The following is a 57,671-nucleotide window of genomic DNA, read 5'->3' as shown; positions in this document are numbered from 1 at the left end:
CGCGCACCAGTGGTGCAGCATGGACGCGTACCCGATCAGCAGCGCGACCCGCAACACGCTGTCGACGTACATGCCGGGCGTCGCGTCGTGCCTCGACAAGCACGAGTGGTTCAAGCACGGCACCTGCTCGAACTCGGCATCGCCCGACGCGTACTGGAACCAGGCGTCCGGCATGATCAGCCGGCTCGGCAACACGTCGTTCAACGCGTTCCTGCAGGCGAACGCGGGCAAGACAGTCACGCGCAGCCAGCTGCTGTCGGCGTTCGAAGGCGCGTTCGGCAGCAACACGCGCAGCGCGGTGTCGCTGAAGTGCACGAAGACGAACGGCGTCAGCTACTTCACCGAAGCATGGATCGCGGTGAAGACCAATGCGGCCGCGCAGTTCCCGAGCGCCGCCTCGCTCGTGACGGACGGCAATACGCAGGGCACGTGCCCGACGTCGGGCGTGTATATCGCGAAGTAACGGGGAAGGAGGGCGACGGCGTGCGACATCGCGCACGCCGTCGCCGGTCACGGCTTCGGCGGGATGCCCGACCACAGCAGCCGGGCCAGTTCCGGTGCGTCGAGTTGCGGCTCGTGTTCGTCGATCGCGTCGGGCAGTGCATGCCACGGCACCGCCGGATTCCGGTGATGCTGCAGATGAAGGTTGATGTGATACGGCCACACGAACACGCGGCCGATCCAGCCCGTGCGCCATGAATACGTCCAGTCGGCCCAGCCGGGCGTCGCGTGCGGGCCACCGCTGTGCTCGGCCATGCTGCGGATCTTCTGCAGCAGGACCGACAGCGTGAGCAGCGTCACGAACCACAGCGCGGCGACCAGCAGGATCGTCTGCACGGTACAGGCCCATACGAGCAGCGCGACGATGACTCCCCATACCGCCGCGGCTGCCAGGAACGGCCGGCCGAGCCGCGTGTTCTGTCCGCCCGCGCGCCGGAATGCCGCCATGTTGCGCACCATGTTCAGCACGAGCAGGTCGCCGAGGAACTGCCGCGCAAGCGGCCATGCGTCGAGCGGCCGGAACTGCCACGGCTGGTCGTGATAGAGGAACTGCCGCTCTGGGTCCTGCGCGGTGCCGAGATGCCGGTGATGCGCGAGATGCAGCGGCCGGTAGAACTCGATGGGCACGAGCCCCGGCACGCCGATCGCGACGTTGATCAGGAAGTCGTTGAAACCGCGGCGGCGCGTGAGGTGATAGTGGGTCGCGTCGTGATACAGGATGAACAGCGCATGCTGCCGCGTCGCGACGACGAGTACGGCAAGCGCATACAGGTACCACGTGCCGAGCGCGGTGGCCACCCGGATCGCCACGACGATGCACGCCCATTCGAGCAGCGCGGCCGCCATCGTGCGCAGGTCGACTTTGGCGCGCAGCAGCGCGAGCGTGAGCGCGCCGGCCGCGATACCGGTCGCGCCGCCCCACGCGACGTCGGCGGCACGATGCTGGCCGGTGGTCAGGACCGTCACCATCAGCAGCGCGCTCCATGCGGCGAACAGCACGGCTGACCGTTGCCGCAGCGCGAGCAGCACGATGGCGATCGCGACCGGCAGCGCGACGTGCCCGCTCGGCGACGCGGCAAGCGGCGTGTCGATCCGCTGCAGCCACGCGATCCAGCCGTCATGAGCGGGCGGCCATGCGACGGCGGTCGGATGCAGCAGATGGCACACGAGGCAAATGCCGGCCGCGAGCGTGCTGGCGAAGAGCGCCGGCAGCAGCCATGCACGGCCACGCCCGAGCCACACGAGCGCGGGCATCACGAACAGGTAGCTGAGGTAAAGCGGCACGGTGCCGGGCAGCAGCGGAACCGCGCGATCGAGTGTGCTCGCCGGAATGATCGTGACCGGCCCGAGCGGCAGGTGCGTGACGAAGGAGTAGAACGCGCCCGTCACGACGAGATAGGCGACGAGCAGCCGCCATGGCCGGGCGATCGGCGCGTCGTTCGCATCCTGGCGGGAAACGGCGTTGGGCATGGCGGGAGCAGGCGGGTAACGGGCTATCATAGCAAGCTGTTCAGTCTTGCAGGAGTACCCGATGGAGTTGCGTGCCACCGCCGTCGAACGTGCGGCCCTGGGCCCGGACGACATCGACCGGATGTTCTCGTTGTATGCGGCGTCCTATTGCGACACGGTTCGTGCGCAGTTCGACCGCGACCTCGGCGACAAGACGCACTGCATCGTGCTGCGCGACGGCGGCGGCGCGATCCAGGGCTTCTCGACGCTCAAGCAGTACGAGACACGCTGGCGCGACGCGTCGATCCGCGTGATCTTTTCCGGCGACACGATCATCGATCCCGCGCACTGGGGCACGCAGCATCTCGCGTTCGCGTGGATCCGCCACGCGGGCAACGTGTGGCGGCAGGCACCCGCCGTGCCGCTGTACTGGTTCCTGATCTGCAAGGGGCATCGCACCTATCGCTACCTGCGCGCGTTCGCGCGCGACTACGCGCCGCGTGCCGATCACCTGACCGCTCCGGCCACGCAGGACCTGATGGATTACCTGGCCGCGAGCCGCTACGGGCACGCGTACGACTCCGCCACCGGCCTGCTGTCGTTCGACACGCCGCAGGGCCGGCTTGCGCCCGTGCTCGCGGAGGTGCCGGCCGCGCACCGGCGGCTGGCCGACGTCGACTACTTCCTCGCACGCAATCCCGGCTACGCACAGGGCGACGAACTCGTGTGCCTGTGCGAACTGTCGGCGTCGAACCTGCGGCCGCTTGCGCGCCGGCTGTTCGACGGGGTGTGAGCCACGCGCATGCGGATCCGTCTCGCGCAATCGGCCGACAACGCGCGCATTCTCGATTTCCAGTCCCGTCATGCGATGCAGGGCAGCCTGCCGCTGCGCTTCGATCGTGCGCCTGACTACTTCGCGCTGCATCGCTGCCACGCTCCGCATCATGAGGTCTGGCTCGCGGAAGATGAGCGTGCGTCGTTGAAGGGGCTTGCGAGCCTCGTCGTGCGCGACGGCTATCTCGGCGAGCGCGCGCAGCCGGTCGCCTATCTCGGCGACCTGCGGCTGATGCACGACCGGCGGCTGTCGCGCGAGTGGACCGACTCGGTGCGCGCGCGCTTCGCGACGCTGCGCGCCGACGCCGGCGTGCAGCATGCGTATTGCTGCATGATCCGCGACAACCGGCTCGCGGTGCAGTCGCTGGTCCGCTCGCGGCGCGAGAACCGGCTGCGTTTCACGCACTGGCACGGCTACGAGAACGTGTCGATCTACGCGCAGCGCGGGCTGTCGTCGGTGCCGCGTTGTGTGCCGGGCGTGCGGATCGTCGATGCGCAGCCGCATCATGCGGACGCACTGCGCGCGTTTCTCGATGCCGAATCGCGCCGCCAGCCGTTCGGCGGCGTGTTCTCCGCGGACGAATTCGCGCGACGGCTCGACACGTGGCCATCGTTCGGCATCGACGCGTTCCTGCTGGCGCTCGACGCGCACGACAACCTGGTCGGCTGCGTCGCGCCGTGGGATGCGGGCGAGATCAAACGGATCGTGCTCGAACGGCTGCCGTTGCCTCTGCGGGCGGTCCGTGTCGCATTCAATGCGGTCGCACCCGCATTGCGCCGCCCGCGTATCGCGGCGCCCGGTGAGCCGTTGCGAGACGTCTATCTGACGCACCTGCAGGTGCGCGACCGCGATCCGTCCGTGTTCGCGGCGCTGCTCGATGCCGCGTGGCTGCGCGTGCGCAATAGCCATGCGCTGATGCAGTTGTGCCTGTACGACGGCGATCCGCTCGGGGCGGCGCTCGTGCGATACCACGCGGCGCGTACGCCGATGGATCTCTATACGCTGTCGACCGGCGAGCCGGCCGCGCCGGTCGATGGCCTGCTGGCCGGCCGCGTGCCGGGCTTCGAGATCTACCTGGTCTGAGCGCGCGTGACGTGCAGCAGGTCGGCGAACGCGAGCCAGAAGCGGCCGGCGTCGAAGCCGAGCCCGCCAAGCACGGGCTGGCCGTGGTCGAGCCGCGGCAGGCAGACCTGCGGGATGCCGGGCATCACCTGGTGGTCGAGATAGAACTGTCCGTCGTGCGCGCAGCCGGGACGATGCCCGTTCAGCCGCCCGTGATGCGAATCGAAGCGCGTGGACGCCTCGACGGACCAGCTCACGCCGTGCACGAGATGCAGGTCGGGCGGCAGCGCGGCAAGCATTGCGCCGACGCGCGGATCGCGCCGGCTGCTGATGTCGCGCGTGCCGGCGTCGGCCCAGCGCGTGCGCAGCATGCGGCGTGCGATGCGGTCGGGCCACGGTGCGGCCACGTGCGACGGCATGCCGTGGCGGAAGATCGTATCGACGATCGCGGACGGCCCGCACGGCGGCTGCATCAGCGCGAGGCCGGCACAACGCGCCGCCAGCGCCGGGTCGACGACGAGCGCGGCGAGCGTGTCGATGCCGCCCTTGCTGTGCGCAAGCGCGACGAATTCGCCGCCGGCCGGCAGGTGCTTGCGCAGGTATGCACCGATATGCGCGCCCTGATCAAACACGCCGCGTGCGGAACGCACCGGCACCGTCAGCACGCGATAGCCGGCCGCGCCGAGCGTCTGCCGCGCGCCGCGATTGCAGCCGGGCAGCCATTCCGAATACAGCCCGGCGACGAGCACGACCGTCGTCGTCAGCGGCAGGCGGGCGGCGCGCCGTGTCCAGCCTTCGATGAACGTGTCGGTCCGGTCGAGGTTCGGCACGGCGCGCGTGAACGGCGTCGCCGGATAGTGGCGCCGCCAGTCGTCGAATCCGTCGGGCGTCCACGGCGCGCGTGTCATGCGTGCGACTCCGGTTCGGGTTCGGCAGTGGCCAGATACGGTTCGAGTGCGGCGCGTGCCGCGTGCAATGCCGCATCGCTGTCGAGGCGGTCGGGATGGAACCGCGGCGAGAACCAGAACAGCCACATCGGCATCACGCGCGTGAAGATGCCCGGCGCGACGAACAGCCAGCGCAGCAGTTGCAGCCAGCCGCGCAGGTTCCAGGTCTGCCCGTCGACGGCGACGAGGCGGTGCACGAAATAGATCAGGTCGATCACGAAGTAGACGGAGATTCCGAGCATGGCCGCGCAGCGCACGACATAGCGCCGCACCGCGTTCGGCATGGCCGCCGTGAACACGTCGAACGCGACGGTCTTGTGCTCGGTTTCCTCGATCGCATGCCAGCGCCACACGGCCGCCATCGTCGGATCGGTGCCGTCGAGGATCGCCGGGTCGCTCAGCAGGCGGTGCGCGAGGATCGTCGTGTAGTGCTCGAGGCACGCCGTCAGCGCGAGCCGCGTGACGGGCGCCACCTGTCGCGCGGCATTGCGCTGGCGTGTTTCGAGCAGCGCCTCGAGCGCGTCGACCGGCACGTGCTGCGACGCGAGGCGCGCGTTGTAGAGGCGGTGCACGCGGATATGCGACGCTTCCTGCCGCACGAACGCATCGACGTCGGCCGCGAGCGAAGCGTCGCCGCCCACCTGGTCGCGAAACGGCCGCACGCTTTCGATGAAGAAGCGCTCGCCGAGCGGGAACATCACGGAAAACGCGTCGAAGAAGCGCGTGACATGGCACGTGCCGCGATACCAGAAGCGCGGAATGCGTTCGTCGATCGCGAAGCGCACGTCGCGGGTCGGCATGCGCGACGCGGGGCTGTCGGTGCTCGGGTGGCGAAACGGCCGCATGCTAGTTCCGCCCCGCCAGGGACGGGCCGCGGGCCGTTACCGGCGGCTGACGCATCTGTTGTATCCTCCCGTGCAAACAACCGCCATTCCGAGCCATGAACCGACCGAGCGCGCAAGCCGCCGCCGCGCAGACCCGACGTTACGACCGGGCGAACCTGCTCGTGCTCGCGCTGCAGAGCGTGGTATGGGCCGGCACGCTCACGTGGCTCTCGCATACCGGCGTGGGCGCGATCAAATGGCTCGTGCTCGTGCCGTTCTGCCTCGTGATGCAGGGCGTGTTCTCGATGATGCACGAAACCTTCCACGGGTTCGGGCATCGCCGGCCGATCGCGAATTATATGATGATGTGGTGGGCGTCCACGATGTTCGGCGCGGCCGCGACGCTCATCCACGTGAACCATCTCGGCCATCACGTGCGCAACCGCACGCGTGCCGAGCGCGCGGATTTCGCGACGGCGGACGAATCGCTGCTGCGCAAGCGCATCGAATACTACGCGGCGATCCTCGGTGGCATCTGGCTCGGCAGTTTCGTCGGCAGCTTCGTGCTGGCGCTGGTGCCCGGCCGCACGATGCAGCGGCTCGCCGCACGCGGCGACGACAACACCTACGCGGCCGCCTTCAAGGAATTCACGACGGCCGACTTCCGCCGCATCCGCTACGAAACGCTCGCCGCGGTCGGCGCCGGGCTGCTGGCCGGCTGGCTGCTCGACTGGTCGGTGTCGGCGGTGCTGGTCGCGTATGTCGCGTTCGCGTTCTCGTGGTCGTCGCTGCAATGGGTGTACCACATGCGCACGCCGCTCGACGTCGTCGAAGGCACGTACAACATGCGCGCGCCGACACCCGTGCGCTGGCTGCTGCTGAACTTCAACTACAACCTCACGCACCATCGCCGCCCCGCGTTGCGCTGGCAGGACATGCACGCGGTGTCCGATCTGCGCGAGACACGGCCGCTGTGGTACGGCTGGCTCACGATCTTCGCGCCGCCGCGCCGGCTGCCCGACGATCTCGCGCAACTCGACAAGACCTATTTCTGATGGATATCTTGGCCCGCAGCCCGGCCGACGCATGGCGCACGTTCGCGTGCGCCGTGCAGCCGGACGTCGATCGCTGGCAAGCCGGCCTCGATGCACCGGGCGACACGCAGGCGCGGCGGCTGATGGCGCTGCTCGCCGCGAACCGCGATACCGCATTCGGACGCCGGTTCGGCTTCGACCGGATCGACAGCCCCGCGCAGTTCCGTGAGCGCGTGCCCGTGCATGCGGCCGCCGATTTCCTGCCGTGGCTCGATCGTGTGTCGCACGAAACGGAAACGGTGCTGACCGCCGAGCGCCCGGTGTTCCTCGAGCGCACCAGCGGCAGCACCGCGCGCCAGAAGTTGATTCCTTATACGCCCGCGTTCCTGCGCGAACTGCAGGCCGCGATGATCGTATGGCTGGCCGACATGTATCGCGCCTGTCCGGCGCTCGGCGAAGGGCGCGCGTACTGGTCGATGTCGCCGCCGCTGCAGGCGCCCGGTGTCGCGCCCAACGGGATTCCGGTCGGCTCGGCAAGCGATCTCGACTATCTCGGCGACAGCAGCGCGGCCGCGCTCGCGTCGACGCTGCTCGTGCCGCCGCTGACCGGTAACGCGTCGACGTGGCGACGCGAGACGCTGCGTGCGCTCGTCGCGGACGAAGCGCTCGCCTTCATCAGCGTATGGAGCCCGACGTTCCTGACGAGCGTGCTGCGCCCGCTGTTCGATCGCGACGATGTCGACAGCGCGCGCGATCTCGCATGGGTCGACGCATCGCTGCCGGCCGAGCGCCGCGCCGCGCTGCGCCGTGCGATCGAGGCGGGCGATTGCCATGCCTTGTGGCCGCGCCTGGCCGCCGTGAGCTGCTGGCTGGACGGCCCGAGCAAGCATTACGCCGACGCGTTGCGCGTGCGGTTTCCGCAGGCGCAATGGTTGCCGAAGGGGCTGTTCGCGACGGAAGGTGTCGCGAGCATTCCGTTCGGCACGGGCGGCGGTTGCCCGCTCGCGATCGGCAGCCACTACCTTGAATTCGTGCGCGACGACGGCAGCGTGTGCGACGTCGAAGGGCTGCGCCCCGGCGGCGACGCGCAGGTGCTGCTGACCACGGGTGGTGGGCTGTACCGATATGCGCTCGGCGATCGCGTGCGCGTGGTCGGCATGACCGCCCGCACGCCGCGCATTGCGTTCGTCGGGCGCGCGGCGGCGAGCGTCGATCTCGTAGGCGAGAAGCTCGACGAACAGCTTGCGGCCGACGCGCTGAACCGCGCGCGTGGGCAACACCGCGAAGTCGGCGCATGTATCGTGCCGTGCGTGGCGAACGAAGAGCTGCAGCACTACGTGCTGTGCGTTGCCGGCGACATCGGCACCGATGCAGCCGACGCAATGTGCGCAGCCGTCGAAGCCGAACTGGTGCAGGCGTTTCACTACGCGCACGCCCGCCGCCTCGGCCAGCTCGGCCCGCTGCGCGTGCGCGTACTGGGCCGGTCGCCGGCGCGGCTCGGCGACCTGCAGCAGCAGGCGTTCGAACGGGCCGGCATCCGTGCGGGCGACGTGAAGCCATGCGCACTCGTGACGCGGTTGCCGGTGGCCGGCGCGCTGCTGGCGATGACGAATGACTGACGCGATGAACGACATGATCGAGCCACGCGGATGCGGGCACGACTGCCCGTCGCGCGATGCGGCGGGGGCGCACGAGCATGCGCCGCCGGCCGATGGCCTGCACGAGCAATGGTTCGTCGCGTGCACCGAACGCGAACTCCCGCGCGACAAGCCGCTCGGCGTGCGGATCCTCGATACCGGCATCGTGCTGTTCCGGCAGCGCGACGGCCGGATCACCGCGCTGATCGACCAGTGTGTGCATCGCGGCACGCGGCTGTCGGCCGGCAAGGTCGATCGCGACACGCTCGTGTGCCCGTATCACGGCTGGCGCTACGACGGCGAAGGGCAGGTCGTCCATGTGCCGAGCATCGACGGCACGCAGCCGACGGGCATGCCCGGCCGCTATCCGTTCCGACAGCGCACGCTGCCCGTGCAACTGCTCGACGGGCTCGTGTGGGTGTATCTCGGCACGGGCGATCCGTCGGCGCGCGCGATCTTCCGGATGCCGTTCCGCGATGTCACGCCGTGGCAGTCGTACTTCATGGTGAACACGTTCGACGGCGACATCGCGATGCTCGCGCAGAATTTCATGGACGTGCCGCATACGGTGTTCGTACACGACGGGATCTTTCGCAGCAGCCGCGGCCAGGCGATGGAAGCGACGGTCGCGACGACACGGGACAGCGTGGCCGTCACCTATCACGACGGCGATGACAAGATCGGCTTCTGTCTCGACTGGCTCACGAACCCCGATCGCGTGCCGCTCGCGCACGTCGACCGCTTCATCGCGCCGAACGTGACGCGCTGCGACTACCTGTGGGGTGAACGCTCCGGGTTCCTGATCGTCAGCCAGATCACGCCGATCGATGCGCGCCGCTCGCGTGTCTATACGTACATCGCATATCGCTTCCGGCTGCCGCGCTGGATGCTGCGCGCGCTGCGGCCGCTGCTGAACCTGTACACGCACCTCGTGATCCAGCAGGACGTGCGGATCATGCGCGCGCACCGGCAGGGCCTCGACAACGCGCCGGGCTTCCGTCCGCACAACGTGCGCGCCGACATCGTGCACGTCGCGATCGACCGGCTGCTCGATGCGGTGAAACGCGGCGAGCCGCTGCCGGCCGCACAGTGCGGCGAGAAGGTGATGCGGTTCGAGCTGTAGGCGCCGCGCGGCGAAGGACGTCTAACGCGTGGAGCCGGCCTGGCCGGAGTCGGGCGGCGCGAACGCGGTGCCGTCCGTCAGGTAGCGGTGCACGGCCGGCAGATGCTCGAGCGCGAGCGCCGGATACGCGTGATGCACCTGGTGATAGCCGATGTTGCGCGGATACAGCACGAGCTTGCCGATCCAGCCGAATGTCATCGTACGTGTCATGTGCCAGATCGATTCCGGTGCGCGTTCTTCGATCTCGACGTGCTGATGTTCGAGCAGCACGCGGTTCGCATTCATGATGCCGCCGACGATCCACGGCAGTCCGTAGTACGTGAGGAACGGCAGATCCCAGTGCACGACGGCCGCGATCGCGAGCAGATAGACCGCGCAATGCGGCAGGTCGGCGCGCGCGCAGGCGATGACTTCAGGGTGACGGCGCAAATCCTGGCGCGAGCGGTCCTGCATGAAGCCGCGTGCATACCACGGCCGGAACGCCGGCCACGCGAGCGCGAGCGGCGCCATCAGCGCGCGCAGCGGCCACCAGACCGGCAGCAGCGCGCCGCGCAGCATCATCACGCGCTGCACCCAGCCGCCGCGCGCGGCGAGGCGGTGCAGGTACGGATCCTCGGCGGTACCGACCGCACGGTGGTGACGCAGGTGGTGATAGCGCATCGCGGCGATCGACGAACCGATCGTCCAGCCGGCGAGCGCTTCGACGAGCGCGAGCGGCAGCGTCATGCGCCGCATCGGGAGGTGGCAGGCATCGTGCAGGATCACGCCGAATGCCTGCAGCCGGCCCGCGATCAACAGCACGGCCACGACATAGACGAATGGATTTGGCACGAACCGGATCGCGGCCCAGCCCAGCAGGATGCCGAGCCAGTCGATGCACACATAGCGGACGAGCCGCCACGGCCGCGCGCCGGCTGCGAACAGCAGCGTGCGGTTCAGTTCGGCAGGCGTCGGCAGGGCGGATGGCGTAGGCATTCGATGAGGTCGGGCGCGCCGTCGATGGCGCGCATGCAGGCGTATCGGCGGCAATATACACCGGATTCTTCAGACGAAGAGCGGTAGCGTTCAACGCCTGGCGCAGGGTGTGCCGAACCATCGCATGGCCGCGTGCGCGGCTTCGTCGACGTTCGACGCATCGCCACTGGCTCTCTCGACGATACCGTCGGGCCGTGCGAGCACGGCGCGCAGTCGCGGCCGGTCTTTCGCATCGCCCGCGCGACCGATTGTTTACTCGAGCAGCCGCAACGCGTCCGCGAGCGACAGCACCGTCGTGCGCGATTCGAAGGCGGTGGCGAACAGATGCTCGTGAACCACCGGGTCCGGGTCGTAGCAGCAATCCTTGACCGTATACAAGCGGAAGTCCGCATCACTCGCGTGGGCGATCGACGACAGCATCACGCCCGTCGACGCGATGCCGACCATGATCAGCGAATCGACACCTTGCTCGACCAGCCGCGCCTGCAGATCGGTGCCGAAGAACACGCTGGCGCGGTGCGCGACGATCAGCGGCTCGTCGGGCTGCCGGCCGAGTTCCGGGCACGGGCCGTCGTTGATGAAGCGGCCGAGCTGCTTGATGCCCTGGCCGTTCTTGTTGCGCGGGCTGACTTCCGGATAACCGGGGCTGAACCGGAGGTTCGCGAACCAGACGCCGATGCCGCCGGCCCGCGCCGCATCGCAGAGCCGGCGCGTGTTGGCGAGCAATTCGGGCGCGACGGACGGAAAGAGGCCGAGGATGTCGGTCTGGTAATGCATGACGAGCAGCGCGGTGCCCGACGGCACGATGGCGGGAACCGGCGCGGACGGGCTGTCGCCGGGGTGCGTGCGGGTGGTCGTTGCGATATCCGGTGCGTGTTGCCGAGTCATGAACGAGAGTCTCCGATAGCCCGCGGGGAATGTCAGCGTCCCCGATTTGTACCGGAAAATCGGGTCGGCTGCCGATGCGATTTTCGTAGGTTTTATCGTGCCGCGAGCCGGCGACCGTCACGCCGGCGTCGCATGCCTGCCGGCCGGCAATGTACTGGCGGTCGCCTTCATCGTCTCCGACGATAGCCGATAGCTGAATCCGGAATTCAGCGATGACGACGGATCGGATCATGGCCGCCCGACCTTTGCCTATAAGGGGCAGCGGCCGAAGGTGTGCGGATTGCCCCTATTACCCCTATTACCCCTATTACCCGAGGCTGCCTATAATCGTCATCAACTTGCCCGAGAAATCGCGGTTACCAAGGTGAGGGGGTGTCCAAATGGGACAGTGCCGTCGCATCTATTCGCGCTTCGTCCTCGCAAGCTCGATCGCCGGTCTGGGATGTCTGGCAGGCGCAGGCCTCGCGTACGCAGAGGACAGTCCTTCGAGCGCGCCGACCGGGTTCAAGCCATCGGAAAGAACGATCAACGTCTATGCGGTGTATGGCGACGGACGCGCGACCAACGGCGGCGATATGCATTGGCGTGCGTACGAAGTCGGCTTCGGCGATGTCTTGAATGACTACCTCTCGGTCTACCTCGCGTATCTGAACGAGGGGCATCCGCTCGATCACCACCGTGACGGCTTCGCCGCCATAGGTTCGTTTCGTTGGCCGGTCGGCGATCGCCTGGCGCTCGAGTTGTCGGCGGGGCCGTATTTCAGCATGGATACGACACATGTCAACGACCAGCCGCGCAACGAAAAGCGATGGGGCGTGCGCGCCTCGGCAGCGGTGCGGTATTACCTCGTTCCCAACCGCTTCTTCCTCAAGGTGCAGTACAACCACGTGCAGATGATCGACGGATTCAACTCCGACGCGGTGCTCTTCGGCATCGGCTCGGATTTTGGCGGCGATCCTGGCCCGGCTTTTTCGGACGGCAAGACGCAGGTTGGCGTTTGGGCCGGGACATCGCAGACGAACCGTCCCCAAGTGCCCATCGAAAAAGGGTATATGGTCGAAGTCAAGCGGCCGCTCGGCAATGCGTGGGCCTATTCGGCGAGCTTCGTCTACGAAGGCAATAACGGCGTCGCCGGCCGAAGAGGTGTGGCGGCGCAATTCTGGTATGTCGCGCCGATCAAGAGCAAATGGACGCTTTCGGCAGGTGTGGGCCCGTATCTCTCGCATGATCGGGACGAGGTCGCGAGTAAAACGAGACTCAATGCCTTGCTCAGCGCGCAGGTGACCTATCAGGTAACGAACGATTGGGCGGCGAGCTTACGCTTCAATCGTGTCGCAACCGGCAACGACAAGGACCAGGACATGTTCATGGTCGGCGTGGCGCACAATTTCTAGCGACTCGGCTTGCACCGAATCGACATCGGCCTGCATGCGAGTGACCGTTTTACCTTCGGAAACGGCCCTTTGGAGGTCGGCGTTTTGTGCGGCCCAGTCGGGTCGATCGCAGCCGATGGCCGAATTCCCCATCAAGCGCACGCGCCGATATGACTCTGCCGCCGTTGCGCCAGGTGGCGCTCGCCTAACCCCGCCGCGTCAAAAAATCGACCTGCCCGAATAAGTCGTCAACCACTCCAAAGCCAAAGTGCCGGCACGTCGGCAATGCAAACCCGCGTCAACATATTTAATTCTTAAAAATCAATCCACTCATGTATTGATTCAAATCGCGGAAATCCTGGACTGTCCAGGAGTGGGGCGGGAGTTTTACGCCATTCTCTCGCAACGTTTTCGGAATCAGGTCCCCATTGGGGCGAAGGATGACCGACGAGACAATGACGCCCGGATAATCGTTGAGTCGTTTCTTGAAGGCGGGCGTCGTGAGGTCGGGCGTGGGCGGGTTGCTTTTCTTGGCCAATGGTCCCGTTCCCCTGGCATCTGCTCCATGGCACATCGCACATCTCGCCAGGAAAATCTTTTTCCCGTTATCACTATCCGCGAAGGCGGGTGATGTTTGCGCAAGCAATGACACGCCCAATGAAGCGACGAGGAATATTTTCATTTTTCGTGGTTTTGTTGTGTGGACGGCTGCATGTCTCTGTGCGGGCGATTGCTGCCGAATGGCGAGTTCTCCATTGAGCGCGCCGATATTCACCTGCCGCCATTGCGCCAGATGAGGCTCGCCCACCTTCGCCCCTCAAAAAATCGACCTGCCCGAATAAGTCGTCAACCACTCCAGCGCCAGCGTCCCTGCCAGCGAGTTCCCGTTCGCATCGAGCCCCGGCGCCCACACGCACACGGCCATCTCGCCCGGCAGCACCGCGACGATCCCGCCGCCGACGCCACTCTTCGCAGGCAACCCGACGCGATACACGAAATCCCCCGCCGCATCGTAGGTGCCACAAGTCAGCATCAGCGCCGACAGCCGCTTCGCGGAACTCGAATCGACGATCCGCTCACCGGTGACCGGCGCGACGCCGCCGTTCGCGAGAAACAGCGCCGCGCGCGCGAGCTCGACGCAGTTCATCGTGATCGCGCACTGGCGGCAATACGCGTCGATCACCGTGTCGGGCGGCATCTGCATGTTGCCGAAGCTCGCCATGAAGTGCGCCATCGCGCGGTTGCGCTCCGCGTGCTGCAGCTCGGATTGCGCGACGCGCGAATCGTAGTCGATGTCGTTCGCGCCGATCAGCCGCCGCACGAATTCGACGAGCGCCGTCTCGGCCTTCACGAAGCGGCGGCACAGCACGTCGGTGACGACCAGCGCACCGGCGTTGATGAACGGATTGCGCGGCTTGCCGCGCTCGCTCTCGAGCTGGACCAGCGAGTTGAACGCGGTGCCGGACGGTTCGCGGCCGACCCGTTCCCACAATTCGTCGCCCAGCAGCTGGAACGCAAGCGTGCACGCGAACAGCTTCGAGATGCTCTGGATCGAGAAGCGCTCGTACGCGTCGCCCACCGTGCAAACGTTTCCGTCGAGCGTCACGACGGCCATCCCGAACTTGTCGGCAGGCACTTTCGCGAGTTCGGGGATGTAGTCGGCAACCCGGCCCTGGCCAATCCAGGGGGCGAGTTCGGTGTGGATGCGTTCGAGGATCGTCTGGTAATTCATCAAGTCAGGCGGGTAGGTGAGTGGCCGGATTCAGGCGAGCCCGTATGGAACCGTCCCGGCGCCGATTCGTCAAGCTCGGACGATATCGAACCCTTATTTTCAAGACCTCTGAACAGGCAATCGGCCGGCGCAGTATCATGCGGTACGTTTCGGCCAATGGCCGGCGTCCGGCACGGGCCGGCGCCGCCGCCGCGGCTTCCCCGATGACCCGACCGCTGCCCATGTCTTTTCGCATCCTGCTCGTCGAAGACGACACCCGCCTGTCCACGCTGATCGCCGGCTACCTGCGCAAGAACGACTATGAAGTCGACACTGTGCTGCATGGTGACGCCGCGGTGCCGGCGATCCTGTCCATTCGTCCCGATCTCGTCATTCTCGACGTGAACCTGCCGGGCAAGGACGGCTTCGAAATCTGCCGCGAGGCACGCAAGCAGTACGACGGCGTGATCATCATGGTGACGGCGCGCGACGAGCCGTTCGACGAACTGCTCGGCCTCGAGTTCGGCGCGGACGACTACGTGCACAAGCCGGTCGAGCCGCGCATCCTGCTCGCGCGGATCAAGGCCCAGCTGCGCCGCGCGCCCGCGCGTGTGACCGAGAGCACCGCGCCGCAGCCCGAGCGCTACGCGTTCGGCAAGTTCTCGATCGACCGCACCGACCGCTCCGTGGTGCTGCCCGACGGCAGCACGCCCGACCTGACGTCGGCCGAATTCGATCTGTTGTGGGCGCTCGTCTGCCATGCGGGCGAAGTCGTCAGCCGCGACGACCTGATGCTGCAGTTGCGCGGCGTCGAATTCGACGGCCTCGACCGCACGATCGACGGGCGCATCTCGAAGCTGCGCCGCAAGCTGCGCGACGACGCGAGCAACCCGCAGCGGATCAAGACGATCCGCAGCAAGGGCTATCAATTCAGCAAGCACGCGTGGGAATGACGCGGCGGTCGCACGACGCCGTCACGTTCCGCGCGGGCATTCCACCCGCCGGCCGGGAGCCGAGATGATCCGACGAACCCGTTCGCACCCCGATGCACCGCCGCTGCCGACGCTGCGCTACGTCAAGTGGCGCTGGCTGCATTTCCGCCGCGCGTGGACCGACACGCGCGCCGACCGCATCCCGAGCTGGTCGCGCCTTTACGTGCGCACGTACCTGCATCTGCTTGGCCTCGTGCTGCTGACCGCGCTCGTGCCGGCGCTCGCGCTCTGCGTCGAATTGTCGCCGCAGGTCGTGTGGCATGCGTTCGACTCGCTGCCCGGCGACATCTGGATCGTGCTCGTCTTCGTGTTCGCCGCACCGGCGCTCGCGGCGTACCGGTGGATGCGGCCCGTGTGGTCGGATCTCGTGATGGTGCGCGAGCGCGCGATCGACTTCACGGGCGGGCGCTTCAACACGCGTGCGCGCGAATCGCACAGCGTGATCATCGGCCCGCTCGCGCGGACGCTGAATGCGCTCGCGATGCGCATGGAACGGCTGATCGCCGCGCAGCGCGACCTGACGAACGGGATATCGCACGAGCTGCGCACGCCGCTCGCGCGCGTGCGGTTCGCGCTCGAAATGCTGCGCGAACCGGGTTCCGCGGCCGAATACCAGGGCGCGCTCGAGAGCATCGCGCAGGACGTGACCGAGCTCGAGGAACTGATCGACATGAGCCTCACGTATGCGCGGCTCGAATACAGCTCGCTGCAGTCGAACCTCGAGATGACGGCCCCCGTCGCGTGGTTCGAGCATCAGGTCAGCGATGCGCAGCTGCTGTATCCGGAGCGCGCGATCGAGTCGCGCATCGCGATCGCGTCGGACCTGCGCGTGAAGATGGACCGGCGGCTGATGTCGTATGCGATGCGCAACCTGTTGCGCAACGCGAGCAAGTACGCGAAATCGCGGATCGTCGTCGGGATCTCGCTCGTGCACGGCAACATCGGGATCTTCGTCGAGGACGATGGCCCCGGCGTGCCGGAGAGCGAACGCGAGCGCATCTTCGACGCATTCGTGCGCCTCGACCGCCGCACCGGCGGCTATGGCCTCGGCCTGTCGATCACGCGACAGGTGCTCCATGCGCACAACGGCCGGATCGCGGTCGTCGATCCCGTCGAGCTTGGCGGCGCGCGCTTCGAGATCAGCTGGCCGGTCTAGCGATACACGTCGCGGGCGCCGAGCCCGACAGCAATAACAGCACGACACCACGACGGCACACAGCCGCGCGCGCCGGACGCGCGCGCGTCGCCGGCCGTTCCCGCCGTACCTTCCCCATCTCGATGCCTTCCCACACCGCAATCGCGTGGCGATTCGTTTGCCACGCGTACGCGCTTTGCATTACGATTGCAATTGCAACTATATCGGCGGGCCGATCCCTGGCACCTTAGGCGGGCGGCCCGCGACGCAGCAGTGAAGCCGGGGCCGCCGCGATGGCCGCCCCTTGTTCATGCATTCCTGTCCGGGTCACCCATCATGCGGCTGTTGAATATCGTGTCTTCTCCCCGCGGCGCCAGGTCGGCTTCGATCGCGGTCGCCACTGCCTTTGTCGATGCGTACCGGGAGACGGGCGCCACGATCGACGTCGATACGCTGAATGTCTGGGAGGAGGACTTGCCGGACTTCGACAGCGAGGCGATCGGCGCGAAGTACAAGGGCGTCGCCAACGCGCCGATGGATGACGCGGAGCAGTCGATCTGGCAGCGCATCCAGTCGCTCGTGACGCGCTTTCAGGAGGCCGACCGGATCGTCGTCGGCGTGCCGATGTGGAATTTCGGCTATCCGTACAAGCTCAAGCAGCTGATCGATCTCGTCAGCCAGCGGAACATGCTGTTTACGTTCGACGGCACGGCGTACGCGCCGTTGCTGGAGATTCCGCGCGCGCTGGTGATCCATGTTCGCGGGCAAAGCCGGGAACCCGGCGCGGGCGCCGACAATCCCGGTTTCCGGCATCAGGCCGACTACATCGAATTCTGGTTGAGGTTCATCGGCGTGAGCGAGGTCAGGAGCCTGACCGTCGAACACACGTGGGGGGCACGCGCAAGCGACAGTATCGAGCGGGCGCAAGCCCGCGCGGTCGCGATGGCGGCGGAGTTCTGACCCGGCCGGGCGGCGCGAGGCAGACGCGGAGGCCGCCGAAGCGGCATCCGCGCACGCTCAGTAGGTACGGCCGAGCTGCAGGTAGAAGTTGCGGCGGCCGCCGGGCGCCAGCGCGACGCCGATGTACACGGGCCCGAACGCGGTCGACAGGCTCGTGAAGAACGTATAGCTCTGCTTGAGCGCACCGCCGCCGATCTGCTGGCCGCTCGACCAGACGTTGCCGACTTCCGCGCTGGCGCCCACCGACAGCGCCTTGATCGGCGACGCGTTGAACGTCATCAGCTGGTTCATGTAGGTCACCTGCGCATACGCGAGCTCGTTGCCGTTCAGCTGGTCGGCCGCATACGCGGACAGATGCTGGAAGCCGCCGAGCGTGAAATTGAACGCGTTGATCAGGTTGGTGCCGCCGATGCTCTTGCCGCCTTCGATCGTCGCGCTGACGCTGTGCCGGCCGAACTGCTGCGCGACCATCGCCTTGCCGTAGATCTCGGTGTACGGCGCGCTGTTGATGCTGTCGTCGAAGTCCGACGCCGAGCCCCCGTTGCGCGACACCAGCGAGCGTTCGATACGCAGTTCGGTGAAATAGCCCTTGCGCGGGAACAGCGGATCGTCGAGCTGGTCGATGACGAGCCGCGCGCGCGCGGTCAGCGCCTGCGACGTGAAGCTCGGCCACAGCAGCGACCGGCCGCTGCCGTCGTCGAACGGCACGTTGTAGGTCGGCGAGCCGTGCCCGGTCACGTAACCGAGGCCGATCCGGAAATCGCCGAGGCGCCCGATCGGCAGGCCGAAATCGAGCCCGGCGCGGGCGGTCTGCATCAGGTACTGCGTGATCTTCACGTCGCCGGTGTCGTCGTACAGGTTCGCGTAGCGGCGCTGGTATTCCGCATACGGCGACAGATAGACACCGTAGGCCATCGACAGCGGCTGGCGGAACTCGATGCGCGCCGATTGCAGGTCGCTGCCGATCGTCGTGTCCGCGCGGAATTCGAGCCCGGATTCGGTGAGCCATGGCCGCCGGTAGCCGACGTGCAGGCGGAAGCCGCCCTCATCGGTCGAACTGCTCGACATGCCGAGCCCGAACAGCAGGAAATTCGGCCCCCAGTATTTCTCGCGGGCATCGATCTCGAGCACGTTTTCGTTGCCGTGGCTCACGATCTGCTGCGTGACGCTCTCGAAGTTGCCGCCGGTCGTGAGCCCGAGCAGATCCTGGCTGACGGTGTTCGGATCGTAGGTGTCGCCGGGTTTCACGTGCAGCGCGTTGCTGACGACCCGCTTCGGCACGCCGCCGGTGGTCTTGATGTCGATGCGCGTGATCCGGATCGGCGGCGGCAGCGGCTGCGCGTGCGCGGACTGGTAGGCCGCGTACTGTTCCGGCGTGAGCGCGAAGCGCTTCAGCTTCGGCAGCGCCGCGGTCGCGGCGGCGGCGCCTGCGGCGATCGCCTGCTTCGCGTTCTGGAAATCGGTGAACGCGAGCGCGCCGAGGTCCGGCGTGAGCAGCACGTCCTGCGCGTCGAGCTGCTTGCGCTGCGCGGTCACGTTCTGGCGGATCAGGATGCCGACCATCTGCTGCATCACGTCGGCCGGCGACGCGAGTGCGTCGAGCGGGCGCAGTTGCGAGCCGATGTCGACCGCGATCACGACGTTCGCGCCCATCTGCCGCGCGGTGTCGACGGGCAGGTTGCTGACGAGCCCGCCGTCCACGAGCGCGCGCCCGTTGATTTCGGCCGGCGCGAACAGGCCCGGCATCGCCATGCTCGCGCGGATCGCGAGCGGCAGCGAGCCGTGGTCGAGCACCACCATCTGGCCCGTCTGCAGGTCGGTCGCGACCGCACGGTACGGGATCGGCAGGCGGTCGAACGGCTGGTTGGTCGGCACGGCGGCCGTCCAGCTCGCGAGCAGCGCCTGCAGCCGGTTGCCCTGCACCAGGCCGACCGGCACTTTCACGCCTTTCTTGCCGAAGCCGAGCGTCAGCCCGTTGATGTACAGGCGCTCGTCCTCCCGGCTGGTTTGCGGCAGGTCCGCGCGCTCCGTCACGTCGAACGCGATGTCCGCGAGGTTGACCTCCGACAGCCGCTTCTGCATCTCGTCGGCAGCCATGCCGCTCGCGTACAGGCCGCCGACCACGGCGCCCATGCTGGTGCCCGCGATGCAGTCGATCGGGATGCGGTTGTCTTCCAGTACCTTCAGGACCCCGAGGTGCGCGTAGCCGCGCGCGCCGCCGCCGGACAGCACGAGGCCGATCGACGGGCGGCCGGCCGGGCCGCCGTCGGCTTCGCAGGTGTGCCCGGATGCGGCGGGCGTGGCAGCCGGCGCGCTGGCGGCAGTGACCGGGGCGGCGGCGGAGTCGGCGGCCGGCAGCGGTTGCGCGGCGACCGTGCAGCACCAGAAGGCGACGAGCGTCGTGCAAAGCGGGCGCACCCGCGCCCAGCGGAAGGAAACGGTCGCTGTCATGGAGGAAATACCTGGCGTGATCGGGCGTCTGAGGCCTGCCGGGAGCAGGCAAGACCGAGAGATTACCGTGTTTTACAGGCGCAATGCGAGAGGCTGTTGCGTAGCCGGAGGTGTCCTGGTCGGCACTTTTGACAATTGTTTCGCGAAAAAATCATCGGAATTGCCTAAAGTATCGGAACGATTTGCCGCTAAGTTCGTGATGGGGCGGCATGGACGCGCCGCGAAATGCAGCGCGGCTGCCCTGGTCCGTTCGATTACAAAGGTTTGATATGTCGACACCGCTGTTCGGAAAGTTGTTTGCGCAACCCGTTGCGATCGACCCTGGAACGGCGAGTACGCGGATTTATACGCACGAACGCGGCGTGGTGCTGAACCAGCCGTCGGTCGTCTGCTTCCGCAAGGCCGGTACTGGTGCGACCGACGCCCGGCCGACGCTCGAGGCCGTCGGCGAGCTCGCGAAGGCGCTGCTCGGCCGTGAACCGGGGCATCTCGAAGCCGTGCGGCCGATGCGGCACGGCGTGATCGCCGACGCGCACGCGGCCGAGCAGATGATCCGCAGCTTCATCGACATGTCGCGCACGCGTTCGCGCTTCGGCCGTCGCGTCGAAGTCACGTTGTGCGTGCCCTCCGACGCGACGGCCGTCGAGCGCCGCGCGCTCCGCGAGGCCGCGTTCGCCGCGGGTGTATCGGAGGTCGAACTGATCGAGGAATCGCTCGCGGCCGGGCTCGGCGCGGGCCTGCCGGTGACCGAGCCGGTCGGCTCGATGGTCGTCGATATCGGCGGCGGGACCACCGAAGTCGCGGTGATCGCGCTCGGCGGCATCGTCTACCGCGAGGCGATTCGCGTGGGCGGCAACCAGTTCGACGCGGCGATCGTCAACCATGTGCGCAACCTGTATGGCGTGCTGCTCGGCGAACAGACGGCCGAACACGTGAAGCAGACGATCGGCTCGGCCACCAGCGCGGTGCCGCGCCGGTCGACGCGCGCGGTCGGGCGGGGTGTCGGCGACGGGCTGCCGCGCTCGATCGAACTGTCCAACCACGACGTGGCGGACGCGCTGGCCGCGCCGCTCAAGCAGGTGATCGGTGCAGTGAAGTCGGTGCTGGAGAACGCGCCGGCCGAGCTCGTGACCGACATCGCGAATCGCGGCGTGGTGCTGACGGGCGGCGGCGCGCTGCTCGCGGATTTCGAACGCCTGCTGTACGACGAGACGGGGCTCGTCGCCCGGATCGCCGACGAGCCGGCCACCTGCGCGGTGCGCGGCGCGGGCGAGGCGATGGGGCGGCTCACGATGTGCCAGGTCGACTGATCCGGGTCGTGCCGGCCGGGCGTCGCCGAGCGGCGCGCGCATGTGCATCCATTCGATCTCCGTATTGCGTACCCGCTTCGCCGGGTAGGTGTCTCCGGTCGACTTTCAGGAAGGCCGTCCGCCGTCCGGCATCGGTCCGTTGCGTGGACACCCGAACGCGCACCGTGCTAGCGTGACGCGCCCGTCCGGGGCGGGGCAAGCCGCTACGCCCGACGACCTGAGAGACCGAAAACCTTGAAAAACCACACCAAACGGGGCGTGTTTGCCCGCCTGGGCCGCCTGCTGGCCGTCGTCGCGTGCCTCTGGATCGTCGCGGCCGTTGCGCTCGTCGCGTCCGGGATGCGGATGCCGAGCGAGCCGGCCGACGTCGCCGTGATCTTCGGCAACGCGCTCGACGAGGCCGGCGCGCCGAAGCCCGTGCTCGCCGCCCGGCTCGACGTCGGCGTGCGCTGCTACCGCACGGGGCAGTGCCCGGCGTTCCTCGTCAGCGGCGCGATCGACGGCCCCGGGCTGAACGAGGCGACCGCGATGCGCGACTATCTCGTGGCGCGCGGCGTGCCGGCCGACCGGATCGCGGTCGACGACCAGGGCGACAACACGCTCGCGACCGCGCAGCACACGCTCGCCTATCTGCAGGCGCATCGCGTGTCGCGCGTGGTGATCGTCAGCCAGTATTACCACCTCGCGCGGGCGCGCCTCGCGTTCGAGCGCGTCGGCATCGCGCGGGCGGACATCTCCGCCGCGTATCCGCGCCGTTTCCAGTTGCGCGACGTCTATTCGAGCTGGCGCGAAGTGCCGGCCTACGCGGTGTATGCGGCGCGGCTGTGGGTGAACCCCGATGCGCGACCGGTTTCGTTCCGGCCGATGCTTTATCTGTTGAGCCTGTTTTCGTAACGGGGGATGGTGTTCGGCCGATCCGCGACGGAGATCCAAAGGATCGGCTAAATGTCGGATTTGCTTTCCTTTTGTCTGATGAATAACGGCGCGGGGAGATTATCTCGTGTCGATATTTTCCGGGCGTGGGGATATTGCGTTGCAATAAATCATCGTGATAATCGCACGGATATCGGTATTTTCACCGAGGCGGTTGATTCCCGTATTTTTTGATAAATATCAAATTAGCGGGCAAGCGGCATACGAAATTGCCTGTCTGAAGCGCCCCGATAAGTAAAAAATACGCGCTCGCTGCACCCCTGATATGCAAGGGTAAAGATCGACTGGAAAAGCCTGTTTTTTTGAACTAGCCTTGTCTGACAAAAGCAGGGCGGTAATCAAATCAACCAGAAAATCGCTGCAGAAAAAACAGGGGCCACCGACATGTCATTCGACTAGTTTCACGCCTGCCTGCCAGGGCCAATTAAAGATTCGTCCATGAATTAGCCGGCGTCGCATCGCGACAGCCGGGGGGTACGCTTTTGTCCGCGATTTTCTGCGGCCGGCTGTTCGATTTCACGGTAATGCCAATTCCAATAACATGACGAGGGAAAGCATGAATCTTGCGCGTTCGAAAAAATCCGGCGAACCGTTTCCGAAATTGCTGTTGCCGACGGGCGTTTTCCTGGCGCTGTCCGGCGCCGGTATCGTGCCCGCCTATGCGACCTGTAGCACGGCGGGCACGACGGTGACCTGCTCCGGGGTCGCCAACCCGCTGGCGCCGAGCTATTCGAACAGCGCGAACAACGTTCATGCCACCGTCAACGCAGGCGCGAGCGTTGGCGTGCTGCTCGGCGTCGGTGGCACCGCGATGTCGCTGACGGGCAGCAATACCCAGCTGACCAACAACGGCACGATCGACCCGTCGGCGCTCGGCACCGGCCTCGGCGTGCTGTCGAGCGGCACGGTGATCGGCAACGCGGCGGCGAGTGCCGGCACCACCGTCGTCAACAACGGCACGATGAACGGCTCGACCGGCGTGGCGATCAGCGGCGTGACGGGCATGGCGCTGTCGGTCCAGAACGGCACGGGCGGCACGTCGACGATCAACAACACCGGCACGATCGGCTCGAACCCGCTGGTCGGCGCGACCCTCACCGGCGCGGATGCGCCCGTGGTCGCCGCGTACGGCGGCGCCACGGTCAACATGACGAACAGCGGGACGATCACCGGCCGCGTGTCGCTCGGTTCGAACGGCACGCCCGGGGCGGGCAATACGTTCGTCAACTCGGGCACGATCAACGGCAGCGTGTCGATGGGCGCGAACAGTACGAACACGTTCACCGCCGTGACGGGCTCGTCGGTCAACACGGCGGGCGGCACCGGCGGCGCGCTCAACATCACGGTCGGTCCGATCACGCTCGGGGTCGCGGCGACGGGCACCGTCGACGGCGGCGCGGGCGGCGACAACACGCTCAAGCTGCAGCAGGGGGCCGGCGCGAACGGCACGATCGCGGCCAACAACTACATCAACTTCAATCACGTCGATGTCCAGAGCGGCAACTGGACGATCAACGGCGCGTCGACCGCGCAGGACGCGACGCTCGCGGGCGGCGTGGCGATCATCAACGACAACGCGTCGCTCGGCACGGGCACCATCACGGCCACCGGCGGCGCGCTGCAGGCGGGCACGGCCGGGCTCAACGTCTCCAACAACGTGACGCTCAACGCGGGCGGGCTGACGGTGCAGGGCGCGACCGGGCTCACGCTGTCCGGCACGGTATCGGGCGGCGGCGCGCTGACGAAGAACGACAGCGGCACGCTGACGCTGTCCGGCGCGAACATCTACACGGGCGGCACGAACCTGAACGCAGGCGGCCTCGTGGTCGGCAACAACGGGGCGCTCGGCACCGGTGCGCTGAACGTCAACGGCTCGGCCACGCTCGACTCGAGCACGAACGCGACGCTCAACAACACCGTCAATCTCGCCACGGGCACGACGCTGACGGTCGGCGGCAGCAACAATCTCGGGCTGGCCGGCTCCATCAACGGCAACGGCGGCCTCGTGAAGAACGGTGCGGCGACGCTGACGCTGACGGGCACGAACACCTATACCGGCGACACGACGATCAACAGCGGCACGCTCGCGCTGGGCGCGGGCGGCAGCCTCGCGGCATCCGGCACGGTGAACCTGAGCAGCGCGGGCGCGACGTTCGACCTGAGCAACGCGTCGGGCACGCAGACGGTCGGCGCGCTGGCGGGCGCGGCCGGCTCGAACGTGAACCTCGGCGGCAATTCGCTGACGTTGAACGGCAGCGGCAATGCGACGTACGCGGGCACGATCGGCGGCACGGGCGGCGTGACGCTCTCGGGCACGGGCACGCAGACGTTGACCGGCGCCAACGTGTACACGGGCGGGACGAACCTGAACGGCGGCAACCTCTCCGTCGGCAGCAATACGGCGCTCGGCCTCGGCGCGGTGAACGTGAACGGCTCGTCGACGCTCGACGCGACCACCAACGTGTCGCTCGCGAACGGTATCAACATCGCCACCGGCACGACGCTGACACTCGGCGGCAGCACGAATCTCGGCCTGAGCGGCACGGTGTCGGGTGGCGGCGGTCTCGTGAAGAACGGCGCGGCGACGGTGACGCTGTCCGGCGCGAACAACTACGCCGGCGGCACGACCCTGAACGCCGGCGGCCTGGTGCTCGGCAACAATGCGGCGCTCGGCACGGGCGCGCTGACCGTCGGCGGCGCGGCGACGCTCGATACGAGCACGAACCTGTCGGTCAACAACGCCGTCAACCTCAACACCGGTTCGACGCTGACACTGGGCGGCAGCAATGCCCTCACGCTGAACGGCGGCATCGCCGGCGCGGGCGGTCTCGTGAAGGACGGCGCGGCGACCACGACGTTGACGGCCGCGAACACCTACACGGGCGGCACGACGATCAACGCGGGCACGCTGGCGGTGGGCGCGGGCGGCAGCCTCGCGGCGACGGGCGCGGTGAACCTGGCCGGCGCGGGTGCGACGCTCGACGTGAGCGCCGCGACCGGCGCGCAGTCGATCGGTGCGCTGTCCGGTGTCGCCGGGACGAACGTCGCGCTGGGCGGGAACGCGCTGACGCTGGGCGGAACCGCCAGCGGCACCTTCAGCGGCGCGATCGGCGGCACCGGCAGCCTGACGCTGGCCGGCACCGGCACGCAGACGCTGAATGGCGCGAGCACCTACTCGGGCGGCACGAACCTGAGCGGCGGCAGCAGCGTGGTGCTCGGCAACAACAGCGCGCTCGGTACCGGCACGGTGAACGTCGCGGGCGCGGCAACGCTCGACACGAACACGAGCGTGTCGGTCGCCAACGCGGTCAGCCTTGGCAACGGTTCGACGCTGACGCTGGGCGGCAGCAATGCGCTCGCGTTGAGCGGCGGCATTTCCGGCGCGGGCGGTCTCGTGAAGAACGGCCCGGCGACCACGACGCTGACGGGCGCGAACACCTACACGGGCGGCACGACGATCAACGCGGGCACGCTGGCGGTGGGCGCCGGCGGCAGCCTGGCGGCGACGGGCGCGGTGAACCTGGCAGGCGCGGGCGCGGCGCTCGACCTGGGCGCGGCGACCAGCGCCCAGACGATCGGTGCGCTGTCGGGTGTCGCGGGGACGGTCGTCAACATGGGCGGCAACGGGCTGACGCTCGGCGGGACCGCCAGCGGCACCTTCAGCGGCGTGATCGGCGGCACCGGCAGCCTGACGCTGGCCGGCACCGGCACGCAGACCCTGACGGGCGCGAACGTCTATACGGGCGGCACGAACCTGAACAGCGGCGGCCTGGTGCTCGGCAACAACGGGGCGCTCGGCGGCGGCGCGCTGAACGTCGGCGGCGCGGCGACGCTCGACACGAGCGCGAGCCTGTCGGTCAACAATGCGGTCAATCTCGGCACCGGCGCGACGCTGACGCTCGGCGGCAGCAACGCGCTCACGTTGAACGGCGGCATCACCGGCGCGGGTGCCCTCGTGAAGAACGGCGCGGCGACGACGACGCTGACGAGCGCGGCCAACTACACGGGCGGCACGACGATCAACGCCGGCACGCTGGCGCTCGGTGCCGGCGGCAGCCTGGCGGCGACGGGCGCGGTGAACGTGGCGGGCGTGGGCGCGACACTCGACCTGAGCGGCGCGACGGGCGCACAGACGATCGGCGCACTGAGCGGCGTCGCCGGCTCGGCCGTGAGCCTCGGCGCGAACGGCCTGACGCTGAGCGGGACCGCCAGCGGCAATTTCGGCGGCACGATCGGCGGCACCGGCGGCCTCACCGTGGCCGGCACGGGCACGCAAACGCTGTCCGGCACGAACACGTACACCGGCGGCACGACCATCAACGGCGGCAGCACGCTGGCGCTCGGCGCGGGCGGCAGTCTCGCGTCGACGGGTACGGTGAACCTCGCCGGCATGGGTGCGACGTTCAACCTGAGCGGCGCATCGGGCCCGCAGGCGATCGGCGCGCTGACCGGGGTGGCCGGCACTAACGTGAACCTCGGTGCGAATGCGTTGACGTTGAACGGCAGCACCAATGGCACGTTCGGCGGCGTGATCGGCGGCGCCGGTAGTGTGACGTTCGCGGGTACCGGCACGCAGACGCTGACGGGTGCGAATACGTACACGGGTGGCACGACGATCAACGGTGGCAGCACGCTGGCGCTGGGTGCGGGCGGCAGCCTCGCGTCGGGCGGCGCAGTGAATCTCGCCGGCGCGGGCGCGACGTTCAACCTGAGCGGCGCATCGGGCCCGCAGACGATCGGCGCGTTGAATGGCGCGGCCAGTACGAACGTGGATCTGGGCGCGAACGGGCTCACGCTGAGCGGCGCCGCCAGCGGCACGTTCGGCGGCGTGATCGGCGGCACCGGCAGCGTGACGTTCGCGGGCACCGGCACGCAGACGCTGACGGGTGCGAACACCTACACGGGCGGCACGACCATCAACGGCGGCAGCACGCTGGCGTTGAGTGCGGGCGGCAGCCTCGCATCGGGCAGTGCGGTGAATCTCGCCGGCACGGGTGCGACGTTCAACCTGAGCGGCGCATCGGGCCCGCAGATACTCGGCACGCTGAGCGGTATCGACGGCACGAGCGTGAACCTGGGCGCGAATGCGCTGACGTTGAACGGCAGCACCAACGGCACGTTCGGCGGCGTGATCGGCGGTACGGGTGGCGTGACGTTCGCGGGCACCGGCACGCAGACGCTGACGGGTGCGAACACCTATACGGGCGGCACGACCATCAACGGCGGCAGCACGCTGGCGCTGGGGGCGGGCGGCAGCCTCGCGTCGGGCGGCGCAGTGAATCTCGCCGGTGCGGGCGCGACGTTCAACCTGAGCGGCGCATCGGGCCCGCAGACGATCGGTGCGTTGAATGGCGCGGCCAGCACGAACGTGAACCTCGGCGCGAACGGGCTGACGTTGAGCGGCACCGCCAGCGGCACGTTCGGTGGTGCGATCGGCGGCACCGGGGGCGTGACGTTCGCGGGCACCGGCACGCAGACGCTGACGGGCGCGAATACCTACACGGGCGGCACGACGATCGACGCCGGCAGCACGCTGGCGTTGGGCGCGGGCGGCAGCCTCGCGACGGGTAGCGCCGTGAACCTGGCCGGCACGGGCGCGACGTTCAACCTGAGCGGCGCATCGGGCCCGCAGATACTCGGCACGCTGAGCGGCATCGGCGGCACGAGCGTGAACCTGGGCGCAAATGCGCTGACGTTGAACGGCAGCACCAACGGCACGTTCGGCGGCGCGATCGGCGGCACCGGCAGCGTGACGTTCGCGGGCGCCGGCACGCAGACGCTGACGGGCGCGAACACCTACACGGGCGGCACGACGATCAACGGCGGCAGCACGCTGGCGCTCGGCGCGGGCGGCAGCCTCGCGTCGGGTAGCGCAGTGAATCTGGCCGGCACGGGCGCAACGCTCAACCTGAGCGGCGCATCGGGCGCGCAGACGCTCGGCACGCTGTCCGGCGGCGCAGGCACGAACGTGAACCTCGGCGCGAATGGACTCACGCTGAACGGCAGCGGCAACAACACGTTCGGCGGCGCGATCGGCGGCACCGGCAGCGTGACGTTCGCGGGCGCCGGCACGCAGACGCTGACGGGCGCGAATACCTACACGGGCGGTACGACGATCAACGGCGGCAGCACGCTGGCATTGAGTGCGGGCGGCAGCCTCGCGTCGGGCAGCACGGTGAATCTGGCCGGCACGGGGGCGACGTTCGACGTGAGCGGCGCGACGGGCGCGCAGACACTCGGTGCGTTGAACGGCGCGGGCGGCACGAACGTGAACCTCGGCACGAATGCGCTCACGCTGAACGGCAGCGGCAACGGCACGTTCGGTGGCGCGATCGGCGGCGCGGGCGGCGTGACGTTCGCCGGCACCGGCACGCAGACGCTGACGGGCGCGAACACCTACACGGGCGGCACGACGATCAACGGCGGCAGCACGCTGGCGCTCGGCGCGGGCGGCAGCCTCGCGTCGACGGGCGCGGTGAGTCTCGCGGGCGCGGGTGCGACGTTCGACGCGAGCGGCGCGACAGGCGCGCAGACGATCGGTACGTTGAACGGCGCGGCCGGCGCGACCGTCAATCTCGGCGCCAATGCGCTGACGTTGAACGGCAGCGGCAACGGCACGTTCGGCGGGACGATCGGCGGCACGGGCGGCGTGACGATCGCCGGCACCGGCATCCAGACGCTGACGGGTGCGAACACGTACACGGGCGGCACCACCATCGCGGCCGGCGGCGCGCTGCAACTCGGCAACGGCGGCACGTCGGGCAGCATCGCCGGCAATGTCGTCGACAACGGCGCGCTGATCGTCAACCAATCCGGCAACGTGACGATCGCAAGCGTGCTGTCCGGTGCGGGTTCGCTCACGCAGGCCGGCAGCGGGCAACTGACGCTGACGGGCACCAGCACGCTGAGCGGCCCGACCACGGTCAGCGCGGGCACGCTCGCCGTGAACGGTTCGCTCGGCCAGTCGACCGTGACCGTGCAGAACGGTGCGACGGTCACGGGCATCGGCACGATCGGCGGCCTCGTGGTGCAGGGCGGCGCGACGGCGGCCGCGTCGCAACCGGGCGCGGCGCTGAACGTGGGCGGCAACGTCACGTTCCAGCCGGGCTCGACGTTCCAGGTCGCGGCCTCGCCGCAGCAAAGCGGCAGTCTCGCCGCAAGCGGCACGGCGACGCTGAACGGCGGCACCGTGCAGGTGCTCGCGAACCAGAGCGGCTACCAGCCGAGCACGACCTATACGATCCTTTCCGCAGGGTCGGGCGTGCAGGGCACGTTCAGCCAGGTGAATGCGAACTACGCGTTCCTCGCGCCGACGCTCAGCTACGATCCGGATCACGTATACCTGCGGCTGGTCTCGAACGGTACCGCGTTTCCCGATGTCGCGACGACGCCGAACCAGCGCTCGGTCGCGGGCGCGCTCGGCGGGCTCGGCGCCGGCAACCCGCTGTACGACGCCGTGGTGACGACCGATGCGACGACCGCACGCCGCGCCTACGGGATGCTCGACGGCGAACTGCAGGCGAGCCTGAAGAGCATGCTGCTGCTCGACAGCCGCTATGTGCGCGACGCGGTGACGGATCGTGTCCGCCAGGGCCTCGCGCCCGGATCGGGCCCGCTCGCGGCGCTGTCGTCGGGGGGCGCGGCCTTGTGCGGCGACAACACGGCCGGCGCGGTCGACCCGACGCTGCCGCCGGAACGCCGGATCGGCTCGCGTGACGGCTGCTACGGCGGCACGCCTTACCAGCCGGTCGTCTGGGGGCAGGCGTTCGGCGGCCGCAGCCGGCTCACCGGCGACGGCAACGCGTCGACGATCAACCGCAGCATGACGGGCTTCATCGCCGGTGCCGACATGGCGCTCAACGACAAGTGGCGGGCGGGCCTGGCCGCGGGCGTCACGCACAGCTCGCTCGACAATGACCAGAGTTCGTCGGCGTCGGTGAACAGCTACTACCTGTCGCTGTACGGCGGCGCGCAGTACGGCGCGCTCGGCGTGCGCGGCGGCGCGTCGTACACGTGGTACCGGATCAACAGCGACCGTTCGCCGGGCTTCGCGGGCTTCTCCGATCACGATTCGGCCGGCTACGACGCGAATTCGGCGCAGGTGTTCGGCGAAGTCGGCTACGCGCTGCCGGTCGGGCCCGTGGCGATCGAACCGTTCGCGGGCCTCGCGTATGTGAACCTGCACACCGACGGCTATACGGAAACCGGTGGCGCGGCCGCGCTGCGCGCCGGCGGCGAGACGACGCACGTCGGCTTCTCGACCCTCGGCGTGCGCGCGGCGTCGCAGCTCGGCTCGATCGCGAGCGGCACGTTCACCGCACGCGGGACGGTCGGCTGGCGGCATGCGTTCGGCAACGTGACGCCGTCATCGGCGTTCACGTTCGCGAACGGCGGCACGTCGTTCCAGGTATCGGGCGTGCCGATTGCTCGCGACAGCGCGGTGCTCGAGGCCGGCATCGACGCGAACATCACGAAGCGCCTGACACTCGGCCTCACGTACAGCGGCCAGTACGGCAGCGGCGTGCGCGACAACGCGATACTCGGCAACATCCTGTGGAAGTTCTGAGCGGTTACTGATGTGCCTGAACGCGACGCCATGCGGCGACGGCAACGTCGCACGGTGTCGCGGCTTTTTCCTCGCTGCGCACGTTCCCCGTTCTGTCCTATCCTGTGCGAAACACGCGACGCGCCGCGCGTTGCGACCCGACACAGGAGCATCGATGCCGAATCACGCTGAAGCCACGACGACCCAGGCGCCGCAAGTCGCGCCTGTTGCCCCGATCGCACCGACGGGCCCCGCCTTCATCGCGCCTGAAGCCGATCCGCAGGCACTGGCGCGCAACAACCAGTACGTGCTGAAATCCGGCGACGCATTCGTGGTCAGCGACGCGCTCGGCGACATCGGCGGTCACGACGACGGCCTGTTCGTCGACGACATGCGCGTGCTGTCGAAGTGGCGCCTGACCTTCGGCGGTCGCGCGCCGTCGCTGCTGTCGGGCGCGACCAGCGCCGACAACGCGTCGTTCACCGCACACCTGACGAACCGTCCGCTGCCGCCGCTCGGCGGCCACGAAACGCCCGAGGGCGTGATCCACATCGAGCGGATGCGCGTGCTCGCGGGCGACGTGCTTTACGAAGCGCTGACGCTGACGAACTACGGCGCGAGCGAAGCCGAGGTGCCGCTGTCGCTGTCGTTCGCGGCCGATTTCAAGGACATGTTCGAGGTGCGCGGCACGCAGCGCCCGAAGCGCGGCACCGTGGCGGCGCCGCGTGTGGACGCGGGCGCGGTGCGGCTGCGCTATGACGGCCTCGACAGCGTCGAGCGCAACGTGACCGTGCATTTCTCGCCGGCGCCCGATGCGCTGTCGGTCGATCGTGCCGATTACACGCTGACGATCGCCGCGCAGGCCTGCGTGTCGATCTACCTGACCGTCGACGCGACGCTCGGCCCCGCGCATGCGGAAGGGCCGGGATGCGGCCGCGTCGCGCTGCGCACCGCGCTCGTCGGCGTGCACCGCGAGATGCGCGCGCGGCGTGAATCGATGGCGCGCGTGAACACCGGCAATCCGCTGTTCGACGCGTGGCTCGACCGCTCGCTCGCGGATCTCGGGCTGCTCACGACGCAGCTCGACACGGGGCCGTACCCGTATGCGGGCATTCCGTGGTTCTCGACGCCGTTCGGCCGCGACGCGGTGATCACGTCGCTGCAGATGCTGTGGCTGCAGCCGTCGCTCGCGCGCGGCGTGCTGCGCTTTCTGGCCGAGCACCAGGCGCGCGAGACGTCCGCATTCCGCGACGCGGAGCCCGGCAAGATCATGCACGAGTTCCGCCGCAGCGAGATGGCCGCGACCGGCGAGGTGCCGTTCGCGCTGTACTACGGCGGGGTCGATACGACGCCGCTGTTCATCGTGCTCGCGGGCGCATACGTCGAACGCACCGGCGACGATGCGCTGATCGACGAGCTGTGGCCCGCGCTCGAGCGCGCCGCGCAATGGGTGATCGACAAGTGCGACCGCAATCCTTACGGACTGCTCGATTACCAGCGTACGTCGGAGCGCGGCCTCGCGAACCAGGGCTGGAAGGACAGCCACGATTCGGTGTTCCATGCGGACGGCCGCTTCCCGGACGGGCCGATCGCGCTGGTCGAGGTGCAGGCGTATGCGTGCGCGGCGCTCGATGCGATGTCGATGTGCTCGCACCGGCGCGGCCACGCGGCCGATGCCACCCGCTATGCGTTGCGCGCGAAGACGCTGCGCGAGCAGGTCGACGCGCTGTTCTGGATGCCGGAAGGCAATTTCTACGGCATCGCGCTCGATGGTCATGGCGACCTGTGCCGCGTGTTCGCGTCGAACGCGGGCCACCTGCTCGCATTCGGTCTGCCCGACGCGGAGCGCGGCGCGGCGGTCGCCGGCGTGCTCGGCTCGGCGCTGTTCCAGACGGGTTGGGGCATCCGCACGCTCGCGGCCGGCCAGCCGCGCTTCAACCCGATGGCGTATCACAACGGCTCGGTGTGGCCGCACGACAATGCGCTGATCGCGCGCGGGCTGGCGCGCTACGGCGACAAGACCGCCGCGGTGAACCTGCTGCGCGCGCTGTTCGAGGCGGCGGTGAGCTTCGAGATGCGCCTGCCCGAACTGTTCTGCGGGTTCCCGCGCCGGCGCGGCGAACCGCCGACCGCGTATCCGGTGGCCTGCCTGCCGCAGGCGTGGGCGGCCGGTGCGCCGTTCATGATGCTGCAGGCCTGCCTCGGCGTGAGCATCGACGCATCGCGCCACGAGGTGCGCGTCGAGCGCCCGACGCTGCCGGAAGGCGTCGACTGGCTGCGGATCGACGCGTTGCGCGTCGGTGACGAAACCGTGTCGCTCACGTTCCGCCGCGTCGACGGCCAGGTCGTCGCGGCGGCGGAGCAGCCGGGCCGCGTGAAGGTGGTCGCGGTGCTGTAGGGCCTGTTCACGCTAATAACGGGCTTGCGAACGTGCCTTGCCGGCTGCAGTGCAAGAAGCAAGGAGCGCCGTTTGGCCGAGCCAAACAAGCGACGCGCGACGCCGCAATGCGGCCGGCAAGGCACGTTCCCCTGTTTGGAAAAAATCATTCGTGGGGCTGGCCCCCAGAAGGGCCGATCGCCGCGTCATGCTCCTCGCGAATACGTCGAGTATTCGCTTCGTCGCAATCCTTGCGCTCGGCCCTTCTGGGGCCAGCGCAAGCCCGTTATTAGCGTGAACAGGCCCTAGCGCGGCGCGAACGTTGCGCGATGTCGCGCCACGTTCGCGTGCAGCGGCATAGAATCGTGACATGACCCTTGAACGATGGCGGAGGTAGACGATGACGACCGACAACCGGCCCGACGACAGCGAGCACAAGCTCGAGAATCTGGAAGCGGCGGTCGACCACCTGCACAAGTCGATCGAATCGCAGAGCATCGCGGTCGGCGCGGCGAAGGGCATCCTGTTCAGCCTGATCGAAACGCTCGGTGCGCTGATCGGCGATCCCGACCTGCCCGAGCATGCGCGCTCGGGTTACGAGGCGCTGCGCGACAAGGCGAGCGAATTGCGCGGCGGGCTCGACCGGCATTGATGCCCGGATGGCCCCGGCGCCTGCCGCACGGGCCGCGCCGGGGCTGCCCGATTCTGTAGATGAAGCACAAAACCCCGTGCGCTCAAGGAGTTAGGTGGCCGGTACGCAGGATATCCACAAGCTTGCCAACACAATCTGTGGAGAACCGTCCGGCCCCGAGCCGGGTGCGGCGCGGGCCGTGCGAAAGCGCCGGCGCTGCCACAGGCTTGACCTCGCAAGGTCCCTGGATTGAATCCCCTTTTGTATCAGGATGTTACGCGCCGCATGGGAAGGATATCCACAGGCTTGCCAACATATTCTGTGGACAACTCGCAATCGATTGCGTCGCGACAGTTGAGGATCGGGCCATCGGGGGCCGGCTCGCGACGCCCGTGAACAGAGGCTGCCCGATGTCTGCGTCGGCACGCTAATTCGTGCTCGATCAAGGGCTTAGGTCCCGGGTACCCAGGATATCCACATCCTTGCCAACACTTTCTGTGGACAAGCCGGGCCGGGTCATTCGGCCTGCGCCGTCGCGGCCGCCTCGGCCACGATCCAGTCGCGAAAGAGCGTCATTGCCGGCGAGAGCGGTTTCGACTTCAGCGACGTGAGCCAGTAGCCGCCGGCGCGCACGTCGATGTCGAGCGGCCGCACGAGCAGGCCGAGCTGCAGTTCGCGCGCGAACATGCACGCCGGCGCGAGCGCGACGCCCGCGCCCTGCATCGCGGCCTCGACCATCAGCCGCGACGAATCGAACACGGGCCCGTTGACCGCCCACGGCTCGAGCTGCGCGGCATCGAACCAGCCGTGCCATTCGTCGGTGCGGTACGAGCGCAGCAGCGTTTCGTTCGCGAGATCGGTCGGTTGCGCAAGGCGCCGCGCGATGTCCGGCGCGCACAGCGCGGTGAGCGGCGCGTCGAGCAGGCGCTCGTTGCGCGTGGCCGGCCAGTTGCCTTCCCCGAAGCGGATCGCGAAGTCGAGGCCCTCGGCGGCCAGGTCGACGACGTTGTTGTTGGTCCGCATCCGCAGCTCGACGAACGGATGCGTATCGCCGAACTGCTTCAAGCGCGGCATTAGCCAGCCTAGGGCAAAGGTGCCGACGACGCCGAGCGTCAGCACCTCGTGGAAGCGCCCGCCGTCGAACTGCTTGAGCACGGTCTCGATGCGGCTGAACGCGTCGCTGAGCACCGGCAGCAGCGCGCGCCCCTCGTCGGTGAGCCCGAGGCCGCGCGGCAGCCGTGTGAACAGCGTGCAGCCGAGCCGCTCCTCCAGCGAGCGCACCTGCTGGCTGACCGCGGCCTGGGTCACGCTCAGCTCGAGGCCGGCGCGCGTGAAGTTCAGGTGGCGCGCCGACGATTCGAACGCGCGCAGCGCATTGAGCGGAAGATGAGGGCGGAGCTTGGTCATAAGAATTTCTTTTGTCAGCGCTCAATTATCGTTGCTTGTCAGGCAACCGTAAAGTCCCGATAGTGCTGTCTCGCCGGCCGGGCGCGTTCAACATCCTTTCGCTCACATTCCACCACGAGACAACCGACATGACCTACTCATCGAAACGTCGAACCCTGTTGCTGGCCGCGGCGACGGCGCCGCTTGCGTTGACCGTCGCCGCATGTGCGTCACGGCAGACCGCGGCGCCGGACGAGGCAACGGCCGCAGCCGTGACACCCGCTGCCGCCGGGCAGATGCTGGCCGAGCTCGAACGCAGCGCGGGCGGCCGCCTCGGCGTGTGCGCGATCGACATCGCGACCGGCCGGCGCGTGGAACATCGCCAGAACGAGCGCTTCCCGTTCTGCAGCACGTTCAAGGCGATGCTGAGCGCGGCGGTGCTGGCGCAGAGCGTCGATCGACCGGCGTTGCTGCAACAGCGCGTGACGTACACCCGGGCCGACCTCGTCAACTATTCGCCGGTGTCGGGCAAGCATGTCGACGACGGCATGACGGTCGCCGCGCTGTGCGAGGCCACGATCCAGTACAGCGACAACTCGGCCGCGAACCTGCTGATGAAGCTGCTCGGCGGCCCGTCGGCGGTGACGGCCTATGCGCGCTCGATCGGCGACGACACGTTCCGGCTCGATCGATGGGAGACCGAACTGAATACCGCGCTGCCGGGCGACCCGCGCGACACGACGACGCCGGCCGCGATGGCCGCGAGCATGCGCGTGCTGATGGTCGGCGAGGCGCTGCCGGCCGCGCAGCGTGCGCAGCTCGTCGCGTGGATGCGCGGCAACAAGGTCGGCGACAAGCGGATCCGTGCGGGCGTGCCGGCCGGGTGGACGGTCGGCGACAAGACGGGCACCGGCGACTACGGGACGACCAACGACGCGGGTGTCGTGTGGTCGCCGTCGGGCGCACCGATCGCGCTGGCCGTGTACTACACGCAGGCGCGTGCCGATGCGCGCGCGAAGGACGACGTGATCGCGTCGGTCGCACGCATCGTGGTTCGGGCATTCGGTTGAGGCGGGCGGCACGCCGTGCGTGACGCGATCCGCGTGCATGCCGTGCCGCAACCGTGACCCGCGTGATCAAACGTTGTGCGATCAACGACTTAGGTCACGCATGCTCAGGATATCCACATGCTTGCCAACAAAAAGTGTGGACAAGCCCGCGCGCGGCCGCATCCGGCGTGGCGCGGGCCGCCGTGCCGCATTTGAGGCGGCGCGGACAAAGTCTTTCGGATCAAGCGCTTGGCCTTGGTATGCGCAGGCTATCCACATGCTTGCCAACACAATCTGTGGACAAGCCGGTTCGCTCGCGCGGAAGGCGCCCGGTCACGTGGCGAATGGGCGTGCGGGCGGCACTTTTCCGGCCGCGTGCCGCATTTGAAGCGGTGCGGACAAAGTCTTTCGGATCAAGCGCTTGGTCGCGGTATGCGCAGGCTATCCACATGCTTGCCAACAAAATCTGTGGACAAGCCTGGCGGCCGCGCTGGCGACGATCAGGGCTGCCGATCGTCGACGGTGGGCCAGCGCGCGAACGCGAACACCCACAACATGATGAAGTTCAGGACCGGGACGAACATCGTCAGGATCCACCAGCCCGAATGCCCGGTGCGCCGCACGATGCGGACGTACGGGTAGATGACGACGGAGACCAGCACGAGTGAGACGACCAGCTGCCACGCGGTGAAGTGTTCCATGGTCTTCCTCGGAGTGAGGTGTCGTGGTGCGGCACCGGCGGAACGGCCGGCCCGTTGAGCCGTCGCGCGACGCCGATGATGCGCGGCCGCGTGCGGCTCGCATGATCTTGACGCGTGGCGGGCGCGAGCGTCAAGGCGACGGTGATGCGCTGCTGTTGCGCGGGATCGTGCGCTTGCGCGCGGGCCCGGGCCGCAGGGTGCCGCAACCGTGACGCCGCGCATGAACCGTAGCCCGATCAACGGGTTAGCGCAGGCGTGCGCAGGATATCCACAAGCTTGCCAACAAAATCTGTGGGTAAGTGGCGCCGCGCAGGCGCGTGTGAACCGATTGCGGCGCGCATCGTCGTGGCGTCGTGATGCGAAGTGTGGCGAAGCGGTGTATGCGCTGGCCATCACCGGGGCCTCGTCTGCATCACGCGTGCCAAAGTCCGTCGGATCAAGGACTTGGCGTTGCGGTGCGCAGGATATCCACAAGCTTGCCAACATTTTCTGTGGAGAAGTCCGGGTGCGTGAGCGACGCGCGACACCCCCGCGAATGCCGCGCGTTGCCTCGATTCCCGCGTGTCCTCACGCCGTGCAGATACCGGCCACGCCGACTTTCTGGAACAGGTGCGGGCTCGCGACGGCGGACGACGGATAGGCCGACAGCTTGGCGACGAACTCGGGATGCGTGAAGGCCGCGCGAAATGCTTCAGTCGATTCCCAGATCGCGTAGTTCAGGTACGTCGGACTGTCGCCGAGTGCGCGATGCAACTGGGTCGAAATGAATCCGGGCTGCCGCTTCATGAATTCGGCGTCGTCCTTCCACACAGCGAGAAAGTCCGCTTCGTCGGCGGCGGCCAGCGTGAATACGTTGACGAGGACGACCGGCTCCGCGTCGATGGCGATCTGTTGCTGGATCGGAAAGGCCGGATCCATCGGCTTGAAATGAGGCATGGGAACTCCTGTGGGTGGGGGGCGGTTGCGCGCTCACGTCGGTGCATCGGCGCCATGCGCGCGGGACATCGCCGACAGCACGCGGATCGCCGCATCCAGGTCAGCCGAACTGAAGTCGCCGGCGATGTCGCGGACATGCTGCTGCCACTGCTCGACCACGGCCTGATAGGCCGCCTCGCCGCGAGGCGTCAGCGCGTACAAGGGCGAGCGCTTGTGCGCCGGGTTGGGCAGCGACTCCACCAGCCCTTCGTCGGTCAGCACGTTGATCTGTTTCAGCACCGCCTGCCGCGTGATGCCCATCGCGTCGGCGATCTGCGGGATGTTCGGGGCTTCCGGCGCCAGCGAGATGGCGCCCAGCACCTGCCAGCGCGCACTGGTCAGGCCGTGCGGCCCGGCAAAGGTGTTGCCCCATTCGATCAGCAGGCCGTTCAAGCGGAATACGGACAGCGCGACGGTGGTCAACTTCGCGGATTTCGTCATGTTCGATACGCGGGATGAATTGACAACTACTTTACGTATTGGACAACTGGTTGTCAATGTGGCGAATGAATGCCGTGGAACGAGGCCGGGTGGGTAAACTGGCGACGCGATCCGGCACCGGTAACATTTGCCGCGCCGGATGGCCGGCCAACAATAAGGAACCTGGAGAGAAATCAGTGAGAACGATCTGGAAATCGATCGCCGTGCCGTTGATGGCGGCGGTATGCGGCACGAGTGCGCATGCCTGTCAGCCGGCCTACCGTCACACCGAGTATTTCGGCGAGCGCACCTACCTGAGTGAAGAAGTTCGCGACAAGGTGCTCGACGACATCCGTGCCAATCACTACACCGTCATCGAGCCGCAAATCGGCTTGCTGTTCTACCCGATCGTCAGAAAGGGCGACGCGATCTACCTCGGCAACCAGCCGATCGCGACGGAGAAGGACTCGTTCTGGTATCTCGGGCACGGCTATTACCAGTTGAACGGCCAGCTCTATTACATGGGCGAGCGAGTCGGTGCGTATCCGGGCGGCGGTACCGTCGTCGTTCATGTCGAGGATCGCACGCGCCCCCGGCCGGACGACTATCCGAAGGGGCGACTGTATTGCCGCGTCGAGCATCACGCCAGCATCCTCGAAACCTCGACCGGCCTCCGGATCGAGCGAATCGTCGACGACAACTGAATCGGGTGGTGAGCTGACCCGGCCTGGCGCATTTGCCGCGCACGACCGGCAAACCCTTTCCGATCAATGGCTTGGTGTCGTTAATGGCAGGTTGTCCACAAGCTTGCCAACACAATCTGTGGAAAAGCCGTGCGTCGTGCGTCGCCCGCGCGTCAGGCCGGCTGCGGAAAGCGCACCGTGACGGTCAGCCCGCGTCCGCCGTGCGTGGTGCCGAGCGCGACCGTCGCACGATGCTGTTCGGCGATCCGCTTGACGATCGACAGCCCGAGCCCGCTGCCCGACGACGTGACGGCCTGCGCGCCTTCACCGCGATAGAATCGCTCCCACACGTCGTTGCGTTCGGCTTCCGGGATCCCGGGGCCGTCGTCGGCGACTTCGAGCACGGGCGTCGTGCCGTCGATCCGCGCGGACACATCGACGCGCGCACCGGCGCCCGCATAGCGGATCGCGTTGTCGACGAGGTTGTTCAGCAGCACGCGCAACGTGTCCGCATTGCCCGACGTCATCACCGGCGTCGATACGATCGCGCCGAGATCGATCCGGTGCGCGTCGGCGACGCGCGTGCGATCCGATACCACCGACCGGCACAGCGCGGCGAGATCGACGGGGGCCGACGCGGAGGCGGCCGCCTGCGCGTCGGGCTCGAGGCGCGCGAGCGTCAGCAACTGCTCGGCGAGGTGGCCGAGGCGTGTCGTGCCCGCCTGGATCTGCGCGAGGATGTGCTCGCGTTCCTCGGCGGTCGCCGCGCGCCGCAGCAGCTGCGACTGGATCGACAGCCCCATGATCGGCGTGCGCAACTCGTGCGCGGCATCGGCGATGAAGTGGCGCTGCAGCGTGAACGAGCGGTCGAGGCGCGCGAGCAGGTCATTGATCGCTTCGGCGAGCGGGCGGACTTCGTTCGGCATCGCGCCCACGTCGACCGGTTCCAGATTGTTCGCATTCCTGCGTTTGAGGCCGGATGCAATCGTGCGCAGTGGCCGCAGCCCCGCGCCGATGCCGAACCACAGGCCGATCGCGAGCAGCGGCAGCATCGAGAAGACCGGCCACAGCAGATGCACGGCGATGCCCGCGATCGCTTCCCATCGCGCGTGGCGTGCCTGCGCGAGCCGGATCGTCGTGCCGCCGCGCTCGGTCACATAGGTGCGCCACGGCTGGCCGTCGACGTCGACGCTCGCGATGCCTTTCTGCTCGGGCGGCGGCAGTTTCGAATCGCGGTCGGTCGAATACACGAGCGCGCCGTTGCGCCAGACCTGCAGCAGCACGGCGTCGGGATCGCTCGCTTCGAAGCCGTGCTTGCCGTTGCCGTGGTTGCTGAACGACAGCTCGCCGTTCGGGCCGACGACGATCTGCTTCGACATGCTGCGCATCTGGTCGTCGAGCAGGTCGTCGAGTTCGCGCAGCGCGCCCCAGTAGGTGCCCGCGCTCGCGACGAGGCCGATCACGCATGCGGCCGGCATCAGCCACGTCAGCAGGCGCCGCCGCAGCGACGCGTTGCGCCAGCGCGCGATCGCCCGTTGGATGCGCGTCATGCGCCGTCACCGATCCGGTAGCCGACGCCGCGCACCGTGCGGATCATGTCGTGGCCGAGCTTCTTGCGCAGGTTGTGAATGTGCACCTGCACGGCGTTGCTCTCGATTTCCTCGCCCCAGCTGTACAGCCGTTCCTCGAACTGCTCGCGCGAGATCACCGCGCCCGGGTCGCGCATCAGCTCGTGCAGCAGCACGAACTCCTTCGGCGACAGCGGCACTTCGTCGTCGTTGAGCCAGACGAGGTGCTTGACGGGATCGAGCCGCAGCGGGCCGATCACGAGCGTCGTCTGCGCGCGGCCCGCGTGGCGGCGGGTCACGGCGCGGATCCGGGCGAGCAACTCGTCGAGCTCGAACGGCTTGACGAGATAGTCGTCCGCGCCGCTGTCGAGGCCCGCGATGCGGTCGGGCACACCGTCGCGCGCGGTGATGATGATCGCGGGGAGGGTCTCGTCGCGGCGGCGCAGCGCGGCGAGCACCGACAGGCCGTCGCGGTTCGGCAGCCCGAGATCGAGCAGCAGCAGGCCGTAGCCGGTCGCGCGCAGCGCGAGCGACGCGGCGTCGCCGTCCTTCACCCAGTCGACCGCGAAGCCTTCCTGTTTGAGGCCCTGTTCGAGCCCGCTGCCGATCAGCGGATCGTCCTCGACGAGCAATACGCGCATGAATTCGTGTCTCTTCAACGGGGTGCCGTGGCACCCGGGGTTCCCATGATAAGCGCCCGTGTCTTAGGCGCAGCTTAAATGCGGGCGGCGCGCGGCGGGCGCTCCCATGCGTCCGATGCGGCACCGCGTCGCTTTCGGGCGACCTTCAGGTTTGCTTAATCTTACGGTCCGTAATCTGGCGCCGTCGCGTTCAACGGGGCGCGGCGTCACATCGAAGAAGAGGACCACGATCATGAAACACCTGGCCAGAATCCTGACGGTCGCGCTCGCCACGCTGCCCGCCGCCGTCTACGCGCAATACACGGGGCCATCCGCGCTGACCACGACCACCGTGAAGGAGCTGCTCGCGAACGGCAAGGACGACCAGCACGTGCAACTGCAGGGCCGCATCGTCAAGCATGTCGGCGGCGAGGATTACGAATTCGCCGATGCGACCGGCACGATCCGCGTCGAGATCGACCGCAAGCTGTGGGCGGCCGGGCAGCCCGTCAGCGACAAGAACGAAGTGAAGGTGACCGGCGAATTCGAGCGCAAATGGTCGGGCAGCGTGAAGGTCGACGCCGATCACGTCGAAGTGCTGCGCTGACCGGTGCGCGCGGGGCCGGTGATACCATGGACGACCGGTTCCCGCTCCCACCAAGATGGCCGCCAATTTCGACGAACTCGCGTCCCGGATCCGGGCGCAATTTTCCGAGCTGAGCCCGCAATTCCAGGCGGGCGCTGCCTTCCTGCTCGATCACCCCGACGAAGTCGCCACCTCGTCGATGCGCAAGGTCGCCCAGCGCGCGCAGGTGCAGCCCGCCTCGCTCGTGCGGCTCGCGCAGCAATTCGGTTTCCCCGGCTGGAACGAGCTGCGCGACCTGTGCGTGGCGCGCGTGCGCACGCGCCCCGAGCCGCTCACGCAGCGGGCGCGCTCGCTCGTGCGGCCCGACGCGCAGGCGTCGCTCGCGCACGACCTGCTCGCCGCGCAACAACACAACCTGTCGGCCACCGCCGCGCAGAACGAGCACGCGCTCGCCGATGCCGCGAAACTGATCCGCAAGGCGTCGCACGTGCACGTCGCGGGGTTTCGCTCGTGTTATCCGGTCGCGTTCGGCTTCGTGTACGGCTACCGGCTGTTCCGTCCGACCGTGTCGCTGCTCAATGGCGTCGCCGGTTCGCTCGAGATGGAGCTGCGCACGATCGCGAAGCAGAGCGTGACCGTCGTCGTCAGCTTCGCGCCGTATTCGCAGGAAGCGACGCGCGTCGCGCAGGCCGCGAAAGCGCAGGGCAGCCGGATCGTCGCGATCACCGACAGCGCGGTGTCGCCGATCGCACTGCACGCGGATGCGCAACTGATCTTCACGCACGACAGCCCGTCGTTCTTTCCGTCGCTGGTGGCCGCGCATGCGATGGCCGAAGCGCTGGTCGCGCAGTTGCTGGCGCTCGAAGGCAGCGATGCGATCGCCGCGCTCGAGCGCACGGAAGCGGAGCTGCACGCGAAGGGCGCGTACGTCGTCTGACGCGGTGCGTGCGGCGTCGCCCCTTCCTCATTCAGGATTCAAGCGGATTCAACCGATGACGTTCACATACGAGGTGACGGAGGCGGGCGACGCGAACGTGCGCAAGCAGATCGTCGCGCCGCTCATCCGGTTCAACGAAAGCCAGGCGGGCCCGCTCGACGCGCGTCCGCTGGCCGTGGTCGTGACCGATGGCGAGGGCGCGGTGGTCGGTGGCCTGTGGGGCAGCACGGCGTACGGCTGGCTGCATGTCGACCTGCTCGTGGTGCCCGAGGCCGCGCGCGGCCGGGGCGCGGGCACGCGCATCATGGATCTGGCCGAGGCGGAGGCCGTCGCGCGCGGCTGCCACAGTGCGTGGCTCGACACGTTCGACTTCCAGGCACGGCCGTTCTACGAGAAACGCGGCTATGTCCGCTTCGGCGAGCTGCCGGATTATCCGGTCGGACACGCGCGCATTTTCCTGACGAAGCAGCTCGCGGGCTGAGTGTCGCCGCCGCAGGGCGCGGCGCGGTTGACGTCGCCGCCGGCCGTCGCCTAGGATACCGGGCAGCGATGCAGGTCGCTTCCGGGTCCGCGGAAAGGGTTGAACCCACCTGTTGCGGCAAATTCAGCTTTCCCCCTGTCCTTTGTGCTGGCGGTATTGCGGACCTTCGGCCATTCACTGCACGAGGATTCGCATGAAAAAACTGCCTCCCCAGGCCCATCCCGACCATCTGAAAAAGCAGGCCAAGGCACTGTTGCGCCTGTACCGGCAAGGCGACGCCGATGCCGTCGCGCGCTTTGTCCGGTTTCTCCCTGCCGCCGCGAACCGCACGCACGACGAAGCGCTCGCGCTCGGGCTTCGGCTGCATGACGCGCAATCGTGCATCGCGCGCGAGTACGGCTTTGCGTCATGGGCCGATCTCGGCGCGTTCGTCGAAACGCATGCGCTGGCGGGGCAACAGCGCGCGCAGCTGGTCCGGCGCTGGCTCGACCTGGCGTACGGCGGCGACGTGACCGGTGGCGTCGACGCGCCCCGGCCGCGCGTCGCCGCGCAATTGTTGCTCGACCATCCCGAGCTCGTCGCGGACGATCCGACCATCGCGTGCGCGGCCGGCGACCTCGACGCCGTGAAGGCGGCGCTGGCGGCCGATCCCGGCTGGATCGCGCGCGCCGGCGGCGCGTTGAAGCTGCCGCCGCTCGTCGCCGTCACGCATTCGCGGCTCGGGCAGCTTCCCGAGTTCGCCGCCAGGCTGCGCGCCTGCGCGCGTCTTCTGCTCGATGCCGGCGCTGATCCGAACCAGCGGATCGGCAACCGCTTTCCGCCTGCGTCGCTCGCCGAACCCGACGAAGCGGGGCCGCTGTCGGCGCTGTACGGCGCGGCGGGCGTCAATCGCGATCCGGTTCTCACCGCGATGCTGCTGGAAGCCGGCGCCGACCCGAACGACGGCGAATCGCTGTATCACTCGGTGGAGCATCCGGCCTGCACGCGCGTGCTGCTCGAACACGGCGCGCGGGTGGGCGGGACGAATGCGTTGCGGCGCGCGTTCGACATGCGCGATGCCGACGCGCTTGAACTGCTGCTCGCGCATGGCGGCGACCCGAACGAGCCGCCCGGCGCGGGGCTCGCGCAGACCTGGGGCGCACCGTTGTTGCGGGCGATCGGCGTGCGCTGCTCGGCGCGCCACGTCGCCGCGCTGCTGGCGGCCGGCGCCGATCCCCGCGCGCAAACGCCGACAGGCATCAGTGCGTACCGGCTGGCGATGCAGACCGGGCTGTCCGACGTTGCGGCCTTGTTGCGTGCAGCCGGCGCGGACGAGGCGCTCGACGCGGCGGACGCGTTCGTGGCGGCCTGCGCGCGCGCCGACGCCGACGATGCGCGGCGCATCCAGGCGCGGCATCCCGAACTGCCCGGCGCGCTGCCCGCTGAACGGCTGCGGTTGCTGCCGGACGCCGCCGCATGGGGTTCGGGCGACGCGGTGAAGGTCATGGTCGAACTGGGCTGGCCGATCTCCGCGCGCGGCGGCGACTGGGACGCGAGCGCGCTGAATCACGCGGTGTTCCGCGGCGACGCGGACTTGCTGGCGTTCCTGCTCGCGCACGGCGCGAACTGGCGCGACCTGCACGGGTTCGGGAGCGACGCGCTCGGCACGTTGTCGTGGGCATCGGTCAACGAACCGGAGCAGGCCGGCGCGGCCGACTGGGAGGCGTGCGCGCGGGTGCTGCTCGCGCACGGCGTGCCGCACGCCACGCGGAGCCCGTCGAATCCGGACGACGTGCTGATCGACGGCCGCGCGATGCGCTTCTCCGAGGCCGTCACCGACGTGTTGCTCGGCATCGACGGCGGGCCGGCCGCATCGATCTGAACGACCGTGGGCCGGCGGCGGGCAGGCGGCGGCGCCGGCCCGCTCGTGGCCGGCTGCGGGCGTACGGTCGGCGTGCCGGGTTTTCCCGGTCGCGCGACGACATTTCGGCGAACGCTGAAACGTCGCGTGCACGACCGGCGTAAGCTCGGTCGTCAACTTCCTTCCGGAGTCCGCGATGACCCGTTCCGACCTGCAAGCCCGCCAAGCCGAAGCCTTCCGCGCCCTGCATGCGCGCCCCGGCGCCTTCATCATCCCGAACCCGTGGGACGCCGGCACCGCGCGCCTGCTCGCGATGGCCGGCTTCGAGGCGCTCGCGACCACGAGTGCCGGCTACGCGTTTTCGAAAGGGCAGCCCGACAACGCGATCGACCGCGACGCGATGCTCGATCACATCGCCGAGATCGTCTCCGCGGGCGGCTTGCCCGTCAGCGCTGACCTGGAGAACGGCTTCGGCGACGCGCCCGACACGGTGGCCGAAACGGTCCGGCTCGCGGCCGAGGCCGGCGCGGTGGGCGGCTCGATCGAGGACGCGACGGGCCGCGCCGACGCGCCGATCTACGCACGCGAAGCGGCGATCGAGCGTATCGCGGCGGCCGTCGACGCGGCACGCGCGCTGCCGTTTCCGTTCACGCTGACGGCGCGCTGCGAAAATTACCTGCATGGGCGCCATGACCTCGCCGACACGATCGCGCGGCTCGTCGCCTATCGCGACGCGGGCGCCGACGTGCTGTACGCGCCGGGCATCACCGATGCGGACGACATCGCGGCGGTGACGCAGGCGGTCGGCGCGCCCGTGAACGTCGTGATGGGGCTGCAGGGCGGATTGCTGAGCCTCGACGCGCTGGCGGCGCTCGGCGTGAAGCGCGTGAGCGTCGGCGGGGCGCTGGCACGGGCCGCGCTCGGCGCGTTTCTGCGCGCGGCGAAGGAGATGGCGCAGGAAGGAACGTTTACGTTTACGCAAGCTGCCGTGCCCGGGCGCGATATCAACCGCTGGTTTGCGTCACCCGATAATTCGCCGGTTTTGTTCGGGGAATGAGCGCAGATAAATCGTGGGATCGTTTCCAGTCGAAAGCTGGTTGACAATAATCAACCGATTTCGCGTCTGAATTAAACATCGGTGACGACGCAAAATACATCGTCTATTCTCCGCATTCCCGCCCGTTCGGCCGGCGCCGGCGCACAAACCGCGCCGGACCGGGCGATCGGGCGCTCGCCGGGCGCGTCGATGCCGCGCATTGTTGCATTTCCTCGGTCAGTATGTTTTTGACTGCGGGAGTTGCCGGCTGATTATTTGATTGATAATCTGCGGCACGTTCGAAAGGACAGTGGGTGGTCCGCCGGGAATATCGATATATATAAATGCTGAGAGAGCGATGACGAACCGAGAAAATCAACGCGTCAGGTTTCGCGTCGGCGATGTCGTGACGCTGAAGACGGGCGGGCCGCGCATGACCGTCACCTATGCCGGGCCGGTCGTATTCGACGACGGCGACTGGCTGATCTGCCAGTGGTTCGACGAAAACGGCGAATTCCGGCAGGAAATGTTCCCTCACGACACCGTGGTGGCCGAGCCGCGCGCGATTTCGGCCGGGCGCGTCCGCATGCGGATGCAGTCGCATCGCTACCGGTCGGCTGCCTGACGATCCGCTGTCGTCGCGATGCCGCCACGCCCGATACCCGCGCCGCGACATTTCACGTCAACCCGAAACATGCGGCAGCGCACTGCACCGATACTGTCCGCATGAACCCGACCGATCCCATCGCAGCGGTCACGCACCGCGATCCCTATCCCTACTATGCGGCGCTCGTCGACGGGCCGCCGCTCGCGTTCGACGCCACGCTCGGCCTGTGGGTCGCGAGCCGCGCGGCCGCCGTGACGGCCGTGCTCGGCCATCCGGCCTGCCGGGTTCGCCCGCTGGACGCCCCCGTGCCGCCCGCATTGCGCGGCACGACGGCCGGCGCGCTGTTCGGCGAGCTGGTGCGCATGAACGATGGCGCGTTGCGGCACGACGTGCCGAAGCAGGCGCTGCGCACGGCGTTCGCGCCGATCGACACGGCCGCGCTGCGCGATCGTGCCGCGCGGATCGCCGCGCGGCGCTTGCCGGCGCCGGGCGATGCCGGCGCGCTGAACGCGTGGTGCATGACGGTGCCCGTTTGCGCGGTTGCCGATCTGCTCGGCTTCGACGAGACGCAGCTCGACGGTATCGCGGCGCAGGTCGTCGATTTCGTCGCCGCGCTGTCGCCGTTGTCGGATGCCGCGGCACTGGCCCGCGCGAGCGACGCTGCGCGAGCGCTGCTCGACCGGATGACGGCGCGCGTCGCACAGACGCAGGCGCACGACGGCACGCTCGTTGCCGCCGTGCAGCAGGCGGCCCGCGCATCGGGCTGGCACGCGAGCGGCGCGCTGGTCGCGAATCTCGTCGGGCTGCTGTCGCAGACCTGCGAGGCGACCGCCGCGTGGCTCGGCAATACGCTGGTGGCGTGGAACGGGGAAGCGGGGGCGAGCGCCGCGCGCGTCACGCCGGACGATGTCGCGCTCGACGCATTCGTTGCCGAAGTCGGGCGCTTCGATTCACCGGTGCAGAACACGCGCCGCTTCGTCGCATCGCGCACGACGATCGAAGGCGTGAGCGTCGAAGCGGGCGACGCGATTCTCGTCGTGCTCGCCGCCGCGAACCGCGACCCGGCCGTGCATCGCGATCCGCAACGGTTCATCCCTGGCCGCGCGGCCGGGCCGAATTTCGGCTTCGGCACGGGGCCGCATGGTTGCCCGGGCGAGCGGATCGCGCGGGCGGTGACATCGGGGGCGTTCGGGGCGTGGCTGCGTGCGGGCGGCGTACCGCCGCACGACGGGCTGGCGTGGGACTACCGCGCGTCGACCAACGTCAGGATGCCGAAGTTCGACGCGGTACGCTGAAGGGGAAAGCGGGACTTAACGGCAGCCTTGTTTCTCCGCCCATTGCTCCTGGGCGGCAACGCGGCGCTGCACGCGTTCGACGAGACCGGTCGAGAAGGTCCGCATGCTGATGCCGCGGCGCTTCGCGAGGATCGTCTGCGCGACATCGGTGCGCGGGTTCGGCTGGCAGGCCCAGTACAGCGTCATCAGCCAGCCGATGCCGGTCCACCCGAACAGCGCGTTGAACATCGCGACCGTCAGCTTGTCGTGCCGGCCACGCCGGTCGGCAATGACCGCCGGCAGAAAATAGATCGCGATCGCGGCCACCGAACCGGCCACTTGAATCAGGACTGCGTTCTGCATGTTGCTGCTCCATCCGAACTGCAATGGAACCGAGTATCGCGCTTTTTCCGTTTGCGTGCAGGCCGTGGCCAAGCAATTGATTGTTGCGTTTTTAATGACGATCAGCCGGCTTCGGCGTCCGCCGGCTGCACTTCGTTGCTCAGCGCGAAACCTTCGTCGAGCCAGCCCGTCACGCCGCCGATCATCAGCTTGACCGGCCGGCCGAGGCGCGCGAGCTGGATCGCCGCGCGTGCGGCGCCGTTGCAGTGCGGGCCCGCGCAGTAGACGACGAACAGCGTGCCGGCCGGATAGCCGGCGAGCTTGCTCTCGATGATCTTGCGGCGCGGCAGGTTGCGGGCGCCGGGCACGTGGCCGGCGGCGAACTGATCGGGGCCGCGCACGTCGAGCAGCACGAAATCGGGCGCGCCCGATGCGAGCGCGTCGTGCACGTCCCAGCAATCGGTCTCGAAGCGCAGCGATGCCTCGAAATGCGCAAGGGCGGCGGGGCTGTCGGCGGCGGGCACGTCGGTGACGTAGGACATGGCAGGTTCTCCTGAAGATTGCGTGGAACGCGGTGGAATGAAGGGCAGTATCGCGGTTCGGCGCGTTTCGCGGCAGTGGCGCGATCGACAAGTTCCGGTAACATCGCGCCATGCACAATCATCTCGTCGTCGCGCTCGCCTACGATCGCCTCTGCACGTTCGAATTCGGCTGCGTGGTCGAACTGTTCGCCCTCGAACGCCCCGAGCTCGGGGTCGACTGGTATCGCTTCGCGGTCTGCGCGAGCGAGCCGGGGCCCGTGCGCGCGGCGGGCGGCATCACGGTCGCCGCGCCCTATCGGCTCGCGACGCTCGATCGCGCCGACACCATCGTGATTCCCGGCTGGCGCGATCCGGACGAACTGCCGCCGGAGCCGCTGCTGAAGAAACTGCGGGCCGCGCATCGTCGCGGCGCGCGGCTCTGCTCGATCTGTTCGGGCGTGTTCGTGCTGGCCGCGGCCGGCGTGCTCGACGGCCTCACGGTCACGACCCACTGGCGTTATGCGGAGAAGCTGCAGGCACGCTATCCGGCGCTGCGCGTGAATCCCGATGCGCTGTACGTCGACGAAGGGCAGGTGATCACCTCGGCCGGATCGGCGGCGGGGCTCGACATGCTGCTGCATCTCGTGCGCCGCGATCACGGCGGCGCGATCGCGAACCGGGTCGCGCAGCGCCTCGTGCTGCCGCCGCATCGCGACGGCGGGCAGGCGCAGTTCGTGCCGCGCCCGGTCGCGCCGGGCGGCACCGACCGGCTCGCGAAGCTGATCGACTGGATGCGCGCGCATGCGGCCGAGCCGCATACGCTCGCGTCGCTCGCCGCGCAGGCCGCGATGAGCACGCGCACGCTGCAGCGTCAGTTCGCGGATGCAACGGGCATGTCGCCGCTCGCGTGGCTGATCCGCGAACGCGTGAACGTCGCGAAGGACATGCTCGAAGCGCATCCGGCGCTGTCGCTCGCGCAGGTCGCGGCGCGTGCGGGGTTCGGTTCCGAGGAATCGCTGCGCCGGCATTTCCGGCGTGTCGCGGCAACGAGCCCGGCCGCGTACCGGCGCGGGATGAGTCGCGGCGAAAGCGCACGGGACGCCTGAGCGCGGTACCGATTCCTGTCGACGTTTTCTTCCGATGACACCGCAGTGGCGCAAGATCGCGCCTCTCTGAGAGAGGCCGGCCGCCTGAGCGGCCGACGCCGGCTGCAAGTGGCGACGCGCGCCGCCGGGCGGCGGCACGGCGTCGCGCGTCGCGTTGCGTTGTGTACTCAGTGCGTGTGGGTATCGCGCGCCTTCTGCTTGATGCACGCGATGCGATACACGCCATCCTCGACCTCGACACCGTGCGTGTCGTGCGTGAAGCCGGGGAAGCGCAGGTCGTACTGCTCGAGCGCCTTCAGGTAGCCGAGCAGCGGGCCGTCGGCCGGCCCCGCGTTCTCGCCGGGCATCAGCAGCGGAATGCCGGGCGGATAGGGCACGACGCCCGTCGCGACGGTGCGGCCTTCCATCTCCGCGAGCTCCAGCATCTCGATGTCGTTGTGCACCAGATGCTCGAACGCCTCGGCCGGGCTGTAGTCGGGCTTCGGCAGCGTCGAGAAGCCGCGCGACATCATCTCGGTCGTCTTCAGGTCGCTCATTGCGCTGAACATCAGGTCGCACAGGTCGCGCAGGCCGAGCTTGCCGTAGCGTTCCGGATAACGCGCGACGAGTTCGGGCAGCGCCTGTTCGAGCGGCGCGTTCGCGTCGTAGTCGCGCTTGAAATCGAGCAGCGTGTTGACGAGCGTGCCCCACTTGCCCTTCGTCACGCCGAGCGAGAACAGGAACAGGATCGTGAAGTCGGTCGTCTTCTCGACGACGATCCCGTGCCGGTCGAGATACGCGGTGACGACCGACGCCGGAATGCCGACCGGCATCAGCCCGCCGTGCGCCGCGACACCCGGCGTGACGATCGACACCTTGATCGGGTCGAGCATGCAGTAGTCGTCCTCGATATCGCCGAAGCCGTGCCACGTGTCGCCCGGATGCAGCACCCAGCACGACGGATCGGTGGCGAGCAGCGTCTCGTCCGCTTCGTGGAAGCGCACGCGCCGGCCCGTCTTGCGATCGACGACGCTATCGGGCTGCCAGCCGTTGAAGAACCAGTCGTTGTTCTCCGCGCATTCCGTATGCAGGCGCGCGAGCATCTGGCGGAACGCGACGGCCTCGCGGATCGCGTCGGTGGTCAGCGCCTCGCCGCCGGGGCCGTCCATCATCGCGGCGCTCACGTCGTTCGACGCGATGATCGCGTAGTTCGGCGACGTCGACGCATGCATCATGTACGCCTCGTTGAAGCGGGCGTGCTCGATCGGGTTGCGGCCGTCGCGAACATGAATGAACGATGCCTGCGACAGCGCGGCGAGCAGCTTGTGCGTCGATTGCGTCGCGAACACGGTCGGCTTGCTCGCGTCGTGTTGCGACGGATCGCCGTGCATCGCGTGACGGTCGCGGTAGATCGGGTTGAAGCGCGCGTAGCCGTACCATGCCTCGTCGAAATGCAATCGATCGACGCTCTGGCCGAGCAGTGCCTCGACGCGCGCGACGTTGTAGCAGAGGCCGTCGTACGTCGAGTTCGTGATCAGCGCATGCACGGGCGTCGGGTCGATGCCGTCGCGGCCGCGCACGAGCGGGTTCGCGTCGATCGCGAGGCGCACGGCGGCGGCCGTCAGCCGCTCGGGCATGATCGGCCCGATGATCCCGTAATGGTTGCGCGACGGAATCAGGTAGGTCGGAATCGCGCCCGACATCGTCATCGCGTGCTCGGCCGACTTGTGGCAGTTGCGGTCGCACAGCGCGACCTGGTTGCGCGTCACGCTCGCCATCAGGATCACGCGGTTCGACATCGACGAGCCGTTCGTCACGTGATACGTGCGATGCGCGCCGAACACGCGCGCCGCATAGCGTTCGCTTTCGCCGATCGGGCCCGAGTGATCGAGCAGCGAGCCGAGTTCGCCGACCGAGATCGACAGGTCGGAGCGGAACAGCGATTCGCCGAAGAATTCGAAGTACGCACGACCGACCGGCGATTTCAGGAACGCGGTGCCGCCCGTGTGGCCGGGCGTGTGCCACGAGTATTCGTACACGCGCGAAAACTTCGCGAGTGCGCGGAACATCGGCGGCAGCACGGTTTCGCGGTAGCGCTCGATCGCGGCGACGATGCGGCCGCCGATGAACGCGGTGGTGTCCTCCAGCATCCAGATGAAGTCGTCGGCCTTGCGCATCGCGTCGACCGGAATCGCGGACGCGCTCGCGCGGCTCGCGAGCAGGAACACGGGCACGGTCGCGTTGCGTGCGCGCATCGCGTCGAGCACGGCCTGTGCGGGCGCATGATCGGCGTCGTTGCCGAGTTCCCAGTTGAGCAGCAGGCACTGGATCGCCGGATCGGCGGCGACCACCGCGCGCGCATCGTCGGCGGACGTCGCGATCACGACGTCGACGAGCCGAGAGCGCAGCTCCTCGGCAAGCGCCGTCGCGGCGCGCCCGGTGGCCGTGCGTTCATCGATGTCGTGTTGCACGAGCAGTGCCTTCATGCCGAGGCGGCGGAAGGCCGGTTGGGTCAAGGAAGCGGTCATGTGTCATTCCCCCGTTGATTGGGTTGCCTGGACGCTCGCGGCGACGGCCGGCGAGCGCGCGTGAAGGGTGTCGGCCTGGTGACGGCCCACGGAGATCCAGAAGGTGGCGGCGAGCGCGGCGATGGTCACGCCGAGTGCGAGATAGCGCACCCAGCGCGGCGAGCGGCCGCCCGGATGGATGTGGGTTTCCTCGATCTCGCGCTGGCGGTTGATCGACAGCTCGTAGAAGACGATCGTCGCGACGACGAAGATCAGCGACCAGCGCGTCTGCTGGCCGTCGGAGCCGACCATTGCCCACAGCGCGTAGACGGCGCCGATCAGGCCGACGATCGTGTAGAACGTGAACTGGTGCGACGGCATCTTGCCGTAGCCGAGCACCTTGATCGCGATGCACGAGTAGATGTACGGCAAGAGCGTCATGATCACGGCGATCGACGCGATCTTGCCGAACTGTTCGCTGGCGCTCGGCGACATCGTCGCGAGCACCTGCACCGACATGATCAGCGCGACGATCGCGAGGCCGGCGGACGGCACGTTCTTCGAGTTCACGCGGGCGAACACGCCGGCGAACAGCCCGTCGTCGGCGGCCGCCTTCGCGGTCTGGCCGACCAGCAGCGTCCATCCCGCGAGCGAGCCGAGGCAGCCGAGCGCCGCGCAGATCGCGACCGCGTTCGCGGCCGTGTCGCCGAGCGCGAGGCGCGCGGCATCCGCGAACGGCGCGCTCGAGGCGAGCAGCGCCTTGTTCGGGATCATCCCCATGATCACGGTCGAGCTGAGCACGTAGCAGACGGCCGCGAGCACGACACCGCCGACGGTTGCGATCGGCACGTTGCGCGACGGGTTCTCGACGACACCGGCCGATACCGATGCACTCTCGACGCCGATGAATGCCCACAGCGTGAAGTTCAGCGTCGCGCCGATCGCGCTGAAGCTGTTGGTGCCCGACACGTTCCAGCCGGCGAAGTACACGTCCTTGCTGAACCAGAACCAGCCGAACACGGCCATCCCGAGGATCGGCACGAGCGCGAAGATCGTCGTGACCGACTGCACGCGGCCGACGACGTTCGGCCCGAGGATGTTTGCGTACGTGAACAGCCAGATCACGAAGATCTGCGCGAGCGCGAACACGAGCGGGTCCTTCAGGACCGGGAAGAAATGCGTGAGGTAGCCGAGGCCGGCGACCGCGAGGCCGACGTTGCCGAGCACGTTCGCGAGCCAGTAGATCAGGTTGGTCTGGTAGCCCATGTACGGGCCGAACGACTTGCGCGCATACGCATACGGGCCGCCGGCGGCCGGGTCGATCGCCGCGAGCTTCGCGAACACGAGCGCGAGCGACACGGCGCCGACGACGGTGATCAGCCAGCCGAAGATCGCGATGCCGCCGGTGGCGGCGAGGTTCGCGGGCAGCATGAAGACGCCGGAGCCCATCATGTTGCCCGCGACCATCAGCGTGGCGGGAATGACGCCGATTTTCGGCGCGGAAGCCGCGGCCGACGGGGCGGCGGCGCGGGAGGAGGACGAGCTGGCATCGGACATGCGACGCTCCTTGACGAGACGTGTTGCGGTTGAAGTGGCGCGGCGTGGCGCCGGTTGACGATTCCGGCATGAATCGCCGTTTTATTTAACGTTTTCATGTTATCGCCTTGGTGGTTTTTAATAAGGGTAAACGCCGGTATTTAATAACTTGAATATTGATGAATGTCATTGAAACGCATGAATCGACGTTTGAATTCGGGCGTGGGTGGGCCGTGCAGCAAGGATGTGGGTGTTTTCATTGGTCTCGGCCATGGATGGTGGGGTCGTGCTGCTGAAGCCGCCGTGAATAATCCTTTTTTCCCGAATCGGTTAAATCAGTTCGTGACGTAAATGGCGCCGCAATCGGGGTTCGGGTTTGTCGGTTAATATCGGGCGCATTAAACGCGCGCCGCCGGCGCGCGCGACCACCTTCTTCCCCGAGGACGATTCCGATGACGACGCTGCCTTCCCGTTTGCCGCTGATCCAGGCGCCGATGGTCGGTTCGCTGAGCCCGCTCGCGATCGCGGTGTGCGAAGCCGGCGGGCTCGGCTCGCTCGCGTGCGCGGCGCTCGGCCCGCAGCAACTGCGCGACGAGATCGCGGCGATTCGTGCACGCACAAGCGCGCCGTTCAACGTGAACTTCTTCTGCCACACGCCGCCGGCGCCCGACGCCGAAGTCGAGGCACGCTGGCGTGCGGCGCTCGCCGGTTATTACGCGGAAGCCGGTCTCGATCCGGCCGACGTGAAGGGCGGCCCCGGCCGCGCGCCGTTCGACGAGGCGATGTGCGCGGTCGTCGAGGAACTGCGCCCGGCCGTCGTGAGCTTCCATTTCGGGTTGCCGGACGATGCGCTGCTCGAGCGCGTGCGGCGCACGGGTGCGTGGGTGGTGTCGTCCGCGACGACCGTCGAGGAAGCGCGCTGGCTCGATGCGCGCGGCGTCGACGCGATCGTCGCGCAGGGCGCGGAGGCGGGCGGCCATCGCGGGATGTTCCTGACCGACGACATCCACGCGCAACCGGGCCTGTTCGCATTGCTGCCGCAGATCGTCGACGCGGTGCGCGTGCCGGTGATCGCGGCCGGCGCGATCGCCGACGGGCGCGGCATCGCGGCTGCGTTCGCGCTCGGCGCACGCGCGGTGCAGATCGGCACGGGCTACCTGCTGACGCCGCAAGCCGGCCGCTCGGCGCAGCATCGCGCGGCGGTGCGCGCCGCGCGCGACGACGGCACGCGCATGACCAACCTGTATACGGGCCGCCCCGCGCGCGGGCTGCTGACGCGCTTCATGCGCGAGCAGGGGCCGATGAGCACGCTCGCGCCGGCGTTCCCGCTCGCGACGGCCGCGCTCGATCCGCTGCGCGGCGCGTTCGAGCGGCAGGGCCGCGACGACTTCTCGCTGCTGTGGTCGGGCGAGGCCGCGGCGCTTGCGCGTGAGGCGGATGCGGGCGAACTGACGCAACGCCTGTGGCGCGACGCGCTCGCGTGTGCGGCGGGGCTGCGCGACGCGTTTCCGCAGGCGGTCTGAGCGACCGGGAAGGGGGCGCCGGCGCGGGAGCATCGGCGTATCATCTGGGTTTTCGTCAGCCCGATCCAGGCACCCCCACCATGACCTCCGTCGACACTACCCCCGTCCTCGACCATGACAAGCTCGTTACCTTCATCGAGCGCAAGTGGAACGATGAAATCCTCCATGCCCTGACCGACTACATCGCGATCCCCGCGAAGAGCCCCGCATTCGACCCCGACTGGGCGAAGCGCGGCTACCTCGAGCGCGTCGTCACCGATGCCGCGCAGTGGGCCGAGCGCCAGCCCGTGAAGGGCCTGAAGCTCGAGATCGTGCGCCTGCCCGGCCGCACGCCGGTGATCTTCTTCGAATCGCCCGCCACGCGCTCGGGCAGCACCGACACGATCCTGCTGTACGGCCATCTCGACAAGCAGCCCGAATTCGACGGCTGGCGCGCGGACCTCGGCCCGTGGACGCCGAAGTACGAGAACGGCAAGCTGTACGGCCGCGGCGGCGCGGACGACGGCTATGCGATCTACGCGAGCCTCGCGGCGCTCGGCGCGCTCGACGAGCAGGGCATCGAGCGGCCGCGCTGCGTCGGCCTGATCGAGACCTGCGAGGAATCGGGCAGCTACGACCTGCTGCCGTACGTCGATGCGCTGCGCGACCGGCTCGGCCAGGTGTCGCTCGTCGTGTGCCTCGATTCGGGCGCCGGCAACTACGACCAGATGTGGCTCACCACGTCGCTGCGCGGGCTCGTGTCCGGCGACCTGCAGGTCGAGGTGCTCGAGGAAGGCGTGCACTCGGGCGTGTTCGGCGGCATCGCGCCGTCGAGCTTCCGCGTGATGCGCCAGCTGTTCGAGCGCCTCGAAGACGCGAAGAACGGCAACCTGCTGCCGGGCGTGTTCCATTGCGAGATTCCCGACAGCCGCGTGCGCGAGGCCGAAGCGGCCGCGTCGATCCTCGGCGACGCCGTATGGAAGGGGCTGCCGTGGGCCTGCGGCGCGGACGGCAAGCCGGTGCTGCCGACCACGACCGATCCGCGCGAGGCGCTGCTGAATTCGACGTGGCGTCCGTCGCTGTCGGTCACCGGCGCGGCCGGCCTGCCGGCGCTCGCCGATGCGGGCAACGTGCTGCGTCCGCGCACCGCGTTCAAGCTGTCGCTGCGCCTGCCGCCGCTCGTCGATGCCGCGCAGGCCGTGCAGCAACTGAAGGAATTGCTCGAACTCGATCCGCCGTACAACGCGAAGGTTACGTTCAAGCCGGACGCGGGCGCCGCGACGGGCTGGAGCGCGCCGGATCTCGCGCCGTGGCTCGCGTCGTCGCTCGATGCCGCGTCGCGCCGCCACTTCGGCGCCGATTGCGCGTACATGGGCCTCGGCGGCACGATCCCGCTGATGAACGTGCTGCAGGAAGGGTTCCCGTCCGCGCAGTTCATGGTGTGCGGCGTGCTCGGGCCGAAGTCGAACGCGCACGGCCCGAACGAATTCCTGCACGTGCCGTATGCGAAGAAGCTGACGGCGGCGGTCGCGGACGTGATCGCGACCGCGCGCTGATTGCTTCGCGCTCAGCAGTGACCACTGTCCGACCCACCCTCACGGAACCTTGCCGATGACCGCACTGCCGACGCCCGATACCGAACCGCTGCGCATGCGCGCCGAACCGCTGCATGCATTCGTCGCGGCACTGTGGGAGCGGGCCGGCAGCAGCGAGCGCGAGGCAAGGCTCGTCGCCGATCACCTGGTCGGCGCGAATCTCGCGGGCCACGATTCGCACGGGATCGGGATGATCCCGAACTACGTCGCGTCGTGGCGGGAAGGGCAGTTGCAGCTGAACGGGCACGCGTCGATCGCGCGCGACGGCGGCGCGGTGCTGACGATCGACGGCGGTCGCGGCTTCGGCCAGGTGATCGCGTTCGAGGCGATGGTCGAAGGGATCGACCGCGCGCGACGCATGGGCATCTGCGCGATCGGGCTGCGCGACGTGCATCATCTCGGCCGCATCGGACACTGGGCCGAGCAGTGCGCGCGCGCGGGGCTCGTGTCGTTCCATTTCGTCAACGTGCCGGGCGACCTGCTGGTCGCGCCGCTGCATGGCACCGATCCGCGCTTCGGCACGAACCCGTTCTGCGCCGCGTATCCGCGTGCGGGCCAGCCGCCGCTGCTGCTCGATTTCGCGACGAGCGCGATCGCGTACGGCAAGACGCGCGTCGCGTACAACCAGGGCAAGCGCGTGCCGGCCGGGTCGCTGATCGATTCTCGCGGCCAGCCGACCGACGATCCGGCCGTGATGCATGAACAGCCGTTCGGCGCGCTGCTGCCG

The 57,671-nt window shown here is 68.3% G+C and carries 48 protein-coding genes (2 of these 48 only partly in view); 29 read left to right on the top strand and 19 right to left on the bottom strand.

The window, feature by feature from the left end:
- On the top strand, positions 1 to 463 hold the 3' portion of the coding sequence (locus tag CFB39_RS28490; protein ID WP_089475338.1) for a ribonuclease T2. Its footprint begins 269 nt before the window's first position; only the last 463 of its 732 coding nucleotides appear in the window; its start codon lies off the left edge, out of view; its stop codon occupies positions 461 to 463.
- A gap of 47 nt (positions 464 to 510) precedes the next feature.
- Here the strand turns inward: CFB39_RS28490 and CFB39_RS28485 are convergent, their stop codons facing one another.
- Entirely contained in the window at positions 511 to 1,971 is a 1,461-nt protein-coding gene (locus CFB39_RS28485) for a fatty acid desaturase family protein (RefSeq protein ID WP_089475337.1), read from the bottom strand.
- Positions 1,972 to 2,032: 61 nt separating this feature from the next.
- On the opposite strand from CFB39_RS28485, the gene CFB39_RS28480 reads away from it, so the two are divergent.
- Complete coding sequence (locus CFB39_RS28480) at positions 2,033 to 2,743, top strand: hypothetical protein (protein ID WP_089475336.1); 711 nt, start codon at positions 2,033 to 2,035, stop codon at positions 2,741 to 2,743.
- A 9-nt stretch (positions 2,744 to 2,752) separates the two neighbouring features.
- Positions 2,753 to 3,868, top strand: a complete 1,116-nt coding sequence (locus CFB39_RS28475; RefSeq protein WP_089475335.1) for a hypothetical protein — start codon at positions 2,753 to 2,755, stop codon at positions 3,866 to 3,868.
- Here the strand turns inward: CFB39_RS28475 and CFB39_RS28470 are convergent.
- Complete coding sequence (locus CFB39_RS28470; protein WP_089475334.1) at positions 3,856 to 4,755, bottom strand: hypothetical protein; 900 nt, start codon at positions 4,753 to 4,755, stop codon at positions 3,856 to 3,858. The genes CFB39_RS28475 and CFB39_RS28470 overlap by 13 nt on opposite strands.
- The gene (locus CFB39_RS28465) at positions 4,752 to 5,639 is read right to left on the bottom strand and encodes a metal-dependent hydrolase (RefSeq protein WP_089475333.1); all 888 of its coding nucleotides are present in this window, start codon (positions 5,637 to 5,639) and stop codon (positions 4,752 to 4,754) included. Before CFB39_RS28465 ends, CFB39_RS28470 begins: the two co-directional genes overlap by 4 nt.
- A gap of 95 nt (positions 5,640 to 5,734) precedes the next feature.
- On the opposite strand from CFB39_RS28465, the gene CFB39_RS28460 reads away from it, so the two are divergent.
- The 3 genes from CFB39_RS28460 to CFB39_RS28450 are packed head-to-tail and all read left to right on the top strand — an operon-like array spanning position 5,735 to position 9,412.
- Positions 5,735 to 6,673, top strand: coding sequence for a fatty acid desaturase (locus CFB39_RS28460; protein WP_089475332.1), 939 nt, complete (start codon positions 5,735 to 5,737; stop codon positions 6,671 to 6,673).
- Complete coding sequence (locus tag CFB39_RS28455) at positions 6,673 to 8,271, top strand: GH3 auxin-responsive promoter family protein (RefSeq protein WP_089475331.1); 1,599 nt, start codon at positions 6,673 to 6,675, stop codon at positions 8,269 to 8,271. The genes CFB39_RS28460 and CFB39_RS28455 overlap by 1 nt, the downstream gene beginning before the upstream one ends.
- Positions 8,264 to 9,412, top strand: coding sequence for an aromatic ring-hydroxylating dioxygenase subunit alpha (locus tag CFB39_RS28450; RefSeq protein WP_089475330.1), 1,149 nt, complete (start codon positions 8,264 to 8,266; stop codon positions 9,410 to 9,412). The genes CFB39_RS28455 and CFB39_RS28450 overlap by 8 nt, the downstream gene beginning before the upstream one ends.
- Before the next feature lie 21 nt (positions 9,413 to 9,433).
- On the opposite strand, the gene CFB39_RS28445 is transcribed toward CFB39_RS28450, so the two are convergent.
- From CFB39_RS28445 to CFB39_RS28440, 3 genes are all read right to left on the bottom strand, one after another.
- On the bottom strand, positions 9,434 to 10,387 hold the full coding sequence (locus tag CFB39_RS28445; protein WP_089475329.1) for a fatty acid desaturase family protein: 954 nt from the start codon (positions 10,385 to 10,387) through the stop codon (positions 9,434 to 9,436).
- A 90-nt stretch (positions 10,388 to 10,477) separates the two neighbouring features.
- Entirely contained in the window at positions 10,478 to 10,636 is a 159-nt protein-coding gene (locus tag CFB39_RS41280) for a hypothetical protein (protein WP_373452750.1), read from the bottom strand.
- A 3-nt stretch (positions 10,637 to 10,639) separates the two neighbouring features.
- Positions 10,640 to 11,275 (bottom strand): isochorismatase family cysteine hydrolase, encoded by a 636-nt coding sequence (locus CFB39_RS28440; RefSeq protein ID WP_089475328.1) that lies wholly within the window; start codon positions 11,273 to 11,275, stop codon positions 10,640 to 10,642.
- Between the two features lie 380 nt (positions 11,276 to 11,655).
- Between CFB39_RS28440 and CFB39_RS28435 the strand changes: the two genes are divergently transcribed.
- Positions 11,656 to 12,669, top strand: coding sequence for a hypothetical protein (locus CFB39_RS28435; RefSeq protein ID WP_089475327.1), 1,014 nt, complete (start codon positions 11,656 to 11,658; stop codon positions 12,667 to 12,669).
- Between the two features lie 286 nt (positions 12,670 to 12,955).
- On the opposite strand, the gene CFB39_RS28430 is transcribed toward CFB39_RS28435, so the two are convergent.
- Together CFB39_RS28430 and CFB39_RS28425 are read right to left on the bottom strand one after the other, a co-directional pair.
- The gene (locus tag CFB39_RS28430) at positions 12,956 to 13,330 is read right to left on the bottom strand and encodes a cytochrome c (protein ID WP_089475326.1); all 375 of its coding nucleotides are present in this window, start codon (positions 13,328 to 13,330) and stop codon (positions 12,956 to 12,958) included.
- Positions 13,331 to 13,465: 135 nt separating this feature from the next.
- Complete coding sequence (locus tag CFB39_RS28425; RefSeq protein ID WP_089475325.1) at positions 13,466 to 14,380, bottom strand: glutaminase; 915 nt, start codon at positions 14,378 to 14,380, stop codon at positions 13,466 to 13,468.
- 221 nt (positions 14,381 to 14,601) lie between these two features.
- Here CFB39_RS28425 and CFB39_RS28420 point away from each other — a divergent pair, with 221 nt between their 5' ends.
- The 3 genes from CFB39_RS28420 to CFB39_RS28410 all read left to right on the top strand — a co-directional run bounded on the left by CFB39_RS28420 (position 14,602) and on the right by CFB39_RS28410 (position 17,446).
- The gene (locus CFB39_RS28420) at positions 14,602 to 15,312 is read left to right on the top strand and encodes a response regulator (protein ID WP_039366515.1); all 711 of its coding nucleotides are present in this window, start codon (positions 14,602 to 14,604) and stop codon (positions 15,310 to 15,312) included.
- 64 nt (positions 15,313 to 15,376) lie between these two features.
- Positions 15,377 to 16,507, top strand: coding sequence for an ATP-binding protein (locus CFB39_RS28415; RefSeq protein ID WP_046548399.1), 1,131 nt, complete (start codon positions 15,377 to 15,379; stop codon positions 16,505 to 16,507).
- A gap of 315 nt (positions 16,508 to 16,822) precedes the next feature.
- A complete protein-coding gene (locus CFB39_RS28410) occupies positions 16,823 to 17,446 on the top strand; it encodes an FMN-dependent NADH-azoreductase (protein ID WP_089475324.1) in 624 nt (207 codons plus the stop codon).
- A gap of 57 nt (positions 17,447 to 17,503) precedes the next feature.
- On the opposite strand, the gene CFB39_RS28405 is transcribed toward CFB39_RS28410, so the two are convergent.
- Complete coding sequence (locus CFB39_RS28405) at positions 17,504 to 19,897, bottom strand: patatin-like phospholipase family protein (RefSeq protein WP_089475323.1); 2,394 nt, start codon at positions 19,895 to 19,897, stop codon at positions 17,504 to 17,506.
- Positions 19,898 to 20,166: 269 nt separating this feature from the next.
- Here CFB39_RS28405 and CFB39_RS28400 point away from each other — a divergent pair, with 269 nt between their 5' ends.
- The 6 genes from CFB39_RS28400 (at position 20,167) to CFB39_RS28375 (ending at position 33,714) form a co-directional block, all read left to right on the top strand.
- Entirely contained in the window at positions 20,167 to 21,207 is a 1,041-nt protein-coding gene (locus tag CFB39_RS28400) for a rod shape-determining protein (RefSeq protein WP_089475322.1), read from the top strand.
- Between the two features lie 234 nt (positions 21,208 to 21,441).
- Positions 21,442 to 22,101 (top strand): YdcF family protein, encoded by a 660-nt coding sequence (locus CFB39_RS28395; protein ID WP_089475321.1) that lies wholly within the window; start codon positions 21,442 to 21,444, stop codon positions 22,099 to 22,101.
- Positions 22,102 to 22,152: 51 nt separating this feature from the next.
- A complete protein-coding gene (locus tag CFB39_RS40370; RefSeq protein ID WP_179257739.1) occupies positions 22,153 to 22,314 on the top strand; it encodes a hypothetical protein in 162 nt (53 codons plus the stop codon).
- 382 nt (positions 22,315 to 22,696) lie between these two features.
- Positions 22,697 to 30,706 (top strand): autotransporter-associated beta strand repeat-containing protein, encoded by an 8,010-nt coding sequence (locus CFB39_RS28390; protein WP_089475320.1) that lies wholly within the window; start codon positions 22,697 to 22,699, stop codon positions 30,704 to 30,706.
- Between the two features lie 154 nt (positions 30,707 to 30,860).
- A complete protein-coding gene (locus tag CFB39_RS28385) occupies positions 30,861 to 33,083 on the top strand; it encodes an amylo-alpha-1,6-glucosidase (RefSeq protein WP_089475319.1) in 2,223 nt (740 codons plus the stop codon).
- Between the two features lie 379 nt (positions 33,084 to 33,462).
- Positions 33,463 to 33,714, top strand: a complete 252-nt coding sequence (locus tag CFB39_RS28375; protein ID WP_011354368.1) for a hypothetical protein — start codon at positions 33,463 to 33,465, stop codon at positions 33,712 to 33,714.
- A 495-nt stretch (positions 33,715 to 34,209) separates the two neighbouring features.
- On the opposite strand, the gene penR is transcribed toward CFB39_RS28375, so the two are convergent.
- Complete coding sequence (penR, locus tag CFB39_RS28370; protein WP_089475318.1) at positions 34,210 to 35,100, bottom strand: beta-lactamase transcriptional regulator PenR; 891 nt, start codon at positions 35,098 to 35,100, stop codon at positions 34,210 to 34,212.
- A gap of 128 nt (positions 35,101 to 35,228) precedes the next feature.
- Between penR and blaPEN-bcc the strand changes: the two genes are divergently transcribed.
- Positions 35,229 to 36,149: a PEN family class A beta-lactamase, Bcc-type gene (blaPEN-bcc, locus tag CFB39_RS28365; protein WP_089475317.1), complete on the top strand. Its 921-nt coding sequence runs from the start codon at positions 35,229 to 35,231 to the stop codon at positions 36,147 to 36,149.
- A 479-nt stretch (positions 36,150 to 36,628) separates the two neighbouring features.
- Here blaPEN-bcc and CFB39_RS28360 read toward each other — a convergent pair whose 3' ends face one another.
- From CFB39_RS28360 to CFB39_RS28345, 3 genes are all read right to left on the bottom strand, one after another.
- Positions 36,629 to 36,829, bottom strand: coding sequence for a hypothetical protein (locus tag CFB39_RS28360; RefSeq protein WP_089475316.1), 201 nt, complete (start codon positions 36,827 to 36,829; stop codon positions 36,629 to 36,631).
- Positions 36,830 to 37,396: 567 nt separating this feature from the next.
- On the bottom strand, positions 37,397 to 37,765 hold the full coding sequence (locus CFB39_RS28350; RefSeq protein WP_089441908.1) for an antibiotic biosynthesis monooxygenase: 369 nt from the start codon (positions 37,763 to 37,765) through the stop codon (positions 37,397 to 37,399).
- Positions 37,766 to 37,798: 33 nt separating this feature from the next.
- Positions 37,799 to 38,245: a MarR family winged helix-turn-helix transcriptional regulator gene (locus CFB39_RS28345; RefSeq protein WP_089475314.1), complete on the bottom strand. Its 447-nt coding sequence runs from the start codon at positions 38,243 to 38,245 to the stop codon at positions 37,799 to 37,801.
- A 176-nt stretch (positions 38,246 to 38,421) separates the two neighbouring features.
- Between CFB39_RS28345 and CFB39_RS28340 the strand changes: the two genes are divergently transcribed.
- Complete coding sequence (locus tag CFB39_RS28340; protein ID WP_089475313.1) at positions 38,422 to 38,928, top strand: hypothetical protein; 507 nt, start codon at positions 38,422 to 38,424, stop codon at positions 38,926 to 38,928.
- A 152-nt stretch (positions 38,929 to 39,080) separates the two neighbouring features.
- On the opposite strand, the gene CFB39_RS28335 is transcribed toward CFB39_RS28340, so the two are convergent.
- The gene (locus tag CFB39_RS28335) at positions 39,081 to 40,457 is read right to left on the bottom strand and encodes an ATP-binding protein (RefSeq protein ID WP_089475312.1); all 1,377 of its coding nucleotides are present in this window, start codon (positions 40,455 to 40,457) and stop codon (positions 39,081 to 39,083) included.
- Positions 40,454 to 41,116 carry a response regulator gene (locus CFB39_RS28330; protein WP_089426981.1) on the bottom strand — a complete coding sequence of 221 codons (663 nt, stop codon included), beginning with the start codon at positions 41,114 to 41,116 and terminating at the stop codon, positions 40,454 to 40,456. Before CFB39_RS28330 ends, CFB39_RS28335 begins: the two co-directional genes overlap by 4 nt.
- 232 nt (positions 41,117 to 41,348) lie before the next feature.
- Between CFB39_RS28330 and CFB39_RS28325 the strand changes: the two genes are divergently transcribed.
- The 7 genes from CFB39_RS28325 (at position 41,349) to CFB39_RS28295 (ending at position 47,877) form a co-directional block, all read left to right on the top strand.
- Positions 41,349 to 41,702 (top strand): YgiW/YdeI family stress tolerance OB fold protein, encoded by a 354-nt coding sequence (locus CFB39_RS28325; RefSeq protein ID WP_089475311.1) that lies wholly within the window; start codon positions 41,349 to 41,351, stop codon positions 41,700 to 41,702.
- 55 nt (positions 41,703 to 41,757) lie between these two features.
- Positions 41,758 to 42,618 (top strand): MurR/RpiR family transcriptional regulator, encoded by an 861-nt coding sequence (locus CFB39_RS28320; protein ID WP_089426983.1) that lies wholly within the window; start codon positions 41,758 to 41,760, stop codon positions 42,616 to 42,618.
- Between the two features lie 55 nt (positions 42,619 to 42,673).
- Positions 42,674 to 43,099 carry an N-acetyltransferase gene (locus tag CFB39_RS28315; protein WP_089475310.1) on the top strand — a complete coding sequence of 142 codons (426 nt, stop codon included), beginning with the start codon at positions 42,674 to 42,676 and terminating at the stop codon, positions 43,097 to 43,099.
- Between the two features lie 193 nt (positions 43,100 to 43,292).
- Positions 43,293 to 44,960: an ankyrin repeat domain-containing protein gene (locus CFB39_RS28310; RefSeq protein ID WP_089475309.1), complete on the top strand. Its 1,668-nt coding sequence runs from the start codon at positions 43,293 to 43,295 to the stop codon at positions 44,958 to 44,960.
- A gap of 175 nt (positions 44,961 to 45,135) precedes the next feature.
- On the top strand, positions 45,136 to 45,996 hold the full coding sequence (locus CFB39_RS28305; RefSeq protein ID WP_089475308.1) for an isocitrate lyase/phosphoenolpyruvate mutase family protein: 861 nt from the start codon (positions 45,136 to 45,138) through the stop codon (positions 45,994 to 45,996).
- A gap of 337 nt (positions 45,997 to 46,333) precedes the next feature.
- Positions 46,334 to 46,600: a YodC family protein gene (locus tag CFB39_RS28300; RefSeq protein WP_089426987.1), complete on the top strand. Its 267-nt coding sequence runs from the start codon at positions 46,334 to 46,336 to the stop codon at positions 46,598 to 46,600.
- Between the two features lie 101 nt (positions 46,601 to 46,701).
- The gene (locus CFB39_RS28295) at positions 46,702 to 47,877 is read left to right on the top strand and encodes a cytochrome P450 (protein WP_089475307.1); all 1,176 of its coding nucleotides are present in this window, start codon (positions 46,702 to 46,704) and stop codon (positions 47,875 to 47,877) included.
- A 15-nt stretch (positions 47,878 to 47,892) separates the two neighbouring features.
- Here the strand turns inward: CFB39_RS28295 and CFB39_RS28290 are convergent, their stop codons facing one another.
- A complete protein-coding gene (locus tag CFB39_RS28290) occupies positions 47,893 to 48,219 on the bottom strand; it encodes a superinfection immunity protein (protein WP_011354384.1) in 327 nt (108 codons plus the stop codon).
- A gap of 101 nt (positions 48,220 to 48,320) precedes the next feature.
- Positions 48,321 to 48,740 (bottom strand): rhodanese-like domain-containing protein, encoded by a 420-nt coding sequence (locus tag CFB39_RS28285; protein ID WP_089426988.1) that lies wholly within the window; start codon positions 48,738 to 48,740, stop codon positions 48,321 to 48,323.
- Positions 48,741 to 48,850: 110 nt separating this feature from the next.
- On the opposite strand from CFB39_RS28285, the gene ftrA reads away from it, so the two are divergent.
- Positions 48,851 to 49,825: a transcriptional regulator FtrA gene (gene ftrA / locus CFB39_RS28280; RefSeq protein WP_011354386.1), complete on the top strand. Its 975-nt coding sequence runs from the start codon at positions 48,851 to 48,853 to the stop codon at positions 49,823 to 49,825.
- A 167-nt stretch (positions 49,826 to 49,992) separates the two neighbouring features.
- Here the strand turns inward: ftrA and CFB39_RS28275 are convergent, their stop codons facing one another.
- Both CFB39_RS28275 and adiC read right to left on the bottom strand, forming a co-directional pair.
- The gene (locus CFB39_RS28275) at positions 49,993 to 52,332 is read right to left on the bottom strand and encodes an Orn/Lys/Arg decarboxylase N-terminal domain-containing protein (RefSeq protein WP_089475306.1); all 2,340 of its coding nucleotides are present in this window, start codon (positions 52,330 to 52,332) and stop codon (positions 49,993 to 49,995) included.
- Positions 52,333 to 52,335: 3 nt separating this feature from the next.
- Positions 52,336 to 53,868, bottom strand: coding sequence for an arginine/agmatine antiporter (gene adiC / locus CFB39_RS28270; protein ID WP_089475305.1), 1,533 nt, complete (start codon positions 53,866 to 53,868; stop codon positions 52,336 to 52,338).
- Positions 53,869 to 54,299: 431 nt separating this feature from the next.
- Here adiC and CFB39_RS28265 point away from each other — a divergent pair, with 431 nt between their 5' ends.
- From CFB39_RS28265 to CFB39_RS28255, 3 genes are all read left to right on the top strand, one after another.
- Positions 54,300 to 55,370 (top strand): nitronate monooxygenase family protein, encoded by a 1,071-nt coding sequence (locus CFB39_RS28265; protein WP_089475304.1) that lies wholly within the window; start codon positions 54,300 to 54,302, stop codon positions 55,368 to 55,370.
- An 80-nt stretch (positions 55,371 to 55,450) separates the two neighbouring features.
- Complete coding sequence (locus tag CFB39_RS28260) at positions 55,451 to 56,905, top strand: M20 family metallopeptidase (RefSeq protein ID WP_046548379.1); 1,455 nt, start codon at positions 55,451 to 55,453, stop codon at positions 56,903 to 56,905.
- Between the two features lie 55 nt (positions 56,906 to 56,960).
- On the top strand, positions 56,961 to 57,671 hold the 5' portion of the coding sequence (locus tag CFB39_RS28255) for a malate/lactate/ureidoglycolate dehydrogenase (RefSeq protein ID WP_089475303.1). The gene runs 399 nt beyond the window's last position; 711 of the gene's 1,110 nt are visible here — the first part of the coding sequence; the start codon lies at positions 56,961 to 56,963; its stop codon lies off the right edge, out of view.

Source organism: Burkholderia sp. AU6039, assembly GCF_002223365.1.
Lineage (GTDB): Bacteria > Pseudomonadota > Gammaproteobacteria > Burkholderiales > Burkholderiaceae > Burkholderia.
The sequence above is the reverse complement of the archived record's forward strand: the minus strand, read 5'-3'. Positions and strand labels throughout refer to the sequence as shown.

Coding starts and splice junctions, on each gene's coding strand:
- CFB39_RS28405 (WP_089475323.1), bottom strand. CDS start 19,897: ATGACAGCGACCGTTTCCTTCCGCTGGGCGCGGGTGCGCCCGCTTTGC.
- CFB39_RS28290 (WP_011354384.1), bottom strand. CDS start 48,219: ATGCAGAACGCAGTCCTGATTCAAGTGGCCGGTTCGGTGGCCGCGATC.
- CFB39_RS28345 (WP_089475314.1), bottom strand. CDS start 38,245: ATGACGAAATCCGCGAAGTTGACCACCGTCGCGCTGTCCGTATTCCGC.
- CFB39_RS28325 (WP_089475311.1), top strand. CDS start 41,349: ATGAAACACCTGGCCAGAATCCTGACGGTCGCGCTCGCCACGCTGCCC.
- CFB39_RS28420 (WP_039366515.1), top strand. CDS start 14,602: ATGTCTTTTCGCATCCTGCTCGTCGAAGACGACACCCGCCTGTCCACG.
- CFB39_RS28310 (WP_089475309.1), top strand. CDS start 43,293: ATGAAAAAACTGCCTCCCCAGGCCCATCCCGACCATCTGAAAAAGCAG.
- CFB39_RS28385 (WP_089475319.1), top strand. CDS start 30,861: ATGCCGAATCACGCTGAAGCCACGACGACCCAGGCGCCGCAAGTCGCG.
- CFB39_RS28455 (WP_089475331.1), top strand. CDS start 6,673: ATGGATATCTTGGCCCGCAGCCCGGCCGACGCATGGCGCACGTTCGCG.
- adiC (WP_089475305.1), bottom strand. CDS start 53,868: ATGTCCGATGCCAGCTCGTCCTCCTCCCGCGCCGCCGCCCCGTCGGCC.
- CFB39_RS28315 (WP_089475310.1), top strand. CDS start 42,674: ATGACGTTCACATACGAGGTGACGGAGGCGGGCGACGCGAACGTGCGC.
- CFB39_RS28485 (WP_089475337.1), bottom strand. CDS start 1,971: ATGCCCAACGCCGTTTCCCGCCAGGATGCGAACGACGCGCCGATCGCC.
- CFB39_RS28295 (WP_089475307.1), top strand. CDS start 46,702: ATGAACCCGACCGATCCCATCGCAGCGGTCACGCACCGCGATCCCTAT.
- CFB39_RS28375 (WP_011354368.1), top strand. CDS start 33,463: ATGACGACCGACAACCGGCCCGACGACAGCGAGCACAAGCTCGAGAAT.
- CFB39_RS28265 (WP_089475304.1), top strand. CDS start 54,300: ATGACGACGCTGCCTTCCCGTTTGCCGCTGATCCAGGCGCCGATGGTC.
- CFB39_RS28335 (WP_089475312.1), bottom strand. CDS start 40,457: ATGACGCGCATCCAACGGGCGATCGCGCGCTGGCGCAACGCGTCGCTG.
- penR (WP_089475318.1), bottom strand. CDS start 35,100: ATGACCAAGCTCCGCCCTCATCTTCCGCTCAATGCGCTGCGCGCGTTC.
- CFB39_RS28350 (WP_089441908.1), bottom strand. CDS start 37,765: ATGCCTCATTTCAAGCCGATGGATCCGGCCTTTCCGATCCAGCAACAG.
- CFB39_RS28260 (WP_046548379.1), top strand. CDS start 55,451: ATGACCTCCGTCGACACTACCCCCGTCCTCGACCATGACAAGCTCGTT.
- CFB39_RS28330 (WP_089426981.1), bottom strand. CDS start 41,116: ATGCGCGTATTGCTCGTCGAGGACGATCCGCTGATCGGCAGCGGGCTC.
- CFB39_RS28415 (WP_046548399.1), top strand. CDS start 15,377: ATGATCCGACGAACCCGTTCGCACCCCGATGCACCGCCGCTGCCGACG.
- CFB39_RS28400 (WP_089475322.1), top strand. CDS start 20,167: ATGTCGACACCGCTGTTCGGAAAGTTGTTTGCGCAACCCGTTGCGATC.
- ftrA (WP_011354386.1), top strand. CDS start 48,851: ATGCACAATCATCTCGTCGTCGCGCTCGCCTACGATCGCCTCTGCACG.
- CFB39_RS28390 (WP_089475320.1), top strand. CDS start 22,697: ATGAATCTTGCGCGTTCGAAAAAATCCGGCGAACCGTTTCCGAAATTG.
- CFB39_RS28475 (WP_089475335.1), top strand. CDS start 2,753: ATGCGGATCCGTCTCGCGCAATCGGCCGACAACGCGCGCATTCTCGAT.
- CFB39_RS28275 (WP_089475306.1), bottom strand. CDS start 52,332: ATGACCGCTTCCTTGACCCAACCGGCCTTCCGCCGCCTCGGCATGAAG.
- CFB39_RS28465 (WP_089475333.1), bottom strand. CDS start 5,639: ATGCGGCCGTTTCGCCACCCGAGCACCGACAGCCCCGCGTCGCGCATG.
- CFB39_RS28435 (WP_089475327.1), top strand. CDS start 11,656: ATGGGACAGTGCCGTCGCATCTATTCGCGCTTCGTCCTCGCAAGCTCG.
- CFB39_RS28440 (WP_089475328.1), bottom strand. CDS start 11,275: ATGACTCGGCAACACGCACCGGATATCGCAACGACCACCCGCACGCAC.
- blaPEN-bcc (WP_089475317.1), top strand. CDS start 35,229: ATGACCTACTCATCGAAACGTCGAACCCTGTTGCTGGCCGCGGCGACG.
- CFB39_RS28360 (WP_089475316.1), bottom strand. CDS start 36,829: ATGGAACACTTCACCGCGTGGCAGCTGGTCGTCTCACTCGTGCTGGTC.
- CFB39_RS28410 (WP_089475324.1), top strand. CDS start 16,823: ATGCGGCTGTTGAATATCGTGTCTTCTCCCCGCGGCGCCAGGTCGGCT.
- CFB39_RS28470 (WP_089475334.1), bottom strand. CDS start 4,755: ATGACACGCGCGCCGTGGACGCCCGACGGATTCGACGACTGGCGGCGC.
- CFB39_RS28450 (WP_089475330.1), top strand. CDS start 8,264: ATGACTGACGCGATGAACGACATGATCGAGCCACGCGGATGCGGGCAC.
- CFB39_RS28305 (WP_089475308.1), top strand. CDS start 45,136: ATGACCCGTTCCGACCTGCAAGCCCGCCAAGCCGAAGCCTTCCGCGCC.
- CFB39_RS40370 (WP_179257739.1), top strand. CDS start 22,153: ATGTCGGATTTGCTTTCCTTTTGTCTGATGAATAACGGCGCGGGGAGA.
- CFB39_RS28460 (WP_089475332.1), top strand. CDS start 5,735: ATGAACCGACCGAGCGCGCAAGCCGCCGCCGCGCAGACCCGACGTTAC.
- CFB39_RS28445 (WP_089475329.1), bottom strand. CDS start 10,387: ATGCCTACGCCATCCGCCCTGCCGACGCCTGCCGAACTGAACCGCACG.
- CFB39_RS28320 (WP_089426983.1), top strand. CDS start 41,758: ATGGCCGCCAATTTCGACGAACTCGCGTCCCGGATCCGGGCGCAATTT.
- CFB39_RS28430 (WP_089475326.1), bottom strand. CDS start 13,330: ATGAAAATATTCCTCGTCGCTTCATTGGGCGTGTCATTGCTTGCGCAA.
- CFB39_RS28425 (WP_089475325.1), bottom strand. CDS start 14,380: ATGAATTACCAGACGATCCTCGAACGCATCCACACCGAACTCGCCCCC.
- CFB39_RS28300 (WP_089426987.1), top strand. CDS start 46,334: ATGACGAACCGAGAAAATCAACGCGTCAGGTTTCGCGTCGGCGATGTC.
- CFB39_RS28285 (WP_089426988.1), bottom strand. CDS start 48,740: ATGTCCTACGTCACCGACGTGCCCGCCGCCGACAGCCCCGCCGCCCTT.
- CFB39_RS28480 (WP_089475336.1), top strand. CDS start 2,033: ATGGAGTTGCGTGCCACCGCCGTCGAACGTGCGGCCCTGGGCCCGGAC.